The organism is Paraburkholderia sp. 2C, assembly GCF_054589215.1.
The window spans coordinates 850857-908527 of sequence record NZ_BAAILL010000032.1 but is presented as its reverse complement, the minus strand read 5'-3'; the positions used below and the strand labels follow the sequence as shown (position 1 = coordinate 908527).

Annotated in this window: 50 protein-coding genes (1 of these 50 only partly in view); 26 read left to right on the top strand and 24 right to left on the bottom strand. The window is 63.4% G+C overall.

Annotation, left to right across the window (positions count from 1 at the left end):
- Positions 1-713: 713 nt before the first annotated feature.
- Complete coding sequence (locus tag ACYPXD_RS12250; protein ID WP_459711289.1) at positions 714-1103, bottom strand: hypothetical protein; 390 nt, start codon at positions 1101-1103, stop codon at positions 714-716.
- Between the two features lie 120 nt (positions 1104-1223).
- Between ACYPXD_RS12250 and ACYPXD_RS12245 the strand changes: the two genes are divergently transcribed.
- Positions 1224-2699 carry a hypothetical protein gene (locus ACYPXD_RS12245; RefSeq protein ID WP_459711286.1) on the top strand — a complete coding sequence of 492 codons (1476 nt, stop codon included), beginning with the start codon at positions 1224-1226 and terminating at the stop codon, positions 2697-2699.
- 31 nt (positions 2700-2730) lie between these two features.
- On the opposite strand, the gene rarD is transcribed toward ACYPXD_RS12245, so the two are convergent.
- On the bottom strand, positions 2731-3627 hold the full coding sequence (gene rarD / locus ACYPXD_RS12240; RefSeq protein WP_459711283.1) for an EamA family transporter RarD: 897 nt from the start codon (positions 3625-3627) through the stop codon (positions 2731-2733).
- Positions 3628-4208: 581 nt separating this feature from the next.
- Here rarD and egtD point away from each other — a divergent pair.
- Positions 4209-5186, top strand: coding sequence for an L-histidine N(alpha)-methyltransferase (egtD, locus tag ACYPXD_RS12235; protein ID WP_459711281.1), 978 nt, complete (start codon positions 4209-4211; stop codon positions 5184-5186).
- Between the two features lie 91 nt (positions 5187-5277).
- On the opposite strand, the gene ACYPXD_RS12230 is transcribed toward egtD, so the two are convergent.
- Entirely contained in the window at positions 5278-5574 is a 297-nt protein-coding gene (locus ACYPXD_RS12230; RefSeq protein WP_459711278.1) for an acylphosphatase, read from the bottom strand.
- Positions 5575-5705: 131 nt separating this feature from the next.
- Here ACYPXD_RS12230 and hpnA point away from each other — a divergent pair, with 131 nt between their 5' ends.
- Positions 5706-6716 carry a hopanoid-associated sugar epimerase gene (gene hpnA / locus ACYPXD_RS12225; protein ID WP_459711275.1) on the top strand — a complete coding sequence of 337 codons (1011 nt, stop codon included), beginning with the start codon at positions 5706-5708 and terminating at the stop codon, positions 6714-6716.
- A 108-nt stretch (positions 6717-6824) separates the two neighbouring features.
- Positions 6825-7343 carry a hypothetical protein gene (locus ACYPXD_RS12220; RefSeq protein WP_459711272.1) on the top strand — a complete coding sequence of 173 codons (519 nt, stop codon included), beginning with the start codon at positions 6825-6827 and terminating at the stop codon, positions 7341-7343.
- Positions 7344-7408: 65 nt separating this feature from the next.
- Here the strand turns inward: ACYPXD_RS12220 and ACYPXD_RS12215 are convergent, their stop codons facing one another.
- Together ACYPXD_RS12215 and ACYPXD_RS12210 are read right to left on the bottom strand one after the other, a co-directional pair.
- Positions 7409-8074, bottom strand: a complete 666-nt coding sequence (locus tag ACYPXD_RS12215) for a transglycosylase SLT domain-containing protein (RefSeq protein ID WP_459711481.1) — start codon at positions 8072-8074, stop codon at positions 7409-7411.
- 173 nt (positions 8075-8247) lie between these two features.
- A complete protein-coding gene (locus ACYPXD_RS12210) occupies positions 8248-9423 on the bottom strand; it encodes a glycosyltransferase (RefSeq protein ID WP_459711269.1) in 1176 nt (391 codons plus the stop codon).
- Between the two features lie 448 nt (positions 9424-9871).
- On the opposite strand from ACYPXD_RS12210, the gene ispH reads away from it, so the two are divergent.
- Together ispH and hpnH are read left to right on the top strand one after the other, a co-directional pair.
- A complete protein-coding gene (gene ispH / locus ACYPXD_RS12205; protein ID WP_459711266.1) occupies positions 9872-10816 on the top strand; it encodes a 4-hydroxy-3-methylbut-2-enyl diphosphate reductase in 945 nt (314 codons plus the stop codon).
- A gap of 11 nt (positions 10817-10827) precedes the next feature.
- Positions 10828-11982 carry an adenosyl-hopene transferase HpnH gene (gene hpnH / locus ACYPXD_RS12200; RefSeq protein WP_459711264.1) on the top strand — a complete coding sequence of 385 codons (1155 nt, stop codon included), beginning with the start codon at positions 10828-10830 and terminating at the stop codon, positions 11980-11982.
- Positions 11983-12084: 102 nt separating this feature from the next.
- Here hpnH and ACYPXD_RS12195 read toward each other — a convergent pair whose 3' ends face one another.
- Positions 12085-12291, bottom strand: a complete 207-nt coding sequence (locus ACYPXD_RS12195; protein ID WP_459711261.1) for a YbdD/YjiX family protein — start codon at positions 12289-12291, stop codon at positions 12085-12087.
- A 14-nt stretch (positions 12292-12305) separates the two neighbouring features.
- Positions 12306-14384, bottom strand: coding sequence for a carbon starvation CstA family protein (locus ACYPXD_RS12190; protein ID WP_459711259.1), 2079 nt, complete (start codon positions 14382-14384; stop codon positions 12306-12308).
- 177 nt (positions 14385-14561) lie between these two features.
- Between ACYPXD_RS12190 and ACYPXD_RS12185 the strand changes: the two genes are divergently transcribed.
- Positions 14562-16013, top strand: coding sequence for a cache domain-containing protein (locus ACYPXD_RS12185; protein WP_459711257.1), 1452 nt, complete (start codon positions 14562-14564; stop codon positions 16011-16013).
- Entirely contained in the window at positions 16010-16654 is a 645-nt protein-coding gene (locus ACYPXD_RS12180; RefSeq protein ID WP_459711255.1) for a response regulator, read from the top strand. Before ACYPXD_RS12185 ends, ACYPXD_RS12180 begins: the two co-directional genes overlap by 4 nt.
- Before the next feature lie 79 nt (positions 16655-16733).
- On the opposite strand, the gene ACYPXD_RS12175 is transcribed toward ACYPXD_RS12180, so the two are convergent.
- Complete coding sequence (locus tag ACYPXD_RS12175) at positions 16734-17339, bottom strand: MlaC/ttg2D family ABC transporter substrate-binding protein (RefSeq protein WP_459711251.1); 606 nt, start codon at positions 17337-17339, stop codon at positions 16734-16736.
- Between the two features lie 189 nt (positions 17340-17528).
- Between ACYPXD_RS12175 and hpnN the strand changes: the two genes are divergently transcribed.
- Both hpnN and ACYPXD_RS12165 read left to right on the top strand, forming a co-directional pair.
- Entirely contained in the window at positions 17529-20159 is a 2631-nt protein-coding gene (gene hpnN / locus ACYPXD_RS12170; RefSeq protein WP_459711248.1) for a hopanoid transporter HpnN, read from the top strand.
- Positions 20156-21040 carry an MlaA family lipoprotein gene (locus tag ACYPXD_RS12165; RefSeq protein WP_459711246.1) on the top strand — a complete coding sequence of 295 codons (885 nt, stop codon included), beginning with the start codon at positions 20156-20158 and terminating at the stop codon, positions 21038-21040. The genes hpnN and ACYPXD_RS12165 overlap by 4 nt, the downstream gene beginning before the upstream one ends.
- A 38-nt stretch (positions 21041-21078) precedes the next feature.
- Here the strand turns inward: ACYPXD_RS12165 and ACYPXD_RS12160 are convergent, their stop codons facing one another.
- The 7 genes from ACYPXD_RS12160 to ACYPXD_RS12130 form a co-directional block, all read right to left on the bottom strand.
- On the bottom strand, positions 21079-21747 hold the full coding sequence (locus ACYPXD_RS12160) for a phosphorylase (RefSeq protein ID WP_459711479.1): 669 nt from the start codon (positions 21745-21747) through the stop codon (positions 21079-21081).
- 71 nt (positions 21748-21818) lie between these two features.
- The gene (gene shc, locus ACYPXD_RS12155; RefSeq protein WP_459711244.1) at positions 21819-23918 is read right to left on the bottom strand and encodes a squalene--hopene cyclase; all 2100 of its coding nucleotides are present in this window, start codon (positions 23916-23918) and stop codon (positions 21819-21821) included.
- Entirely contained in the window at positions 23918-25177 is a 1260-nt protein-coding gene (gene hpnE / locus ACYPXD_RS12150) for a hydroxysqualene dehydroxylase HpnE (RefSeq protein ID WP_459711241.1), read from the bottom strand. The genes shc and hpnE overlap by 1 nt, the downstream gene beginning before the upstream one ends.
- Complete coding sequence (hpnD, locus tag ACYPXD_RS12145) at positions 25177-26025, bottom strand: presqualene diphosphate synthase HpnD (RefSeq protein ID WP_459711239.1); 849 nt, start codon at positions 26023-26025, stop codon at positions 25177-25179. The genes hpnE and hpnD overlap by 1 nt, the downstream gene beginning before the upstream one ends.
- Positions 26026-26285: 260 nt before the next feature.
- Complete coding sequence (locus ACYPXD_RS12140; RefSeq protein ID WP_459711236.1) at positions 26286-27224, bottom strand: GGDEF domain-containing protein; 939 nt, start codon at positions 27222-27224, stop codon at positions 26286-26288.
- Complete coding sequence (locus ACYPXD_RS12135; protein ID WP_459711234.1) at positions 27221-27844, bottom strand: chemotaxis protein CheC; 624 nt, start codon at positions 27842-27844, stop codon at positions 27221-27223. The genes ACYPXD_RS12140 and ACYPXD_RS12135 overlap by 4 nt, the downstream gene beginning before the upstream one ends.
- Complete coding sequence (locus ACYPXD_RS12130; protein ID WP_459711477.1) at positions 27837-28205, bottom strand: response regulator; 369 nt, start codon at positions 28203-28205, stop codon at positions 27837-27839. The genes ACYPXD_RS12135 and ACYPXD_RS12130 overlap by 8 nt, the downstream gene beginning before the upstream one ends.
- A 674-nt stretch (positions 28206-28879) precedes the next feature.
- On the opposite strand from ACYPXD_RS12130, the gene ACYPXD_RS12125 reads away from it, so the two are divergent.
- Both ACYPXD_RS12125 and ACYPXD_RS12120 read left to right on the top strand, forming a co-directional pair.
- Positions 28880-31150, top strand: a complete 2271-nt coding sequence (locus ACYPXD_RS12125; RefSeq protein ID WP_459711475.1) for a hybrid sensor histidine kinase/response regulator — start codon at positions 28880-28882, stop codon at positions 31148-31150.
- A 339-nt stretch (positions 31151-31489) separates the two neighbouring features.
- Entirely contained in the window at positions 31490-33361 is a 1872-nt protein-coding gene (locus ACYPXD_RS12120) for a hypothetical protein (protein ID WP_459711232.1), read from the top strand.
- 138 nt (positions 33362-33499) lie between these two features.
- Here the strand turns inward: ACYPXD_RS12120 and ACYPXD_RS12115 are convergent, their stop codons facing one another.
- Positions 33500-34051 carry an NADPH-dependent FMN reductase gene (locus tag ACYPXD_RS12115; protein WP_459711229.1) on the bottom strand — a complete coding sequence of 184 codons (552 nt, stop codon included), beginning with the start codon at positions 34049-34051 and terminating at the stop codon, positions 33500-33502.
- A 353-nt stretch (positions 34052-34404) separates the two neighbouring features.
- Between ACYPXD_RS12115 and ACYPXD_RS12110 the strand changes: the two genes are divergently transcribed.
- From ACYPXD_RS12110 to ACYPXD_RS12095, 4 genes are all read left to right on the top strand, one after another.
- Positions 34405-34614 (top strand): hypothetical protein, encoded by a 210-nt coding sequence (locus ACYPXD_RS12110; protein WP_459711226.1) that lies wholly within the window; start codon positions 34405-34407, stop codon positions 34612-34614.
- 255 nt (positions 34615-34869) lie between these two features.
- The gene (locus ACYPXD_RS12105; RefSeq protein ID WP_459711224.1) at positions 34870-35481 is read left to right on the top strand and encodes an RNA polymerase factor sigma-70; all 612 of its coding nucleotides are present in this window, start codon (positions 34870-34872) and stop codon (positions 35479-35481) included.
- Entirely contained in the window at positions 35468-35671 is a 204-nt protein-coding gene (locus ACYPXD_RS12100) for a zf-HC2 domain-containing protein (protein WP_459711221.1), read from the top strand. Before ACYPXD_RS12105 ends, ACYPXD_RS12100 begins: the two co-directional genes overlap by 14 nt.
- Positions 35672-35929: 258 nt before the next feature.
- The gene (locus ACYPXD_RS12095) at positions 35930-36898 is read left to right on the top strand and encodes a sulfonate ABC transporter substrate-binding protein (RefSeq protein WP_459711219.1); all 969 of its coding nucleotides are present in this window, start codon (positions 35930-35932) and stop codon (positions 36896-36898) included.
- A 127-nt stretch (positions 36899-37025) separates the two neighbouring features.
- Here the strand turns inward: ACYPXD_RS12095 and arsC are convergent, their stop codons facing one another.
- On the bottom strand, positions 37026-37388 hold the full coding sequence (arsC, locus tag ACYPXD_RS12090) for an arsenate reductase (glutaredoxin) (RefSeq protein ID WP_459711216.1): 363 nt from the start codon (positions 37386-37388) through the stop codon (positions 37026-37028).
- 488 nt (positions 37389-37876) lie between these two features.
- Between arsC and parA the strand changes: the two genes are divergently transcribed.
- Both parA and ACYPXD_RS12080 read left to right on the top strand, forming a co-directional pair.
- Complete coding sequence (gene parA, locus ACYPXD_RS12085; RefSeq protein WP_459711214.1) at positions 37877-38539, top strand: ParA family partition ATPase; 663 nt, start codon at positions 37877-37879, stop codon at positions 38537-38539.
- A 24-nt stretch (positions 38540-38563) separates the two neighbouring features.
- Positions 38564-39628 (top strand): ParB/RepB/Spo0J family partition protein, encoded by a 1065-nt coding sequence (locus tag ACYPXD_RS12080; protein ID WP_459711212.1) that lies wholly within the window; start codon positions 38564-38566, stop codon positions 39626-39628.
- Positions 39629-39704: 76 nt separating this feature from the next.
- Here ACYPXD_RS12080 and ACYPXD_RS12075 read toward each other — a convergent pair whose 3' ends face one another.
- Positions 39705-41054, bottom strand: a complete 1350-nt coding sequence (locus ACYPXD_RS12075) for a RepB family plasmid replication initiator protein (protein WP_459711209.1) — start codon at positions 41052-41054, stop codon at positions 39705-39707.
- 1836 nt (positions 41055-42890) lie between these two features.
- Between ACYPXD_RS12075 and ACYPXD_RS12070 the strand changes: the two genes are divergently transcribed.
- Positions 42891-44096 carry a DNA-binding protein gene (locus ACYPXD_RS12070; RefSeq protein WP_459711205.1) on the top strand — a complete coding sequence of 402 codons (1206 nt, stop codon included), beginning with the start codon at positions 42891-42893 and terminating at the stop codon, positions 44094-44096.
- A 146-nt stretch (positions 44097-44242) separates the two neighbouring features.
- On the opposite strand, the gene ACYPXD_RS12065 is transcribed toward ACYPXD_RS12070, so the two are convergent.
- The 3 genes from ACYPXD_RS12065 to ACYPXD_RS12055 all read right to left on the bottom strand — a co-directional run bounded on the left by ACYPXD_RS12065 (position 44243) and on the right by ACYPXD_RS12055 (position 46407).
- Positions 44243-45238, bottom strand: a complete 996-nt coding sequence (locus ACYPXD_RS12065) for a tyrosine-type recombinase/integrase (protein ID WP_459711203.1) — start codon at positions 45236-45238, stop codon at positions 44243-44245.
- A 4-nt stretch (positions 45239-45242) separates the two neighbouring features.
- Complete coding sequence (locus tag ACYPXD_RS12060) at positions 45243-45650, bottom strand: DUF2471 family protein (RefSeq protein ID WP_459711201.1); 408 nt, start codon at positions 45648-45650, stop codon at positions 45243-45245.
- Positions 45651-45732: 82 nt separating this feature from the next.
- A complete protein-coding gene (locus ACYPXD_RS12055; RefSeq protein ID WP_459711199.1) occupies positions 45733-46407 on the bottom strand; it encodes a helix-turn-helix domain-containing protein in 675 nt (224 codons plus the stop codon).
- Between the two features lie 154 nt (positions 46408-46561).
- Between ACYPXD_RS12055 and ACYPXD_RS12050 the strand changes: the two genes are divergently transcribed.
- On the top strand, positions 46562-47761 hold the full coding sequence (locus ACYPXD_RS12050) for a glycine C-acetyltransferase (protein ID WP_459711197.1): 1200 nt from the start codon (positions 46562-46564) through the stop codon (positions 47759-47761).
- Positions 47762-47811: 50 nt separating this feature from the next.
- Positions 47812-48840 carry an L-threonine 3-dehydrogenase gene (gene tdh / locus ACYPXD_RS12045; protein WP_459711192.1) on the top strand — a complete coding sequence of 343 codons (1029 nt, stop codon included), beginning with the start codon at positions 47812-47814 and terminating at the stop codon, positions 48838-48840.
- 43 nt (positions 48841-48883) lie between these two features.
- On the opposite strand, the gene ACYPXD_RS12040 is transcribed toward tdh, so the two are convergent.
- Positions 48884-49549, bottom strand: coding sequence for a YceI family protein (locus ACYPXD_RS12040; protein ID WP_459711190.1), 666 nt, complete (start codon positions 49547-49549; stop codon positions 48884-48886).
- A gap of 177 nt (positions 49550-49726) precedes the next feature.
- On the opposite strand from ACYPXD_RS12040, the gene ACYPXD_RS12035 reads away from it, so the two are divergent.
- The 3 genes from ACYPXD_RS12035 to ACYPXD_RS12025 all read left to right on the top strand — a co-directional run bounded on the left by ACYPXD_RS12035 (position 49727) and on the right by ACYPXD_RS12025 (position 51678).
- The gene (locus ACYPXD_RS12035; RefSeq protein WP_459711188.1) at positions 49727-50446 is read left to right on the top strand and encodes a TetR/AcrR family transcriptional regulator; all 720 of its coding nucleotides are present in this window, start codon (positions 49727-49729) and stop codon (positions 50444-50446) included.
- A gap of 19 nt (positions 50447-50465) precedes the next feature.
- Positions 50466-50942, top strand: coding sequence for a nuclear transport factor 2 family protein (locus ACYPXD_RS12030; protein WP_459711186.1), 477 nt, complete (start codon positions 50466-50468; stop codon positions 50940-50942).
- A gap of 214 nt (positions 50943-51156) precedes the next feature.
- The gene (locus ACYPXD_RS12025) at positions 51157-51678 is read left to right on the top strand and encodes a hypothetical protein (protein ID WP_459711184.1); all 522 of its coding nucleotides are present in this window, start codon (positions 51157-51159) and stop codon (positions 51676-51678) included.
- A 31-nt stretch (positions 51679-51709) separates the two neighbouring features.
- Here ACYPXD_RS12025 and ACYPXD_RS12020 read toward each other — a convergent pair whose 3' ends face one another.
- Together ACYPXD_RS12020 and def are read right to left on the bottom strand one after the other, a co-directional pair.
- The gene (locus tag ACYPXD_RS12020) at positions 51710-53086 is read right to left on the bottom strand and encodes an aldehyde dehydrogenase family protein (protein ID WP_459711182.1); all 1377 of its coding nucleotides are present in this window, start codon (positions 53084-53086) and stop codon (positions 51710-51712) included.
- Positions 53087-53344: 258 nt separating this feature from the next.
- Positions 53345-53854, bottom strand: coding sequence for a peptide deformylase (gene def, locus ACYPXD_RS12015; RefSeq protein ID WP_459711180.1), 510 nt, complete (start codon positions 53852-53854; stop codon positions 53345-53347).
- 387 nt (positions 53855-54241) lie between these two features.
- On the opposite strand from def, the gene ACYPXD_RS12010 reads away from it, so the two are divergent.
- Positions 54242-56395, top strand: a complete 2154-nt coding sequence (locus ACYPXD_RS12010) for an FUSC family protein (RefSeq protein WP_459711178.1) — start codon at positions 54242-54244, stop codon at positions 56393-56395.
- Positions 56392-57671, top strand: partial view of an efflux transporter outer membrane subunit gene (locus ACYPXD_RS12005; RefSeq protein WP_459711176.1) — the 5' portion only. Its footprint extends 229 nt past the window's final position; only the first 1280 of its 1509 coding nucleotides appear in the window; the start codon lies at positions 56392-56394; the stop codon falls past the right edge of the window. The genes ACYPXD_RS12010 and ACYPXD_RS12005 overlap by 4 nt, the downstream gene beginning before the upstream one ends.

Sequence of the window (57671 nt, the reverse complement as noted above, 5' to 3'; positions counted from 1 at the left end):
TTAACGACAACGGAGACGCGTCTATGCTCGTCAATCAACGCTCGGGTCATCCACGCACGCTGTGCGACGACGATCGACAATCGGACACTGACTCGCCGGCAGTACAGCAACGGACTCATCGAGCGGGCCACACGGCCGGCTCGACGCGCCGCCCGGATGTCCGTCGCGGAACTCAAGCCCCGAGTCATACGGCGGCATCCGCGAAACGCGCGAATCACCGCAAGCTGGTCGCCGATCTGAAGCAGATGCTCGCCACCTCGCAGATCGACGTCTGGAACCGGTCGAGCGAAACCATTCGCGGATCGATCGAGCACGACCTCGGCCACGACCGTCGCGCGCTCGACGCCGCCGCGGAAAATGTGAATAGCGCGAAATCCAGATTCAGAGACGCCGAACATCGAATGACAGCCGGCACGGACCCGGTCTCGGGCATCCCTTGGCCCGCCGACTACGCAGCATACGAGGCAGCGAAGCGGGAGCTCCAGCAGGCAAAGCGCGGCCTGGAAGACGCAACGACGTCGTGGAACGAGGCAAGCCGGAGACACCTGGCCAATACGCACCCCTACTCCGGTGAAGCGTTCAGACTCGATTCGTCCAATCGCGCTGCGGACGGCAAGGATGCGAACCCCACGAACTGGATCGTGTCGGCGACCGATGCGCGCGCGCTTTTTACCCAGGCTGCGCAACATGCCGCGGAAAAGATCGACGCGCGGTTAGGCAACGCGTGGGAACAGCTCGTGCTCGATTTGCGCGCGTGGCGGAACAAGAACATCGGCAAGATCGGTGCCGAGACGATCGACAAGCAATTGAACAAGGCTTCGGAAACCTATCTTTTGCTCGAACAGGATGCCGCATTGAAAAAAGGCATCATCGACACGCGCGTCAAAAATTTCAATGACTCGCTCGACATGAACCGGGCCGCCGTCATCGCCAGAAGCAGTGTCGGCGACGCGGAGGGAAAGAGCGCCGTTGTCGGCTTGCTGCGCGAGCGCCGCGCGAGCCTCGAAAGCGCAATAGACGATGTCAACGACCAAAGCAAGCTGGCGGCGTCGTTGATGGCAGCGACCGTCAACAACAGCCGGCTCGCCACGCCCCGCACCCATGAAACGCCGTTTGTTTCGGAAAGCGCGTATAAGGGCAGCCCCAACGACTATGCCGCAACACTATCGTTCTACGACACGAGCACGGGCAAGGACGTGCTGATCGGCGCAAAAGATCTTGGCATGACCACGATCGCGGGCCCGAAGGGCGACATGGCCATGGCGGTTCTTCCGGACTCCATCGCCCCACCGCCGCTCACGCCGCCGGGAACACCGCTCAAGCTCGTTTACGCCTATGAACGGCTGAGCGCGTGCAGTTACCCGGAGCAAAACGGAATCGCCTTCCCGACACAGCAAACGCATGCGCAAAAGCAGGCCGAAAAGGACTTCACGAAATATGGCGGCCCGGTTGCGGGCCTCGTGAGAGCCGGAGAATACGGCTATGTGCGCTTTAACAACTCCCAGTTCGTCAAGGACACGCTGCCGGCGCTCGCACGGTTTCAAAAACCGATGATGCCGTTCAATCAGCCCGTTCCGGCCACGGTGCAATTTGCGACCCGGGCTGTCTCGATTGCGTCGGATTTCACGCGGGGTGCGATTTACCTCGAGTCTGCCGCCAATAAGATCGCCAAGGGCGAAGATCCGACGTCCGACTATATCGCCGCCGGCGCGGCATTCGCGCAGGGCACGGTCGATTCCTCGGTCGGTCTGTATGTCGACGCGGCGCTGGTGTCCGCGAGCGAATACAAGGCAATGAACCCGGAGGCCAAGCTGCCCGGACGGGCCGCGCGCGCGCTGCTTCGCCAGTCTTCCGCAGGACCCGCTCGTGGAATCAGCTATGAATACCGACCCGACGGGACCGTCGAGACTGCTCAGCGAATCGACGCGAGGTCGGGCGAACTGCAAACCTATTCGCCCACACGCGAAGAATTTGCAATGCGCGAGATAGGGGGCAATATGCTGCCGTCCACTTCGGGCACGTCGACGTCCGCCGGTATGTCGCCCGTATCGATCGCGCGTCCACCCGCGGCGAGCGCAGACCCGGAAATCCAGCACGGCATCAGCGAATCCGCCGACAGCATCGTCCAATCCGCCGAGAAGGTCGCGCAAGCGCATAAGCCGCTGAACACCCATGGGCTGCCGAATATCGATACTGGCAGAGCCAGACTCAATGCGCTCGCCATCGAGTTACGGGAAAACGCCGACCGGATGAAGCATTCCTTCCAGAAATTTGCGTTCGATGTCGAGCTCAATCGAGCCAACCAGCTAGGGGGCAAAAGATGGTCGATTCCCGGCGGCGTCAAACTGATGGCCTACGCCAGCGCGGGCATGATCGTTCCGGCATTGGTCGAATACGGCGTCAAGCTGTCCGCATACATCGATAAGGCCAATCAGGGGAAAGTCACTGACGCCGACAACGTGGGCCTCGCCGCATCCACGACCAGCACGGCTGCCTTGATCACGCCTTATATACCTGTGGTTGGGCCGGTGGTTACGCCGTTTCTGCTGATCGCGGGCATGGTGATGAACGCGGTTGCCGGTTCGCTCGATAAAACGCCGGTACAAAAGGTCTCCGCGCAACTGCGATCCCAAACGGCGCATCCTCTTGCCAACCTCGGCGGCTACGATCCGATCGTGCCACCGACGCCGCAGGCTTGAATACGCCGCGCGCCTCGGCGCACCGCGGCCCTTAGCGCACCTGCACCCGAATCAGCCGCGCGCTATGCCACGCAGTCAACGCGACCGCAATCCAGATCGGTATATACGTCGCGAGTTGCGTAGCCGACAAATGCTCGCCGAGCAGCGTTACCGAGACGAGCACGAGCAACACCGGCTCGACGTAGCCGAGAATGCCGAACAGCGCCATCGGCAGCAGACGGCTCGCTTTCAGATACGACGCGAGCGCGACGGTGCTCAACACGCCGAGACCGGGTAGCCAGAGCATCCCGATGTCGATGCGGCCGGAGAGCAACTGCAGTGAGCCGCCCGTTGCGACCATCGCCGCCGCGATCGGAAACAGCAATGACATTTCGACCGCAAAGGCAGTCAGCGAATCTGCGTTGATCTTGCGCCGTAGTACGAAATACGGCGGATAGCCGAGCGCGACGAGCACCGTCGGCCACGCGAAGGCGCCGGTCGCCCATAGCTCGTGCGCCACGCCCGCCGCCGCGCATGCGACCGCCGCCCATTGCAGCGGATCGAGCCGCTCGTGATAGTAGAAGCGTCCGGTCAGCACCATCGTAAGCGGCAACAGAAAATAACCGAGCGACACTTCGAGCATGCGTCCATGCAACGGCGCCCACAAGAAGAGCCATAGCTGGATGCCGAGCAACGCGGCGCTTGCGACCAGCGCGAGCGCGGTCCAGCGCTCGGTCATGGCGCGCTTGATGAGTGCGCGCATCTGCGGCAGACGCGAACGCAATGCGATGAGCGTCAGCGCACCGGGCGCCGTCCATAGCACGCGCCACGCGAAGATGTCGAGGCCGCTCAACGGCGCGAGCAGCTTCACGTACACCGACATCAATGCGAAGAGCGCGGATGCGCTGACGGAGAACGCTACACCGCGCCCGGGTTGATAGGTGCTCATTGCGTGAAAATTCCATCGGAAACGCGATGTGCGATGCGACGACGATCGCGTCGGTTGCATCGATTGCGTCGATCGCATCGGCTGTCTGCGGTCCGCTGAACGGCGGTCTTATTGTTGTACATGCAAGCGATTGTTTTGAGTATGCGGACAATCATCGACAGTGGTGCCTAAGAATGACCAAGCAATGATCAGGCAATGAATCATTTGAATCGACGAAGCGGACGTAAACAGGCGCTGCATTGTCGGGCCAAGCCAGCATTCTAGACGTCCCGCGCATCCCATGGGTGGCATGCGGCATACGAACGTGTACGTGCACGATTTCTCGCATTGGAGTACAACGTAGCCTCATGCCCTCACGTCCGTTCACTTCGGGACACATCCCCGTAACCGGTAAGCGCGATTCTTGCTTGATAACGCGTCTTCAATGCCGCGGATAGCGAACGCAATGTCCTTTTAATTGCGCGTTCAAGCCGCGGGTGCGCCGCCCTTCGTGTGCGAAGTTCGTCGAACCGCTCGTGCACGCAACGCGAAACCACCGGCAGCATCGCAAGCCGCCGCCGAACCCACAACATGGAGCGAACATGACCCAGCCTGCCCTATCGCACGACGTTTCCCCCGAATTCGCCTCTGCCGTGCGAGCCGGCCTGACCCATGCGCCGCAGAAGGAACTGCCGTCGATGTATCTGTACGACGAAGTGGGCTCCGCGCTCTTCGAAGTCATCACGGCACTGCCGGAATACGGCGTCACGCGCGCCGAGGAACGCCTGCTTGCGCGGCACGCGGCCGATATCGTCGCGCACGTGCCGCACAACGCGATCGTCGCCGAACTCGGCAGCGGCAGCGGCCGCAAAACGCGGCGCATTCTGGAAGCTTTGTGCAAGAAACGGCCGACGACGTCGACCACCTACTCGCCGATTGAAATTTCGCGCACCGCTTTGCAATTATGTCGCCGCGAACTCGGCGATCTCGAGCGCCTTTCGATTGTCGGCTACGAGCGCGACTATCTGGCCGGTCTCGCGGAAGTGAGCAAGCGCCGCGCGCGCGACGAACCGCTGCTCGTGCTGTTTCTCGGCAGCACGATCGGCAACTTCGGCCGGCTCGCGGCCACGCGTTTTCTGCGCGATATCCGCGGCATGCTGATGCCCGGCGACGCACTGCTGCTCGGCACCGACCTCGAAAAGCCGGTGCCCACGCTGATCGCCGCCTATGACGACCCGATCGGCGTGACCGCGGCGTTCAATCTGAATCTGCTCGCGCGTATCAATCGCGAACTGGGCGGCACGTTCGATCTCGACGCCTTCGAGCATGTCGCGCGTTTCAATCCCGATGCGCGCAGCGTCGAAATGCATCTGCGCGCGAAGCATCGCATCAACGCGCAGATTCGCGCGGCGCAACTCAGCGTGACGCTCGAAGCCGGTGAAACGATCTGGACCGAAAGCAGCCACAAGTACCGCGCGAACGAGATCGGCGCAATCGCCGACGATGCGGGCTTCGCCTGCAGGCAACAGTGGGTCGAGCAGGATTGGGGATTTGCGGAAAGCCTGCTGGTGGCGCGGTAAGCCGCGCTGAACTGAGCGGCGCGCGGCGCGCTGCCGCCAGCGTTGCGCGGTTGCCGCGCGCGCGATATCCCGGCGCCGGCCGCCAGCGCCTTCAGTGCTGCTCGAAACGCTCGTAGCGCTTGTCGGTCATGCGCTCTTCGCCGGTCACTTCGGTCACGCGCGCGGCGGGCGGTCCGTGCCGCAGCCACATGAGCATCCGGTCCACCTGGTTCGCGGGCCCTTGCAGCACGGCTTCAACCGAGCCGTCGTCGAGGTTCGCGACCCAGCCTTTGATGCCGAGCGCGTGCGCCTCGCGCACTGTCGCAAGGCGAAAGCCGACGCCCTGCACCACGCCCCTGACACGCACGTAGTAGGTTTCGATTCGCGAATCGAGATCCGTGCCGGTCATGCTCTCATCTCCTGATAGTCTCTCAAGCCAGTCCTTCAAGCGGGCATTCTAGTCGCGTGGCAACGGGAATGCCCAGCGGGAATGAATGGCCACGTACAATCCCACAACTTGCCAGCGGGGACCACACAGGAATGACTGATCAGAATCGCGATCTCGTGCTCGTGACGGGCGCGTCGGGCTTTGTCGGCTCGGCGGTAGCGCGCGTCGCGCAACAGAAGGGCTTTGCCGTGCGCGTGCTGGTGCGGGCCACGAGTCCGCGCCGCAATATCGAGTCACTCGACGCGGAAGTGGCCGTCGGCGATATGCGCGACGAGGCGTCGATGCGCGCGGCGCTACGCGGCGTGCGCTATCTGCTGCATGTCGCGGCCGACTATCGGCTGTGGGCGCCCGACCCGACCGAGATCGAGCGCGCGAACCTCGAAGGCACCGAAGCGACGATGCGTGCCGCGCTGAAGGAAGGCGTCGAGCGCATCGTCTATACGAGCAGCGTCGCGACGCTGAAGGTGACCGACTCCGGTGAATCGGTCGATGAAACCGCGGGCATGACGCCGCAGCAGGCGATTGGCGTCTACAAGCGCAGCAAGGTGCTCGCGGAGCGCGCCGTCGAGCGCATGGTCGCGAACGACGGCTTGCCCGCCGTCATCGTCAATCCGTCGACGCCGATCGGCCCGCGCGACGTCAAACCGACGCCGACCGGCCGCATCATCGTCGAAGCGGCGCTCGGCAAGATGCCGGCTTTCGTCGACACGGGCCTGAACCTCGTGCACGTCGACGACGTCGCGGCCGGGCATTTTCTCGCGCTCGAGCGCGGCAAGATCGGCGAGCGCTACATTCTCGGCGGCGAAAACCTGCCGCTGCAGACGATGCTCGCCGATATCGCGGCGCTCTCGAACCGCAAACCGCCGACGATCGCGCTGCCGCGCTGGCCGCTGTACCCGCTGGCGATCGGCGCCGAAGCCGTCGCGAAGATCACGAAGCGCGAGCCGTTCGTCACCGTCGACGCGCTGAAGATGTCGAAGAACAAGATGTACTTTACGTCGGCGAAAGCGGAGCGCGAGCTCGGCTATCGCGCGCGGCCGTATCGCGAAGGGTTGAAGGACGCGCTCGCCTGGTTTCGCGACGCGGGCTATCTGACGAAGTGATGTCCGGCCGCGCGTGTGCTGCATTTTGTTACAACGTCGGCTGGCGCGACCGGGCATAAAAGCCTTGGCTGAAAGGTAAAATCGCGGGTCTTCTCAGAGAACCGTCGTATGAACCTTCACGAACAGATCGGCGCGCTCGAAGCGAGCGTCGATGATCTCATCGAGGCCGCAGCCGCGTCGGCCGCCGCAAGCAGGGAAAGCGCGGAAAGCGCCGTGCCGGCCGAGTCCGCCGCCGGGTCGCTCAGGCACGGCAGCGACGCAACCCAATCGTCCGAATCGACCGAATCGTCCGCAGCCGATGGCAAGCCCACACTGCGCATCGACCGGCCGAACCAGAACGAAATCGTGATGAGGATCGGCGATCAGTCCGTGCGGCTGCATCCCATGCAGGTGGGCCAGCTGGTGGAAGAGTTGTCGAACGCGCGCGCGTCGATGCAGCCTGAAGCGCCGGCGAATCTGCCGCCCGGCTGGCGTTTCGTTTCGACGAAGAATCCGGTCATGGCGGTTCAGAAGCAATCGAACGGCGACCGGTTGCTGGTCATGCGGCACACCGGCCACGGCTGGGTGCCATTTACGTTTTCGCCGGATATGGCCATTCAGTTGTACATGATGCTCACGCAAGCGTGAGCATCGAGTCCACATCCGGGTCCGTTCACCGGCAGGCCGCGCGACCGCCTTACACGCACAACCGGTCAGCGCAGCAGCGGCAATAACACGCCCGGCAGGCGCATCGGCTGCGGCGACGCCGGACCGGTCGTTTCCGTGAGGTCCGCGCTTGCGCCGGACCAGACCACCGGGTGAATGCAGAATGCGGTCCAGCGCGCGTCGCACTCGCCTGCCCGCACCGCTTGCCATAGCGCTCCGGCGCCCGCTTGCGCCGGCGGCTCGGACACCAGCGCGAAGGTTTTCGCGCGTAGCCCGACCATCTCCGCATAAGCCTTCGATCCGCCGTAGCTTTTCAATGCGGCGTTCAGATCGCCGCCCGCGGACTTCATATAGCCATACAGGATCGCCGACCCCACCGCGATGTTGGTGTCCGGTTCGGTCAGATCCTTCACGTTTTTCAAAAGCGGCCGATGAGCGCTCGGCACGACCTGCATGAGGCCCGTCGCGCCGTTGCGGCCCTTGGCCTTTTCCTTGAAGCGCGATTCGATCGAGATGATCGCGAGCAGCAGCGCGGGCGGCAGTGCGTACTTCTCCGACGCGACACGAACCGCGTTCGAAATCTGCACCGCCTTTTCCCTGGCGACGCCGAATTTCTTCGCGAGATAGTCGGATACGGGGTCGCCGGCGGGACGGGTCGTGCCCGCGGCCGTGCTAGCGGGTGTGCTGGCAGCCGTGCTCGAAACCGCCGGCATTGAGTCGCCGTTTTGCGTCTGAACAATTTGCGCGACACCGCGGATGTCGCCGCTTGCGCTGCCGTCGCCGCTTTGCTGAGCGAATGCAATTTGCATCGAACCTGGCAACAACGCGAGCATGCAAATCAGGCGAAGTAGCTGGGTCGATGCAATCATCGTGGCGTGTCCTGAGTTTATCGTTCCTGCACCGGCGCCTGGACGCGGGCCTTCCACTGCCCGCCCTTGCCACGCCAGTAACGCACGGCGGACCCGATCGTCGCGCTGACATAGAACAGGGCAACGAGCGGCAGAAATGGCGCCCACAGCGGCGAGCGGCCGTAATAACGCAGCATCGGCGCGTAGGCGCAGCACATCGCGGCCCATGCGATCCATGCGGGCCAGCCCAGCGGACCAAGCGTCAGCGAGACGACCGGCGGCACCAGGTAGATGACCACCATGCCGAACACCGTGCCCACCAGCAGCCACGCCGAGTAGCGAAGCTGCGTGAACGCCGTGCGCGCGATCATGTTCCAGATCTCTCGCCAGTCGTTATAGGGACGCAACGAGACGCTGCGCGAGGCGAGATCGAGCCGGATCGAATGACGGCCTTCGCCGCGGTGCTTGATGCGCGCGGCCAGCGTGCAATCGTCGATCAGGGTGTTGCGAATCGATTCGATGCCGCCCGCTTCCTCGAGCGCGCTGCGGCGCACAAGCATGCAACCGCCCGCCGCGCCCGCCGTGCGGTTGCGCGGATTGCCGACCCATGCGAACGGATACAGCTTCGCGAAGAAGAACACGAAAGCCGGGATCAGCGCTTTTTCATAGAACGAATCGCAGCGCAAGCGGACCATCAGCGATACGAGGTCGCGCTGTTCCGCGTCGGCGCGCGCAACGAGTTGCGTGACGGCATCGGCCGGATGGCCGATATCCGCATCGGTGAGCAGCAGGTACTCGGAAGGCAAGCCAAGCGATTTGACGGTTTCGATGCCCTGCGACTGCGCCCACACCTTGCCCGACCAGCCCGCGGGCAGCGGCTTCGCGAGCACCACGGTCAGGCGGTCGGGGCATTGCAGCTGCAAGGCGGCGGCACGGGCAGCGTCCGCGGTGCCGTCGGTGCTGTGATCGTCGACGACGACGACGTGGAACGCACCCGCGTAGTCCTGCTTGAGCAGCGACGCGACCGCTTCGCCGATCGCGTCGGCTTCATTGCGCGCCGGGATGACGGCGACGACCGGCGGCCATGCGTCACGGCCGTCGGTTGCAAGCGGCGGCGCCGGGCGCGCGCGCCAGAAACCGCCGCGCGCGAACAGCAGCACGCACCAGATCAGAAGGGAAAGACAGCTGAGGAAAAACAGCACTACCGCGCTCATGCGGCAGCCTCGTTGCGGCGTCGAAAGGCCGCCGTCAGCTTGGCGAACGACAGGGCGCTCGATGCAGCCGGCACACGCCGGCCATCGGCCCGTTCGCCCGCCGCACGGTGCGGCGCGTTTGCAACAGCGTAGTAATCGTAATGGTGGACTTCCATCCGGCGAGCCTCTAGATTCCACATTCAGCGAGCGGCAGTCACTGCAAGAATCGCCGCGGGCCCATAGTTTAAAGGTTACGCCCTGGCCGCGCATTGAGTCATTTTTGCCACGTCGCCGCGCCCGCGCGAAACGGCCCAAAGGCAAACAGGTGCGGTTAGCGGTAGAATGCGCGTTTGGTCTTCAAACAACAGCTTTTTGTCGGTTTAAGACATCAACAATATTATGGACGCGGCGAACGAGTCATTTTTACCGACATCGTCGCAAACCCGCGTCAGTCGGAGTTCGCCAGCCTATGCGAGTCATCCTTGCTCAACCCCGCGGCTTTTGTGCGGGCGTTGTACGCGCGATCGAAATCGTGGACCGCGCGTTGCAGCAACACGGCGCACCCGTGTACGTGCGCCACGAAATCGTCCACAACAGGCACGTGGTCGATAACCTGCGCAGAAAGGGCGCTCGCTTCGTCGAAGAGCTCGACGAGGTGCCCGAGGGCGCGGTTGCCATTTTCAGCGCGCACGGCGTCGCGCAAAGCGTCGAACGCGATGCGGAACAACGCGGCCTCGACGTGCTCGATGCGACCTGCCCGCTCGTCACGAAGGTTCACGTTCAGGGCCGCCAGTACGTGGCGGCCGGCCGCACGCTGATTCTGATCGGCCACGCGGGGCACCCGGAAGTCGAAGGCACGATCGGGCAGATTCCGGGCAAGGTGCTGCTGGTTCAAAGCGAAGCCGAAGTCGCGAAGCTCAATCTGCCCGTGGATACGCCTCTGGCGTACGTCACACAGACCACGCTGTCGGTCGACGACACCCGTGGCATCATCGACGCACTGCTGAACCACTTCTCCGACATCGTCGGTCCGGACACGCGCGACATCTGCTACGCAACGCAGAATCGTCAGGCCGCGGTCCGCGAGTTGAGCACGCAGGTCGACGTTCTGCTCGTTGTCGGCGCAACGAATAGCTCGAACTCGAACCGGTTGCGCGAGATCGGCAGCGAAAGCGGCGTGCCGAGCTATCTCGTCGCGGACGGCTCGGAAGTCAAGTTCGAATGGTTCGCGAATGCGCGAACCGTCGGCATCACCGCCGGCGCATCGGCGCCGGAAGAAATGGTGGAAAACGTGATCGATGCGCTGCGCGCATGGGGCCCCGTCGACGTTTCGACGATGGCGGGCCGTGAAGAGAAAGTTGAATTCAAGTTGCCGTCGAAGCTGACGCAACCACTCGCTGCACGCGAAGTTTAAGGAGAACCGTCTTGTCCATTCCGCTGCTACAGAAAGTTCGGGTCGGCGCCTACATCATGCGCCAGCACCTGTCGGGGAATAAGCGCTATCCGCTCGCACTGATGCTCGAACCGCTCTTCCGCTGCAACCTTGCGTGCAATGGTTGCGGCAAGATCGATTATCCGGATCCGATCCTGAACCAGCGGCTGTCGTTGGCCGAATGCCTCGAAGCCGTCGACGAGTGCGGCGCGCCCGTCGTCTCGATCGCGGGCGGCGAGCCGCTGCTGCACAAGGAAATGCCGCAAATCGTGAAGGGCATCATGGCGCGCAAGAAGTTCGTCTATCTCTGCACGAACGCGCTGTTGATGGAAAAGAAGATGGACGATTACGAGCCGAACCCGTATTTCGTCTGGTCCGTGCACCTCGATGGCGACAAGGACATGCACGACCACTCGGTTTCGCAGGAAGGCGTCTACGAGAAGGCCGTCGCCGCGATCCGCGAGGCGAAGCGCCGCGGCTTTCGCGTCAACATCAATTGCACGCTGTTCAACGATGCGAAGCCGGACCGCGTCGCCGCGTTCTTCGATACGTTGAAGCCGCTCGGCGTGGACGGCATTACCGTGTCGCCGGGCTACGCGTATGAGCGCGCGCCGGATCAACAGCACTTTCTCAACCGCGACAAGACCAAGCACCTGTTCCGGGAAATCTTCAAGCGCGGCAACAACGGCAAGAACTGGTCGTTCAGCCAGTCGGCGATGTTCCTCGACTTCCTCGCCGGCAATCAGACCTACCACTGCACGCCGTGGGGCAACCCGGCCCGCACCGTGTTCGGCTGGCAGCGTCCGTGCTATCTCGTCGGCGAAGGCTATGCAAAGACCTTCAAGGAGTTGATGGAAACCACCGACTGGGACAAATACGGCACCGGCAACTACGAAAAGTGCGCGGACTGCATGGTCCACAGCGGCTTCGAAGCAACCGCGGTGATGGATACCGTCACGCATCCGCTGAAGGCGTTCAAGGTCAGCCGGAACGGCCCGAAAACGACCGGCGCATTTGCCAAGGACATCCCGCTCGACAAGCAGCGTCCGGCTGAGTATGTGTTCTCGCGCCACGTCGAGATCAAGCTCGAAGAGATCAAGCGTACGGGCAAGGGTAAGAAGGTTGAGACGGCCGCCGCGGTGAATTGATCGCGCGGTCTCCAGCCCCTGATGCAATGAAAAAGCGCAACGGCGTATGCCGTTGCGCTTTTTTCTTTTTGGGCTCTCAGGTTCCCAGGCTATCTATCGGGTTCAGCAGCATTTCCCCGCACCACCGCCATACCGCGCATTCTGACGCTCGCGGAAAAACTCATCGTAGGTCATGACGGGCCGATCGGGATGCGTGGCATGCATGTGCGCGACGTAGGTGTCGTAGTCCGGCAGGCCCACCATCAGGCGCAGCGTCTCGCCCAGATAGCGGCCTGCGGTCCTGACATCGTCGCGAAGATTCGAGAACATGGCGGCCGCTCCGTTCAGTTCGCAGCGCCTGCATGCGGCGCTGCGGGCATCGCTTCGAATGGCGTTTCCCGCGCGGTCGGATGGTTCGCGCGCCGCGCGAGCAATACCGCGCGCACGCCATACACCGCGATGCTCACCACGACCAGGATGAAAAGGCCCGCGAGCGCTGCGTCGATATAGTCGTTGAGTATCACGCGTTGCATCTGCGCGAGCGACTTCGCCGGCGCAACGACCTTGCCTTCATCGGCCGCCGCGCTGAGCTTCGCGGCATGCGCGAGGAAGCCGATCTTCGGATTCGCATCGAAGACCTTCTGCCAACCGGCCGTCAGCGTGCACACGAGCAGCCAGACCGTCGGCACGAGCGTGACCCACGCATAGCGCTCGCGCTTCATCTTGAACAGCACAACGGTGCCCAGCACGAGCGCGATGCCCGCCAGCATCTGGTTCGAAATGCCGAACAGCGGCCACAACGTATTGATACCGCCGAGCGGATCGACGACGCCCTGATACAGGAAGTATCCCCACGCGGCCACGCACAACGCCGTCGCGATCAGGTTGGCAGGCAGCGATTCGGTGCGCTTCAACGCCGGGTGGAATGTGCCCAGCAGATCCTGCAGCATGAAGCGGCCCGCGCGCGTGCCCGCGTCGACCGCGGTCAGGATGAAAAGCGCTTCGAAGAGAATCGCGAAGTGATACCAGAACGCCATCATCGCCTCGCCGCCGATGACCTGATGCAGGATGTGCGCCATACCGACCGCGAGCGTCGGCGCGCCACCCGCGCGCGCCACGATGGTGGTTTCGCCGACTGCCTTCGCGGTTTCCGTGAGCATTTCAGGCGTGAGCATGAAGCCCCATTGCGATACGGTCTGCGCGACTGCTTCAGGTGTCGTGCCAAGCACTGCCGCCGGCGCATTCATCGCGAAGTAGATGCCCGGTTCGATCACCGAAGCCGCCACGAGCGCCATGATCGCAACGAACGATTCCATCAGCATCGCGCCATAGCCGATAAAGCGCGCGTTGCGCTCGTTGTCGAGCAGCTTCGGCGTCGTGCCTGACGAGATCAGCGAATGGAAGCCCGATACCGCGCCGCAAGCAATCGTGATGAACAGGAACGGGAACAGGCTACCGGACCATACGGGGCCGGTGCCGTCGACGAACTTCGTCAGCGCGGGCATCTTCAGCTCCGGCGCGACGATCAGGATGCCGATGGCGAGACCGAGGATCGTGCCGATTTTCAGGAACGTCGACAGATAATCGCGCGGCGCGAGCAGCAGCCAGACCGGCAGGACCGACGCGACGAAACCGTAGCCGATCAGAATCCATGTCAGTTGCGTGCCGCTGAACGTGAACCATGCGGCGAGCTCAGGGGAGTCGTGCACATGCTGGCCGAACACGATAGACGCCATCAGCAGCACGAAGCCGATGATCGACACTTCGCCGATACGGCCGGGCCGGATAAAGCGCGTATAGACGCCCATGAAGAGCGCGATCGGAATGGTTGCGGCCACTGTGAAGGCGCCCCACGGCGAGTTCGTCAACGCCTTGACGACGATCAGCGCGAGCACCGCGAGGATGATCACCATGATCAGGAACGCGCCGAACAGCGCGATCACGCCGGGCACCGTGCCGAGTTCCATCTTCACCAGATCGCCGAGCGATCGGCCGTCGCGGCGCGACGAGATGAAGAGCACGATGAAATCCTGCACCGCGCCGGCGAACACGACGCCGGCGAGAATCCACAGCATGCCCGGCATATAGCCCATCTGCGCGGCCAGCACAGGGCCGACCAGCGGCCCGGCTCCGGCAATCGCCGCGAAATGATGGCCGAACAGCACGTACTTGTTGGTGGGCACGTAATCGAGCCCGTCGTTGTGCCGCACGGCAGGTGTGACGCGTTCGCCGTCGAGCTGCAACACCTTGTTTGCGATGAAGCGGCTATAGAAGCGGTATGCGATCAGATAAACGCAGACTGCGGCGATCACAATCCATAAAGCGCTGACGCGCTCGCCGTGCGCGAGCGCGATGGTGCCGAACGCGAATGCGCCGAATAGCGCGACCGCGGTCCAAACCAGGAATCCGGAAGCCCGATTCATGGAGTCTCCTGTTTAGTTATACGAATTCAATGACTGACGACGAAAAGCCGATGTGGCATCGTATGTTCGCCAGGCTATGGCCGTGTAGTATTCGCTTTCGTCCTCGGCGTCACAAGCGCACAACTACGTAAGCTCGCTACGTACTATTACGTATGCCATCCGGCGGACTTTTCAGCGATGAACCTTAAAGCGAAGATATTCCTGCTCGCGATCGTGCCGTTCCTGCTTGCGATCGTCGGTATCGGGATCGGCGTACGCCATCAGGCCACGGCGCTCGCGCGAACCCAGCACGCCACCACGCAGGCCGCCTATCTCGCGAGCAAGGAAATCGAGCTACGCCACTATGTCGATCTCGCCATGAGCGCGATCGCGCCGCTTTACGAAGCGGCCGGCGAAAACGCCCGCGACGATGCGATGTTGCAGAGCCGCGCACTGGCCACATTGCAGAAGCTGGATTTTGGTCAGGATGGCTACTTTTTTGTCTACGACATGCATGGCCGCTCACTCATGCATCCGCGCGAACCGGATCTGGTCGGGCGCGATCTGTGGACGCTGCGCGATCCGGCCGGATCGCTCACCATCCAGCAACTGATCGCCGCCGCGTCGCGAGGCGGCGGCTACGTGCGCTACGTGTGGCACCGTCCGTCCACGGGCAAGCTCGCGCCGAAGCTCGGCTACGTCGTGCCGCTCGAACGCTGGGGCTGGATGGTCGGCACCGGCATTTACCTCGACGATGTCGATACGACGCTCGCGCGCATCGATCAGCGCGCATCGTCGAATATCGAGCGCACGATGATGTGGATCGGCGGCATCGCGCTCGCGGGGCTCGCCGTGATCACGCTCTGCGCGCTGGTGCTGAACGTCAGCGAGTATCGCAGCGCCGACGCGAAGTTGAGGCGCCTGGCGCAGCAGGTCGTCGCGTCGCAGGAAAGCGAACGCGCCCGGCTCTCGCGCGAATTGCATGACGGCATCAGCCAGATGATGGTGTCGGTCAAGCTGCTGCTCGAATCGGCACTCGCGCGCTTCGAGCACAGCGACGCACGTGTGCCGGCCGCGGAGGCCGCGCTGTCCACGAGTCTCGCGCGGCTCGGCGACACGTTGCGCGAAGTGCGGCGCATCTCGCATGCGCTGCGGCCATCCATGCTCGACGACCTTGGCCTCGCCGCCGCGCTCGAGCAGTTGACGCGCGAACTGAGCGCCGAATCGGGCGTTGCGATCGGATTCGCGCAAACGGGGCAGGCACGCGGCATGCTCCTGCCGGACGCAGTCAATACGGCTCTCTTTCGCATTGCACAGGAGGCGTTGACCAATATCGTGCGGCACGCGCGCGCCACGAAAGCGGCGCTCGCGCTCGACATCTCGGCGGGCAGGGTCGCGTTGACCATCGAAGACGACGGACGCGGCTTCGATATCGACCGCGTGCAAGCCGACCCGAATGCCGGTGTAGGCTTGCGCAACGTGCGGGAACGGCTGGAGGCGCTGGGCGGCACGCTGTCGCTTGTCTCGGAGCCGGGGCGAACCATCGTCGGGGCCGCGGTGCCGGCGCGCAGCGTCAGCGGCAAAGCATCCGCATCAGCCGCCGGCACAGCGCCCGCCCATGCGCATATCGAGCAGGAGGACCGACCATGAACGACACGTCGCCGGCCGCCGCGCGCCTGATCCTCGTCGACGATCACCCGCTCGTGCGCGACGGCCTGCGTGCGCGGCTCGAAGCGGTACCGGGCTTCGCCGTCGTCGGTGAAGCCGGCAACGCCGACGAAGCGATCGCGCTGGCGGTCGCGCATGAGCCGGACCTTGTGCTGATGGATATCGGCATGAACGGGATGAACGGCATCACGCTCGCGGGCGTTTTTCACGAGCGCTTTCCGGGCATCCGCGTGCTGATGCTGTCGATGCACGATAACGTCGAATACGTCACGCAGGCCGTGCGGGCCGGTGCGAGCGGGTATGTTCTGAAGGACTCGCCGGCTACCGAAATCATCCGTGCCATCAGCACGGTGCTCAGCGGTCAGACGTTCTTCAGCGCCGGGCTTGGCGTACGGATGATCGAGGCCTCGGCCGCGTTGACGCCGCTTGCGCGTCTCACGCCTCGCGAGCGGGACATTCTGGACGCATTGGCGGAGGGCCTGTCGAGCAAGCAGATTGCGCAGCGCAACGGCTTATCGGTGCGAACCGTCGAGACGCATCGGCTGAATCTGAAGCGCAAGCTCGAGATCGACGGCCAGGCCGAGTTGATCAAGTTCGCCGTCGAGCACCGCAGCAAAAAATAGCGGCGCGTGGCCCCGTCAAGCGCGCCGGGCGCGGCACACGCTTATTCGCGTGATGCAGCGCCCGGGCCGGGTGCATAGTTCAGGAAGCGTTGCGTGCGTTGTGCTCGGTCAGAAATTTGATCAGACCGTCGACGCCGCCTTTGTTCAGTTGCTCCTGGAACTGCCGCTGGTAAACCTGGATGAGCCACGCGCCGAGCATATTGATGTCGTAAATCTTCCAGCCGTTGGCGGTCTTTTCGAGACGGTAGTCGATCTGATCGTCGCCGCCGTTGCTGAGCACGTGCGAGGTCACGACAGCGTCGTTGCCGCCGGCCTGGATATTGGCCGGCTGGAACTGGAACTTCACGTCCTGACCGCGCAATTGCGACAAAGACGATGCATAAGTGCGCACCAGCAGCAACTGGAATTGCTCATATAGCTGCTTCTGCTGGTCGGGCGTGGCGCCGGACCATGCCTTGCCAACCGCGATACGCGTCGTACGCTGGAAGTTCGTGGCCGGCACGAAGTGCGATTCGACCACGCCGGTGATCTTGCTCATGTCGCCACCGCGCGCCTGGGGATCGGCCTTCATCGCCTCGACCGTGCCTTGCACTGCGCTCTTCACAACAGCCTCGGGCGCGGTTTGTGCAATAGCCGCGGTGGACACGAAGGCGGCTGCCAGAAAAACAGTGAGGTAACGTTTCATATACAGGTCGGTACGTTGGACAATGGGCGCCGGCTCATGGAGGCAACGGACGAGGGGCCAGTATAACGGCTTTGTCACATGCCTTTGACATGGACTCCCGCCCTTCGATCCGCCTACAGACGGGTTGCGTCGGTATACTTGTGCGCTCTTGAAGAAAATGCCATCCAATGACAGGGGCTCTGCGCCTACATGCTGAAGTCATCCATCGTCCGCCTTGCTGTCTTTTCCGTGCGCCGTCCTTTACAGGTCATCGGTGTATCGCTCGCGCTCGCCATTGCGAGCGGCTATTACGTCGCTCATAACTTCAAGATCAACACGGACGTCAGCCGGCTCGTCGAGAACGACGAGAAGTGGGCGGCGCTCGATAATGCGATCGATCAGGCCTTTCCCGAACGCGGCGATACGATACTGGTCGTGGTCGAAGCGGGCGCGCCCGAGTTTGCAGGCGCCGCCGCGGACGAGCTCTCTGCCGCACTGCAAAAAGAACCCAACGAGTTCGTTCGCGTCACCGAGCCGGCCGGCGGGCCGTTCTTCGAACGCAACGGTCTGCTGTTTCCGTCGTTGAGCGATGTCGAATCGACCACCTCGCAGCTGGTCAAGGCAAAGCCGCTCATCAATTCGCTCGCGCACGATCCCGGCCTGACGGGCCTCGCCAATACGCTCAACACGAGCCTCCAGCTGCCGCTGACGATCGGCCAGGTCAAGCTCGGCGACATGAGCCATCTGCTATCGGAAAGCGCGAACACGCTCGACAAGGTGCTGGCCGGCCAGTTCGCGGTCATGTCGTGGCGCGGCCTCGTCGACAAGAGCGAAGCGAAGCAGCCGGCGCGCTCGTTCATCACCGTGCTGCCGGTAGTGAACTATGGCGCGCTGCAGGCGGGCGCCCACGCGTCGAATCAGATTCGCAAGATCGCCACCTCGCTGAACCTCGAGGGCAAATACGGCGCGCATGTGCGCCTCACCGGCAAGCAACCGCTCGCGGACGAAGAGTTCGCATCGGTCAAGGACGGCGCGGCCGTCAACGGCATCTGCACGCTGCTCGTGGTGCTGTTCATCCTGTGGCTGGCGCTGCGTTCGGGCCGCATGATCGTCGCGGTGCTGATCACCCTGTTCGTCGGCCTCGCGATCACGGCCGCGCTCGGTCTCATGATGGTCGGCGCGCTGAACATGATTTCGGTCGCGTTCATGGTGCTGTTCGTCGGGCTCGGCGTCGACTTCGGCGTGCAATACGGCGTCAAGTATCGGGAAGAACGCCATCGGGACAATCGGCTTTCGGCCGCGCTCGTCAATACCGCCTATAGCATTGGCGTACCGCTGACGCTCGCGGCCGTGGCCGTCGCCGAAAGCTTTTTTTCGTTTTTGCCGACCGCGTATCGCGGCGTGTCCGAGTTGGGAAAAATTGCGGGCGTCGGCATGTTCGTCGCGTATTTCACGAACATGACCTTGCTGCCGGCACTCCTGAAGGTGTTCAATCCGCCCGGCGAAGCCGGCTCGCCCGGCTTTACCCGGCTCGCGCCCGTCGACGATTTTCTCGATCGCAACCGCAAGCCCGTGCTGATCATCACGCTCGCCGTGATCATCGGCGCGTTGCCGCTGCTCACACATCTGCGCTTCGACTTCAACCCGCTGCATCTGAAGGATCCGCACACCGAATCGATGGCGACGCTGCTCTCGCTGAACGACGCGCCGGAAGCCGGGGTGAACAATGTGCGCGCGCTCGCGCCGAACCTCGCCGGGGCGGACCGGATTGCGGCGCGCCTGTCGACGCTGCCGGAAGTCGGCCGCACCACGACGCTGTCCACCTTCATTCCGCCCGATCAGCCTCAAAAGCTCGCGTTGATCTCGGCCGCCGCCCAGCAACTGCTGCCGGCGCTCACGCAAACGCCCGCGCCGCCCGTAACCGACGCCGTGCGCATCGATGCGCTAAAACGCGTCGCGAACCAGCTTTCGCTCGCCGCTGAAGACCATCCGGGCCCGGGCGCGGCCGAGGCCAAGCATCTGTCTGAAACGCTGACAAAGCTCGCGGCCGCGAATACCGCCACGCGCGACCGCGCCGAAACGGCGATTTCGGAGCCGCTGCGCCTCGCGCTCAAGCAACTGACGAACCTGTTGCAGCCGTCGCCGATCACCGAAGCGACGCTGCCGCGCGACATCGTGAGCGACTGGATCTCGAAAAGCGGCCAGGCGCTCGTCGAAATCTCGCCGAAAGTGCCGCCCGGCACCGACCCCGGCGACGACGTCATGCTGCGCGCCTTCGCGAAGGCCGTGAAAACAGCCGAGCCCGCCACCATCGGCGGCCCGATATCGATCCTTCATTCGGCGAACGTCATCATCCTGTCGTTCGTGCAGGCGGCCTGCTGGGCGCTGGTCGCGATCACCACCTTGCTGTGGATCGCCCTGCGGCGCTTCAGCGATGTGCTGCGCACGCTGATCCCGCTACTCGTGTCGGCCGTTGTCACGCTTGAGCTTTGCGTGGTGTTCCGCATGCCATTGAACTTTGCGAATATCATCGCGCTACCGCTGATGCTCGGCGTCGGCGTCGCATTCAAGATCTACTTCGTGATGGCGTGGCGCCGCGGCGAAACCGGGCTGCTGCAGTCGAGCCTCACGCATGCGGTGATCTTCAGTGCGGCGACCACGGCAACCGCGTTCGGGAGTCTCTGGCTGTCACACCATCCCGGCACGTCGAGCATGGGCAAACTGCTCGCGCTGTCGCTCTTCTGCACGTTGATCGGCGCTGTGGTATTTCAACCGGTACTGATGGGCAAACCGCGGGTGCGCCGCGTAACGACGAGAAAAAAACAAAGGATTGATGCATGAAGATGCGAACCGCCGCACTGGCGATGCTTGCCGCCGGCCTTATGAGCGGATGCGCGACGGGTCCGAACCGTACGCCGGGCGACCCGCTCGAGCCGATGAATCGTGTGATCTTCAACGTCAACGACAAGGTTGACACGGCGGTGGCCGTCCCGCTTGCGAAGGGCTATCAGAAGGTCACGCCGCAGCCGCTGCGCCAGGCCATCAGCAACTTCTTCTCGAATATCGGCGACCTCGACAATTTCGCCAACAGCATGCTGCAGCTGCATATCACCGAAGCGGTCGAGACGCTGATGCGCTTCACGATGAACACCGTGTTCGGCATCGGCGGCCTGCTCGATTTCGCAACGCCCGCCGGTCTGCCGAAACATAAGCAGGATTTCGGTCTGACGCTCGGACGCTGGGGCATGCCCGCGGGCCCGTATCTGGTGCTGCCGCTGTTCGGGCCGAGCTCGTTCCGCGACAGCGTCGGCTTCGCGGTCGATTTCCGCTTCAATCCTGTCCACTACCTCGATTGGGAGCCGCGCACCATTTTGTACGGCGTGCAGTTCCTGAGCGTGCGTTCCGACCTGCTCGGCGCGACGAACCTGTTGCAGCAGGCGGCGCTCGACAAGTACTCGTTCGTGCGTGACGCGTACACGCAGCAGCGGCGTGCGCTGCTGCGCGGCACCGGTGCGCCGGAGCAGGCGTTGCCGAACTACGGCGATGACGAATCGGGCGCCGCGCCGGCCGAGCCCGCGTCGGGGGCGGCGGGTTCGAGTTCCGCGCCAGCGGGCGTGCCGATGTATACGGATCCGGGCAACGCGCCGGCGGGCGGCGGCAGCGATAGCGGCCCGGCGGTGCCGAACTATAACGATCCCGGCGACGCCGCGCCGAAGCCCTGAGCGCGGCGCCGGCTAGCCGCGCCGGTTATCTCCGCCGGCTACCCGAGTCGCGTTGAAAACCGCAGTGCGCCGGCCTGATCCAGCGCGCGACGCGCATCGACGAGGGTCGCGCGCGCGGCGCGCGCGTCTGCAGCCAGCTGGATCAGAGGACGAATCTGTGACGGCTGTTTGATCAGTTCACGCAGGATCGGCGCGATCGCGGTGCTGCCGTCGTCGCGCAAGCCGGCCGTTGCGGCGGGCGGCAACGTGCGCCAGACGGGATCGACCACCGCGCGGCACACCGCGAACGGCAATCGATGCGCATGGGCAATCGCGCCCGCCAGATGCGACTCCATATCGACCGCCAAGGCGCCGGTTGCGCGATGGCGCGCCGCCTTGTCGGCGGCGCCGGTCAGCGGCGCCGCGACGCCCGCCAGACGGCCGCGGCGCAGTTTCGCGGCGAGCGGCGTCGCCGCGAGCGCGGCGGCGATTCGCTCGGACCACGCGTGGTCGGTCGAAACGGGCCCAAGCGGCCCGTCCACACCCTCCGCGATGATCAGCGCACCGGGCTCGAGATCGGGCGCGAGTCCACCCGCCGTACCGAAGCTGATAATGCCGGCGCAACCGCGCGCGACGGCTGCGGTCAAGGCGCGCTCGAGCAGATCGGCGCGCGCCGCGAACACCGCGTCGACGCCCTCGCCGCGCGCGATACGCGCTTCGAACGCCATGCCGGTGACGGCGATCACGGGCAACGCGGCCGGCGCCGTGCCACGACCGGCCACCGGTGGCGCCTGCGCGCTCACAAACCGACCTTGACGCGCGTTTCGCCGGACTGCTTCATGTGCCGATAGCGCGCCAGCGCCCACAGCGGGAAGAACTTGCGATAGCCGTGGTAGCGCAGATAGAACACGCGCGGGAAACCCGTCGCCGTAAAGCGCGTTTCGTCCCATAGCCCGTGGTCGCGCTGCTCGCGCACGAGGTAGTCGATGCCGCGCGCGACCGCCGGATGCCCGACTTCGCCGGCTGCGATCAGCGCGAGCACCGCCCAGGCCGTCTGCGACGCGGTACTCGTCGCGCGCTCGTAGCCGCGGTATTCGAGCTTGTAGCTCGTGCCGTCCTCGCCCCAGCCGCCGTCCGCGTTCTGGATCGAGACAAGCCATTGCGCGGCGCGTCTCATGGCCGGATGGTCGAGCGGCATGCCGACCGCATTCAGCGAGCCGAGCACGCTCCACGTGCCATAGATGTAGTTCATGCCCCAGCGGCCATACCAGCTGCCGTCGGCTTCCTGTTCCTTCAGCAGATAGTCGTAGGCGCGGCGCGCGGGGTCGCTGGTCGCCGGCATGTCGCCCATCTGCGCAAGCATCGACAGGCAGCGGCCCGACACGTCCGCGGTCGGCGGATCGAGCAGCGCGCCGTGATCGGAGAACGGAATGCTGTTCAGGTGATAGTGCGTGTTCTCGGGCTCGAATGCGCCCCACCCGCCATCGCTGCTCTGCATGCCGACCACCCACTCGCGCGCCCGCGCGATCGCGGCGTCGTACGCCTGCGTCTTCGCGTCGACCGCGACGCGATGCATGGCCGCCGCCACCACCGCGGTATCGTCGACGTCCGGGTAATGCGCGTTCGCGTACTGGAACGCCCAGCCGCCCGGGCGCACGTTGGGCCGGCGCGAAATCCAGTCGCCGCGCACGTCGAGCACCTGCAGCGGCACGAGCCAGTCGAGGCCGCGTGCGGCGGCCGCCACGGCGCGTGCATCGCCGGTTTCGAGCAGCGCGTGCGCCGCAAGCGACGTGTCCCACACCGGCGACAGGCACGGCTGGCAATACGCTTCGTCTTCGTGGATGGCGAGCAGCTTGTCGACCGAACGGCGGGCAATCGCGCGATTCGGGTGCTCGGCCGGATAACCGAGCACGTCGTACATCATCACGGAGTTCGCCATCGCCGGGAAAATTGCGCCGAGGCCGTCTTCGCCGTTCAGGCGTTCATCGACGAACGCGAGCGCCGCCTGAATGGCGCGCTCGCGCATGCGTGTCGGGAAGAGGCCCTCGGTTACGCGCAACACCGCGTCGATCGAGCGGAAGAAGCGGAACCAGCCTTTGCTCTGGTGCGCCGCGCGCGGCAGCATGCCGGTATTGACCGGCGCGCCGACGAACAGCTCGTCGATGCGCACGCCGCGCGGGTTGCGCGCGACCGGCCGCTTCGCGGCCAACACCAGCAGCGGCACGATCACCGTGCGCGCCCAGTACGACACCTTCGACAGATGGAACGGAAACCACTGCGGCAGCAGCATCATCTCGACCGGCATCACCGGCACCGCGCGCCACGAAATCACGCCGAACAGCGCGAGCAGCATGCGCGTGAACACGTTGACCGCTTCCGCGCCGCCATGCGAAAGCACGGCTTCGCGTGCGCGGCGCATATGCTCGGCGTCTTCCGCGTCGCCGATCATCTTCAGCGCGAAGTACGCCTTGACGGTGGCGCTGACGTCCATCGCGCCATCGGTGAAAAGCGGCCAGCCGCCGTCCGGCAACTGGATGCGGCGCAGGTAGCGGCCGATTTTCTGTTCGAGTTCGAGATTCGCGGTTTCGCCGAGATAATGAACGAGCAGCACGTATTCGGCCGGAATCGTCGCGTCGGCTTCGAGTTCGTAGACCCAATGCCCGTCGTCGTGTTGCGCGGCGAGGATCGCGTCGGTGGCGCGCGTGATGGCCGCGTCGAGCGCGGCGTCCGGTGCGGCGACGGCCGGCGCTCCCGCTTGCGCGGCAACGTCTGCGCCCATCTGACCGGCCACCTGGCCAGCAAACTGGGCGTCAACGTCGGCGGCAACCGTCGCGTCCTGAGCGCGATCGGCTGCGGGGTTTGCTTCGCCCAACTGCTGGGCGACGGATAAATCGTTCATCAGCGTCCCATCGGTTCGTTCAGAAGCAGATCCGCGGCCTTCTGGCCCGAGCGGATCGCTCCCTCTATCGTTGCGGGCAGACCGGTAGCCGTCCAGTCGCCCGCAAGCATCAGGTTATTCCAGCGCGTGCGCGCCGCCGGGCGGCGCATTTCTTCGTCAGGCACCGCGGCGAATGTCGCGTACGGTTCGACGCCAATCTGCCATATCGGCAGCGCTTGTGCCGGCAAACCGGCTGCCTGCGCGACGTCGGTCCACAGCGTTTGCGCAAGCGCGTCGCGCGGCATGCCCGCGAGGCGTTCCGCACCGTAAGCGGTAGCCGACAGACGCCCTTCCGCGGCGACCAGCCAGTGCGCATTGCCGTTGATCAGAGCGGCCGTCGGCGGGTGGCCTGCGGGCGGCTCGATCGCGAAGTGCGCGGTCACCATCGGCGAGAAGCGCTGCGGCGCCTGCACGCCCGGCACCAGCGCCTGCGCCACGTGCGGCGGCACGGCGAGCACCGCGGCTTCGCCGTCTTCGAGCGCAATTCGCTCGCCGCCGACCTGCAATGCCGTCACGCGACTGTCGGCGAATTCGACCGCGTCGAGGCGCGCATCGAGCCGGATCGTCGCGCCGCCATGCTGCAGCAGGCGCAGCGCCGGATCGACGAATGCGCTGCTCAGACCATGGCGCGCCACGAGCGGCCGATACGCGTCGCCGCCCGTCGCAAGCGTGTCGCGCACCGCGTTGGCCGCCAGTTCGGCGGTGCCGTTGCGCGGATCGACGTTCATCATCACCGTCAGCAGCGGCCCCAGCATCCGGTCCCACAGCGCGCCGTTGCAGCGCATCGTTTGCGCGAGCGTGCGGCCCGGCTTCGCGAACAGCAACGGCACGAGCGACAGATAGTCGCCGAATTGCGTATGCGGCACGCGCGCGGCCGGGTCGAGCATCCAGAACGGCACGCGGCCCGGCGACGGGCGCACGGTCCAGCGCATACGCGTCGCGACATCGATGAAATTCAGCTCCGGCCGCGCCGGCCCGACCAGTTCATCGCCGGCGCCGATCGCGCGCACGTAATTCAACGTGGCATGGTTGCCCGACACCACCACGTGATTGCCGCTATCGACGGTCGCACCGAGCGTCCGGTCGTAGTACGAGCGGCAGCGCCCGCCCGCCTGCTCCGCCGCGTCGTATAACGCGACCTGCGCGCCGCGGCGCTGTAATTGCACTGCGGCGGCGAGGCCCGCAAGGCCTGCGCCGATCACGTGCACCAGCTTGCGCATCAGAAGAAGGCGTACCGCGCGAGAATCCACAGCAGCCGCGCGCGCGGCTTGCGGACTTTGGTGCGCGGGATGTCGAAACCGCGCTCGACGGTGCGTTCGAGCAGGCAGTGATACACACCCGACATGATGCGCGGTGCGCGCACATGCGCGCGCGGACACTGATCCATGATCGCGTTCGACGCGATGAAGTGCCGCTCGGCGCGTTCCGCGATGGTCGCGCACACGCGCGGAAGGGAAGGATCGTCCGCGATCGCGGCGGGGCTTGTCGCCGCGATGCCCTCGCGCGCGAGCAGTTCGCGCGGCAGATAGCAGCGGTTCAGCTCGGCGTCTTCGTCGATGTCGCGCAGGATATTGGTGAGCTGCAACGCGCGCCCGAGATGATGAGCGAGGTCGCGGCCCGGCTGCTCTTCCATCCCGAATATTCTCACCGACAGCCGCCCCGCGGCGCTTGCCACGCGGTCGCAATAGAGATCGAGCGTCGCCTCGTCCGGCGCGCAGATGTCGGCTTCGGCATCCATTGCCATGCCGTCGATCATCGCGTGGAAGTCTTCGCGCTGCAGATGGAACGTGTGAATGTGCCGGGTCAGCTCGCGCAGCGATTCACGCGGCGCGCCCGCATAGCACGCGTCGATGTCGGCGCGCCAGCGCTCGAGCGCGGCGGCCCGTTCGGCACGCGGCTGGCCGCCGTCGGCGATATCGTCGACGGCGCGGCAGAACGCGTAAATCTGATACATCGCGTCGCGCTGCGCAGCCGGCAGGATGCGCATGGCGAGATAAAACGAACTGCCTGAGGAAGCGGCAGCAGCGTCGGTTTGTGTATCGTCCACGACTGGATTGGAAACGGCCAAGACAATCTCCGCTGAGACGCCCGGTTAATAGGGCGATCAAGAAGTCATGCCTACCCGCAGGGCAAGCCGCCCGCGCGCGCGGACACGCGCGAAATGAAATCTGAAATATGCCGGCTGGGATGCCGGGACGCGCGAAAGTATACCAGCCATCGAAAGCCGTCGCTAAACCCCGGCCCGGCGGGCGCGCCCGGCAAGCAGCATGGCCTTGTAAGGCTTGGCGAGCCGGACGAGCGAAAGGTCAAGTGAGCGTTACGTTAACGTCAGATGAATGCGATCGAGCGGTTACGGCCTTGCCGTTTAGCAGTGTAAAGGGCCGCATCGGCTTCGTTGATCAGCGCTTCGTAAGCCGGGACACCGGCTCGCGCCGATGCCCCGCCGACGCTCGCCGTCACCGGCACGCTGACACCGTGCACGTCGACCGGCGTGTCGCCGATCGTATTGCGGATCTTCTCGGCGACGAGCATCGCGTCCTCGAGCGGCGTGCACGGCAGCAGCAGCGCGAACTCCTCGCCGCCGAAACGCCCGAACGTGTCCTGCGCGCGCACCACGCCGGCCACGCGCTGCGCCATTTCGCGCAGCACGGAATCGCCGGCGACGTGCCCGAACTGGTCGTTGATCTTCTTGAAGTGGTCGAGATCGAATAACAGGATCGACAGATCGCCGCCGTAGCGCTGCCAGCGTGTGTACTCGTCGCGCAGCCGTATTTCGAAATAGCGGCGGTTCGCGATGCCGGTCAGCCCGTCGCGATCCGCGTATTCCTGCAGCTTCGCCACGGCTTCCTCGCGTTCGCGTTGCATGATGCTCACGTGCGTCACATCGGACACCGTTACACAAACGGCTTCGACTTCGCGATCGCGCATCAGCGGCATGAACGTGCAGTCCTGCTGCATATAGTCGACGCCGCCGGTAATCGGCCGGTCGTGGTCGAACTTGAACAGATAGGGCCGCTGCTCCCACGAACTGAACGCGAAACTGCCGAGCTGGAACACGCTTTCGAGCTTGCGCGTGAGCCAGACGCGCGGCAATTCCGGAAAGCTCGCGAAGATCGACTTGCCGACCACCTGCTCGGCCGACAGGCCGCTGTGGTCGTGCATGAAGCGGTTCCACATCAGTACGTTCATTTGCCGGTCGAGCACGAAAATGCCGAATCCGACGCGTTCCACCACCAGGTCACTCAGAGAGGCCGTTGAAACGTTCATAGGCTGGACAACAGTGCATCAAGTGCGTGATTGATATGCAGGATCGAGTCTTCGGCCATCAGCATCACGAGATGCGCGCGGAAACTCTGATCCTCGAGCGAGAAGTTGACTTCGACGAGCAGCGCGACGCTCCAGGCGAGGATGTTCGGCTGGAATACGTCGTCGAGCGACATCGTGAGTCCGAGCATGCCCGGCGCCGAAAACACCGGCGCGCGGCCGAGTTGCTCGAAGATGCACGAGACGCAGGCGCCCGTCAGCAGGTTTGCGATGTCGAAGATCAGCTCTTGCTGGCTGATCGTCTCGTAAGTCGATTTCGCATACGGATCGCTCACGAGCGCGCACAGCTGTTCGACGTTGCCGCTCTTGCAGATCACGAGCGCTTCGCCCTTGATGTCGGAGCGGAAACCCTGGCGCACCGCGGCGACGGTTTCGCTGATGCCGGTCATGTCGCGTAGCGCCTGTGCGGCTTCGCGCACGTTGACGACGCGCACGCGCGGCACCGACAGTTCGATGAACGCATCGAGCAGCAGCGCGAGGCGCTTCGCGGCCTGCCCCATCGCGAGATTCGCCACCTCCTGCAACGCGTCGCGCTGGTCTTCGTTGAGAACTGGCTCAGGCATACAACCCGTACTCCTTGAGGATGGGAAGGACCGCCTCGGAGGTCACGGGCTTCGCAACGAACGCGATCGCGCCCAGCGCGCGGACGCGTTCCTGCGCCATCGGCTGGATGTCCGCGGATACGACAATCACGAAGGTGTTCAGATCTTCATGCTGCAGCGCTTCCAGTACCTGATAGCCCGTCATGTCCGGCATCGTCAGGTCGAGAAACATCACCGTGGCCTTGCCGGCGCGGTACAGTGCGAGTGCTTCGCGCCCGTTCGATGCGTAGGCGATCTCGACGTCCCAGTCCGGCGGCAGTGCCTTGGTGAGCACCTTCCGGGCGAGCAGCGAATCGTCGGCGATCACGATGGGCAAGGGCATGGCGGCAGAATCGGTAAACGGAATTGTCTCGTGCGTATTATCGGCGGCTGCCGGCGGTTCTTTAGTCATCGCCGGATTTACCGCGTGCAGGCGGAATGCTGCGGCCCGCTCAGGCGCACGCGGTACGAAAAAGGGCAAAGGAGTGTGACGCCGCGCCGTGTAGTGGTCGATACATACGGAAATAGTCGCGTACGCCTCGAAAGACGATAATGGCCGGCATTTTGAACCCCACCCCGTAGCAGAATCCGCGCGGCAACGGGCGTGCTGCATGCCGTGCTGCCCCGCTGACGATCGCTGAATATCGCGAACTACCCTTCCGTCTCGTCTGACTGGGATGTCGGGGCGCCCTCGCGCGATTGCGTCCGGACATGGCGGACGCTTGGGTTATCTGGGGCGCAATTCTCGAAGCAAACCGGCGAAAAGGCAACTCGCCAAATTGCCGTACATCGAACAAAAGTCACTCAAGTGACTCGCAGTTTCGGGGACGTTTTCACCACTAACTAACAAAATGTCGCCGTTTATACTTTTGTGTACGTTTGCGCTACCGGATTTGTCACTGTTTCGAAAACAGTCCGGCCCATCGGAGAGAATTCGAATTGCGGCAAGCGTCACCGCTCGCCGTATGATGGTAAAAGTCATGCCTGTCCTTTCCGACTTTTGCCGCGGTGTCCATGATGACTTCTGATCGGCGCGAATCGGCTGAAGATAACCGTGACGCCGCCAACCGGTCCGAAGAGACCGTGTTTCCGGCCGTGCCCGAGCATAACTTCGCGGTGCGTCGCATGACGCTGATCGCGCTGCTGATTGCGGCAATCATCCTGCCCTGCGTATTCGTCGTCGTGATGGCGTTCGACGACTTCCGCGCGCGCGAGGCGGAGGCGACGGACGTGACGCTGCGCACCGTGCGCGTTGCCGAAGAGCATGCGCTCAAGGTATTCGACATGAATGAAGCGCTCGATGCGCGCGTGGTCGACTTCGTGCAGGGTCTCGACGATGCGGGCATTCGCGCGCGCGAAGCGCAGATTCACGACAAGCTCGATTCGATCGGCGGCGGTTATCCGCAGGTCGCGTCGATGTCGATTTTCAGCAGCGACGGCACGCTGCTCGCGAGCAGCCGCTTCTATCCGGCGCCGCCGCTATCGATTGCCGCACGCGACGATTTCATCGGCATTCGTAACGGCAGCGTGATCGAGCATGTGTCGAGGGTGATGTCCGGCTCCGCGGCGGATGGCGAAGTCGTGTTCAACACCGGCGTCGCGCGCCGCAACGGCGACGATGCGTTCGCCGGTATCGTCTCGGTCGCGCTGCGTTCCGGCTATTTCAGCGACTTCTATCGCGACCTGCTGGGCGGCAGCGGCGCGCCGATGACGATGGGCCTGACGCGCACCGACGGCGCCGTGCTCGCGCACTACCCGCCGAGCAGCCGAGCCGCCGCCGAGCCGCAGAAGTCGCCGTTTACCGAGGCGCTGGCCGAAGGCCGCCGCGCGGGCGTCGTGCGCGTCCATTCGATGCTGTATGGCGACACGCAGATCGTCGCGTTCCGCCGCGTCGGGTCCTATCCGGTGTACGTTGCATGCGGCTACCGCACGTCGGCGATCTGGGCGGCCTGGTACCGGCATCTGAGCGTGCTGATTCTGGCGATGTTCGTGCCGTCGGTGGTGTTGTGGTGCGTGATCTGGCTGTCGTTGAAACGGCTCGCCGCCGAAGAGGAAGCGTGGGAACGCTGGCAGGCCGAAGCATCGATGCGCCGCTCGATCGAATCCGCCTACCGGCAGTCGCGCAAGATGGAAGCGCTCGGCAATCTCGTCGGCAGCGTCGCGCACGACTTCAACAACCTGCTCATGATTGTGTCGGCGAACATTCAGATTCTGCGCAGACGAAAGGTGGCCGCATTCGATCGCGAACTGTCGGCCGTCGAGCGTGCGCTGAAAAGCGGCCAGTCGCTCACGCGTCAGTTGCTCGGCGTGGCGCGCAAGCAGCCGCTGCGCAACGAAACGCTCGCCATCGAGCGCTGGCTGCCCGGCTGCCGCGAACTGCTGCGCGCATCGCTCGGCGCGAAGGTGTCGCTCGTGATGGACATCGGCCTCGGCGTCTGGCCGATTCGCGTCGATGTCGCGGAGCTCGAGCTTGCGCTGATCAATGTCGCCGTCAATGCGCGCGACGCGATGCCGAACGGCGGACGCTTCACCGTGCGCGCGAAGAACATCATGTTCCGTCACGAAGACGGCTTTCCGCTGACCGGCGAGTTCGTTCAGCTCTCGCTCGAGGATACCGGCGTCGGCATGCCGCCCGACGTGCTCGCGCGCGCGTTCGAGCCGCTTTTCACGACCAAGCCGAAGGGCATGGGCACGGGTCTTGGCCTGCCGCAAGTGTTCGCGTTCTGCGAGCGCTCGGGCGGCCTCGCGGCCATCGACAGCGCGATAGGGGCGGGCACCTCCGTGCGGCTTTATTTGCCGCGTACGACCGGCGAGGCGATTCAGACCGAAACGCCGGTCGAGCCGATCGTCGCGGAAGGCGACACGCCGCAAGGGCTGCGCATTCTGCTCGTCGAAGACAACGACGAAGTAGCGGCCGGCACCGAAGCGCTGCTGCAGATGATGGGTCATGAGGTCACCTGTGTATTCAATGCCGATACTGCGCTGCGCCTGCTCGACGATGCGCGTGAAAAGCGCGCGAAAAGCGGCGAGCCCTTGCCGTTCGACCTCGTGATTTCCGATATTCATATGCCGGGCAAACTCAACGGCATCGACCTCGCTGAAGCCATCCAGCACTTCGAAACGAAGCTGCCGGTCGTGCTCGTGACCGGTTACGCGGAAGAGCTCGAGCGCGCCCGGCATGTCGACGCGCATGTTTTGCCGAAACCGTTCGATATCGCACTGCTCGACCAGTTTCTGCAGACGCTGCAGCACGATCTGGCACCGCCGAATACGCATCCGACCCACTGAAGTCGGACTGCCGCCGCTCGCGTTACCCATTGTTTGTAAAAAGGGCGAGGCGCGCGCGTGCCGGATGCGGTTTGCTCGCGTTGCGTAAAGGTTTAGCGCGGGGTTTAGCGCGGGGGTTAGCGGGGGGCAGCGCGGATCTGACGCCGCGGCTTGCGTTGGTGCAGCGGTGCGGCGGTGCGCTCGCGTGCCGTCGCTTGTGGTGTTGTTTTGCAGGTTGCTTTTGGCCGCGCGTCTGCCGCGATTCCCGGCACGATCGTTGCGGCTTTCCGGTTAGCTGGCTAGCGAGCGACGCAGTATGCCGTCGCGCCGCCGGCTCGAGCAAACTACCGGGAGGCAGCCATGCGACAAACGGTCATCGGCCTGTTCAACACCTACGCGGAAGCGGACGGCGCACGCAACGCACTCGTGCAATCGGGCTTCGCTTATCACGAAGTCGAACTGAGGGCGAACCCCGAAACGGCGTCCGATGCGATCGCCGACGAATCGCCGGGCGTGCTCGCCAATATCGAGCGCTTTTTTTCGAGCCTGTTTTCGACGTCCGGTTCCAGTCTCAACGAACCGATCGCCGAACGCTACACCGATGCGGTGCGGGGCGGCGCGGTGCTCGTCGCCGTCGACGCGGCCAGCGACGCGCACACGGAACTCGCGCACAACATGCTCGTGCGGCTGGGTGCGCGCGACGTCAGCGAGCGGGCGCGAATCGAGCCGCCAACGCGCCACGCTGGAGAAGCTGAGCAAGTGCGACGCGAACATTCGATGCTCGATGAACTCGGCCTCGGCGCGCCTGCCGCGGTACCGACTGCCGCGCAACCGCCGAACGAGGCGTTACGCGCGATGGAGGAAGAGCGCCGCTATGAGCGCGTCGATGCGCCGCCGCACGACACGCCCATCGATGACGAAGCCGCGCGGACCGCGATTGCGGCCGGCGGTGCGCCAGGGTCCGGCGCCGTGCTGCGGCCGGATCTGGCGGATACCGCTGATACCGGCCGTCGCGAACTCGATGAAGCGGCGATGCGCGAAGCGCGGATCCGGGAACAGCAGGCGCGGGAAACGCAAGTGCAGCGCGATATGCGGTCGGCCCCGCCCGCCTCTGCGCCGCCGCGCGACGCGTTTTCGCAGACCTCAGGCGGCGCTTCGCCGAGTGGCGGCGATGAGCGCGCGTATCCGGCGATAACCGTTCGCGGCGCCGCGCAATATCAATCCGATCCCGCAGATATCAGCCGCGCGACGCCTCTGCCCGGCGAAGGTTTGTGGCAGCGCGACATGGCGGAACGCAGCGGCCAGCCGGCGGCCAAGGGTCCTCGCGCGTCAGAACCGGGCGGTACTCCAAACGTTCGCCGCGATGCGCAGGCGGGCGTCGGCTCCGATCTTTATTCCGAGGACGGGCGCGGTGGCGCGCCGACGCGATATGGCGACACGGCTTCGCCGGTTGCGGCGGGACGCACGGCAGAAACATCGGCATCGCCCCAACGCGTGTCAGCGGTGCGCGATGAGCATCAGCCGCCGCAGTTGATGCCTGACGCGGATACATCACCGGCTACGACGAGCCGGAGCGCTGAAGACCGAGGCGCCGTTGGCGGCGTCGGCATGCCGGACGAAAGAAGCGCTGAACGGAACGACGAGCGACGTACGCATGAAAGCAACCAGTCCGCTGCCGGTACGGCCGGCACGCCTGGCATGATGAACGAATACGAAGCACGCGAGCAGTTGCGCAGCCGCGACTATTCGCCGGCGACCGTCGCGGGCGACACAGCGCGACGCACCACGTCCGACGATACGCGTGGTGCGGATATGCGCACTCCGACGCAATCGGCGGCCTATCCGCCGTCTTCGCAGATGTCCGAGGCGTCGACGACACCTTCGGCGGCATCAGCCGCCAATCAGCAGGCAAGCCGCAACGCCCGTGACAGCGACCTCGGCGCGCCGATTCCCGACGAGTTCCTCGAGTACGAAGAGGACTTCCGTCTGCATTACGACGAGCAGTTCGGTACACGCGAAGGCGCGCGCTACGACGAATATGTGCCGGCTTACCGGTACGGTGCGACGATGGGACGTGATACGCGCTATCAGGATCGGCCGTGGGACGACGACGTCGAACTCGAAGCGCGTCACGACTGGGAACGCGCAGCGCCGGAGGGAAGCTGGGATCGCTTCAAGGCCGCCGTGCGGCACGGGTGGGAGCGCGTGACCGGTCACCATCATCATCATTGACGACCGGCGAATGTAACGATGATCGGCCGGACCGCGGCGCCGTGCTTAGGGCGCCGCTTCCATCGAAACCGGGTCGACGCGCGCATCAACGCGCGACTCGACAAGCAGGCAGACGGCGCGCGCGCCGTGCTGCCGCGATCAAACCTTGTGCTTTTTCACCCAGGCGACGAAGGTGTCGACGAAGGTTTGCAGGAATTCGCGCGTGTCATCGTTGACGATCGCGCCATTCGCATCGATGCGCGAGGGGTCATGCTTCACGAAGATTTCGGGCTGGCCCATCGTCGGCACGTCGAGATAGGCGAGTACGTTGCGCAGATGCTGCTGCGCCAGCGCGCTGCCCATGGCACCCGGCGACGTGCCGCACACCGCGCCCGGCTTGCCGCCCCACGAGCTGTGGCCCCACGGACGCGAACCCCAGTCGAGTGCGTTTTTCAACACGCCGGGCATCGAACGGTTGTATTCGGGCGTCACAAACAGCAAGGCGTCAGCCGACTCGATCTGCCGCTTGAAGTGACGCGCAGGTTCCGGGAAATCCGCGTCGTACTCCTGGTTGTACAGCGGCAGGTTGCCGATTTCGACGAATTCGAACTTGAATTCGGTCGGCGCCAGCGAAATCAGGGCGTGCGCGAGCTGCCGGTTGAAAGACTCGCGGCGCAAGCTGCCGACGATGACTGCGATCTGATAAGCCATGGTGTCGTTCCTGTTGAATTGCTGCGGTTAACGGTACGGCCCGGTAATCATAGCGGCATTCGCGAATTCGCTTCGGGTCTGTGGACAAGTCCGCGGCGACGTCTGTTATCCACAGATTTCGGGGAAAACCTTGTGGATAAATTGACTCTTTTCCTTGCGAGTCAAGCTTGCGATCGGCTAGCAGGCGAGCAGCAAAAACTACCTCAACCTATGCATTCCGATTACGAAGTCGCGAGAACCTGTAGCACCACGCTTCTTCGGACCTTAGGTGCCGTCGCGCATCTCGCGCAGCGCAAACTTACGGTTGCGCGCGCAACAGTCGAAGGCGCCGTTTCTTACGGAGGATTGATAGCATGACGCGCATTTCTTCAGGTAAATCGCACGACGAAGCATTGGCCGCTCGCAAAGGTCAGCGGCAAAAAGCGCAGGAACAGGCGGGCGGCGATATGGCCGTCGAAAACACGCAGTCCGATGCGGAACATAGCTGCGGCGAGTTGTCCGAAGAGGGCAAGAAGGTATGGCGGACCGGCAGCGGCCTCGATGGCGGGGGAAAGCCCTCCTGACATCGCGCTGTTACTGCCTTTATCGCCTTTGTCGCCTTTGTCGTCAGTTTTCTGGCTGTATCGATCGCCTGCGGTCCAGTCGAATTCAATTCGTTCGGACCGCAAGTGAGGGAGAATGTGCGCCGAGCCCGCGAACGCGCTTTTTCTCTCACTGATGAATACGAACCGCCTCTACCAGCGCCGGCATCGGCGCAGCAATCCGTTTGCTGTTTCACCTCTGCGTTTTTCGTCCCGCACTGACAATCGGGGACATGCATGAGGACGCTGCTCGAAGAGCAGGCCTTCGACGATCCTGCCTATCTCGAACGGCTGCGCCGCGATCTGCTGCGTTTTGCGCGCCTGCAGTTGCGCGACGCCGCAGCCGCCGAAGATGCGGTGCAGGAAGCACTGGCCGCGGCGTGGACCCAGGCTGACCGCTTTGCCGGCCAATCGGAACATAAGACGTGGGTGTTCGGCATCTTGCGTCACAAGCTCGTCGATACCCTGCGCGCCCGCCAGCGCACGATCAATCTCTCCGCGCTCGACGATGAAATCGATGGCGAAGCATTGCTCGATCGCGAGCTCTTCAAGGAAAACGGACACTGGTCGCGCGAAGCGCAGCCGCGCTCATGGCCGACGCCCGAACGGGCGATGCGTCAGCAACAGTTCTGGACGTTGTTCGAGATGTGCCTCGATCACTTGCCCGAGCAGATCGGCCGCGTGTTCATGATGCGCGAATTCCTCGATCTCGAGACCAATCAGATCTGCAGCGAGCTGCAGCTATCCGCGAACCACTGCAGCGTGCTCATCTATCGCGCGCGCTTGCGGCTGCGCGCATGCCTGACCGAAAAGGGCTTTTCCAGCGGGGACGTCGATGGGGAAATGTAAAGACATCACGCGGCTACTTTCCGATGCGCTCGAGCGTAAGCTCGGCATGCGCGAATGGCTGGCCGTCGGCGCGCACCTGCCCACCTGCAGCGGATGCCGAAACTTTCGCAGACACATCGGGCTGTTGCGCGCGGCCTCCCGGGCGATGAGCGGGATCGATGATGTCGATGATCGGGAGACGCGCGAGTAAGCAAAGCAGGCTGGAGCATCGGCGCGTATGCGTGTGCTTGATGCGAATGCGGCTTGTCGCGCGGCTGCGTTTGTTTGATACGCATGACGGCACGTTTGACGCATATGACGCGTTCGACAGAATCCCGATGCGTCTCGGCCCAGCGTGATTTGCTTATGCAAATTTATCGGTTCGCGATCGAACGCGAGCGACTTATCGTTGAGCGCAACCGGTCCATGTTGCGTCCGTCTTTCGCCAGGTCGATCCCCGATCTCCATCATGATTCGTCATCCCTCCCTGAGGCGTCGTGCGTTTCTCGCCGGCGCGGGCGCCGCGCTGGCCGCAGTGGCACTCCCCTCTCTCGCCGCTGCACGCGCGAATACCATTCGCATCGGCTATCAAAAAGCGGCGAGTACGCTCGTCCTGCTGAAAGCGCATGGCACGCTCGAAAAACGTTTTGCACCGCTTGGTATCTCCGTCAAATGGACTGAGTTCCCGGCAGGGCCGCAATTGCTCGAGGGCCTCAATGTCGGCTCGATCGACTTCGGTTATGTCGGCGAGGCGCCACCGGTCATTGCGCAGGCTGCCGGCGCAAATTTCGTCTATACCGCGTATGAGCTTCCGACTCCGCACGCGGAAGGCATTCTTGTGCATCGCGACGCGCCGATAAAATCGGTCGCCGATCTGAGAGGCAAGAAAATCGCGCTCAACAAGGGCTCGGACGTGCATTGGTTCCTCGTCGCCGCACTGCAGCAGGCCGGCGTGCAGTACACGGATATTCAACCGGCGTTCCTGCCGCCCGCCGACGCACGCGCGGCGTTCGAGCGCGGCGCCGTCGATGCATGGGCGATCTGGGATCCGTTCCTCGAGGCCGCGAAGCGGCAAACCAATGCGCGCCAGCTGACCGACGGCGAAGGGATCGTTAGTCATCACCAGTTCTTTTTGAGCGCGCGGCCGTTTGCACAGGACAACGCCGACGTCATTGCAGCAGTGATCGACGAAGTCGGCAAAGAAGGCGAATGGGTGCGCGGCCACTATGCGGATGCGGCGGCGCAGCTCGCGCCGATCCAGGGTCTCGACGCGAGCGTCATCGAAGGCGGCCTTCGACACTATGCGCATGTGTATCGCCCGATCGATGCGCCCGTGCTCGCCGAGCAGCAACGCATCGCCGATACGTTCGCGAAGCTTCGCATCATTCCTCAGCAGATCGTGACGAAGGATGCGGTTTTGCAGGTCGCGAAAGGCTGAGATCGCTGCGCCGGGCGAGCCCGGATTTGCCGGGATGCTCGACGTCGGATCTTCAAGCTGCGAAGGTCGAGACTGCCGGATCGTCAACGCCGGCTTCTTTTTGTTGTCATTTAAAGCGCTATTCGATTTATTCGTCGAATAGCGCTTTGACGTTTTCGGGCGGCCGGCCAATCACCGCTTTGCCGTTGCGCACGATGATCGGACGTTGAAGCAGAATCGGGTGCTTGACGAGGGCTTCATAGAGTTGATTGTCGTCGATATCGTCGGCGCCGAGGTTCAGGTCTTTGTACTCGGGTTCCGTGGTGCGGATCATGTCGCGCACCGTGCAGCCGAGCATCCGGTTCAACTCTTTCAACTGCGCGACCGTCAACGGCTCGCGCAAATATTCGACGATCTTGACCGGCTCGTTTGCGGTGTTGAACGAGGTGTCGATGAGTTCGCATGCGCCTCGCGATTTCGAGCAACGGGGATTGTGATAGATCGTGATCATCGCAGGTGTGCTCCATGATTTCGATGGGGTGAGTCGAGTAGCGCGCTAAGGCAAGAACCCCGGATTCTAGCGGTGCTTGCCGAACGCTATAGCGAGCGCTGAGAGGCACAGCGCCAGCCGGGGCTCTGATTGTTCCGGGTGAAGGTAGGGACGGCGGCATCCGCGCGGTCGCTGCTGAATGATGGTGCTTCAGGGATACGCTTCACCGTCGGGCTTTATGCGCATAAAGCCGTGCTCCGTTACGCGCTCGTTGCGCACGTGCCAGCGTGTCGCTTTCAACGCAGATTCAAGTGCTGTTAAGGCAAGAGCCCCATACCCCTAAGCGCGCTTAACGTTCGACCTCAACGGCCATCGCGCGAAGACACGTCGCCTTTATGCGCATAAACCTAGGCCAAATGGCTAATTTGTCGCGGTGTCACGACAAAATGCATTGAAACAAAAATACATCAAGGTAGAATTCAGCAGCGTCCAATACGGGGAGGTGAAGCTTGGCAGCTGAAATCATCGCAGTCACACAACAAAAGGGCGGTGTCGGAAAAAGCACGATCGCGATGCATCTCGGCGCTGCTTTCCACGAAAAGGGGAAGCGGGTTCTCGTCGTCGACGCGGACGGACAGAACACCTTGGTTCACTGGGCAAGCGCGTCTTCAGATGGAGAAGCCGGCATTCCCTTTCCCGTCGTCAATCTCTCGGAAGCCGGTGGCCAGATCCACCGCGAGATCAAGAAGTTCGTCGGCGACTACGACGTCATCGTCGTGGACTGTCCGCCGTCGATCACCGAGAAAGTCTCAGGCGTGGTATTGCTGGCCGCGACGGTCGCGGTCATTCCCACATCATCTTCACCTGCCGACTATTGGTCGAGCGTTGGGCTCGTCAAGTTGATCCAGCAGGCGCAAGTGATGAACGAAGACCTGCGAGCGGTCTTCCTCCTGAACAAGACTGAAGAGAAACGCATGCTCACGCGCGAACTGAAGCGCGCGTTGGAAGAGCTCGGTTTTCCGCTGCTCAAAACCCAGATTCCTACCCGTGAGGCGTACAAGCAGGCCATGGCCCTCGGTCAGACGGTGCTGCAAATGAGCGACCGCGGCGCCAAGCTCGCGAGCATGGAAATCCGTGCCGTTGCTGACGAGATTGCCGCCCTGCTTCCCTGAATTTATGCGCATAAAGGTCCCTGAATGAAACCCTCCCAATTCGCCAAAGGCTTTCAAGCGCGCCCGGATACGACCAGCAGCGAAAAGCGCACCGCGCTCGATCGCCTCAATGCGATCGACGGGCTCGTGCAGAACAATCCGCGCAAAACGGATGAAGTCGTCGGCCGATCGAGTCAATCGATCTCTCAGCCCGCATCGAATGAGGTCGAATCGACGGAATCGATTCATGAATCGCCACAGTATCGGGCGTGGCGCGCCGAGCACGGTTATCGTCCGGGGCAAGTTATCGAGCTGGCGCTGAAAGTCATCAAGGCGAGCCCGTTCAACCCACGGCATTTTTATCTGAAGACGTCGATCGCGGAGCTTGCGGTCAATCTCGCGAAGCAGGGCCAGCAGCAGGCCATCCACGTCATTCCCGACTACGACAATCCTGGAACCTACTTTGTCAGCGACGGTGGTCGCCGCGTGCGCGCGCTGAAGGAAGCCAACAAGGAATCCGTGAAGGCGATCGTGATCGATCTGCCGATCGGCATCCAGAGCTACAAGCTCGGCTACGACCTCAACGTTCAGCGCGATTCACAAACTGTGTTCGACAACGCCGTCGTCTGGAAGCGATTTCTCGACGACAAGCACTTCCAGAGTCAAAAGGAATTGGCCGAGCATCTGGGACTCGATGAATCGACGGTCGCCGTCGCCTTGTCGATCGCGAAGCTGCCGGAAGTCGTGATGCAGGAAATGGTCGCAAGACCGGATCGGTTCGGCTCGAACATGGGCTATCAGGTCGGCCGCTATCACTCGGCTCGCGGCACGGACGCGACGCTGCGCCTGATCAACAAGATTCTGTCCGACGACCTCAGCACGCGCCAGGTCGCCGATATCGTGAAGGGCAGAGCGAGCGCGCAGGAAAGCGCGAAGCCCGCGGGACGGCAGCGCTACGCACAGCGGCTCGAGATCAAGTTCGATGGCGTGTCGGTCGGCGATCTGAAGTCATACGGGGACGATCGCATTGAACTGCGTCTGCGTGGCCTGTCACGCGAGAAACGCGACGACATCCTTCACCAGATCGAGCGGATGCTGCAGAAAAAGTAAAGCGGCGAGGGCATCGTGAGACGGCGCCGTGTGATGCGCGCGGTGCAAATCACGGGCAACGCAGGACGCAGCCCCGTCAAGCCGCGCGCGATTGATTCAACGTGAAGGCGAGCAGATCGCCATCGGTCGGCTCGCCCCAGGTCTTGCGTGCGAGCCAATCGAAAAACGCCGTCTCGGCGAGTTTCGAATCGAGACCGCGGCGGCGCCAATCGTCGCGCATGTGGGCGCCGAGATCGGGCAGTTCGTCCTCTTCGAACGACTGGCGCGCCACCTCCTGCTCGGAGTCGCCTTGCTCCTCGTAGAGCGCCTGCGCTTCCTTGCGCCGATACGCCGCATATTCGCTCAGCAAGCGGGCCTTCAGATCGTCTGCTGGGACCGCGCCGGACGCCTTGCCGCCACTTGCCGGCGGCAGTGCATCGACCGGCGGCGCGTAGCCCTTCTTCAGCGCGTCCTTGAAGAGCGCCGGCGCGCTGCGTACCGGCGGCAGCGTCGTGCTGCGCATCCGCTGCTCGGTCATCTGCAGCGCCGCGCGAATCCGGTTCTCCTCGCTGTCGGCGTAAAGCGTCTGCGCTTCCTTGAGCGGAATGCCGATCTTCACCATCCGGTCGACGAGCGTGCTGTCAAATACGTTCGGATGCTCGTCGAGGGCAAGCATGGGCTGCTTGCGCTCCGTCACGCGAAACTGGATCTCGGCGACGCGCCGGCCTTCGCGATGCTCGATCAGCTCGACAAAGATGTTGGTGACCGCGTTGACCTCGGCGATTGCCGGCCGCAGGTAGTCGCGCTTGAAGTACTTGTACTCGCGCTTCGCTTCGTCGCCGGCTTCGGTGTCCGGCGTACCGGACAGAATGGGCCGCCACCATTCCCACGACTCGCGCATCGTCAGATGGCTCGGATTGGTCAGATAGCGCACGCAGATCTCATAGAGCGCGAGGCCCGCGCTGCTGCGCAACTGGCTTTGGAACTGCAGGCTCAGACGCGCGTACTGCACGGGATCGAGCAGCTTCTTCTTGATCTTCGGCGCAAACGAGAATTCGACCCACACGCGGCGCGTGGCCGGATCTTCGAGAATTTCGGCATCGGCAATCAGCGTCGAGATGCCCCATTTGCGGCCCGGCTTCTGGCTCGATGTACCGGTACTCCATTCGACCTGGACCGACACCATCCGCCGCAGGTGTTCCTTGACGAGCGCGGTGTCGTTCGAATCGAATGCGGAGTTGGCGACGATATCGGACAGGAGCGCGCGGTAGGTGTCGCCGGACTCGTCCGCCTGCTGCGCGACAGCCAGCAGCACGTTGAACAGCTTGCGGGTCAGCAGCGTGATCTTGCCGCTTTTCGGCTGAATCGCGATGGCCTCGACTGCCTTGCGCAGCTCGGCGGAACTCGGGCTCACCACATCGGTTTTCTTCGCGCGCTTCGTGGCCATGCGTCGGATCGAGAAGGATTTTGCGCAAGGATACCGACTGGGGTGATGTGCGTCTATAGGGTGTCCCTCACCATTTCCTGGTGAAGCGGGTTTACGAACCGCGGCTCACCTCGACGCATTCCCGAAAAGGCTCACCTTCCAGATTTCCGGGGTATTCCGGCATTCGTTGCTTGTCGCGGCATCCGTAAAAGTCGCTGGCGACGAAGCCGTTGTTTGCGACGTGCCGCAGTTCCCGTATCGACTCACCTCAGCGAGCGTCGCAATTATGCGACGCAAAGTCTCCCGACCGAACGCGCGCGCTTGCCGATGTCGAGCGGACTTCGCGTGGGCTTCGCATGCGCCGGAACGTCAGGGCGCCGTCCAGCAGGGAGATCGCCGCCCGCGGATCGCATTCTCCGTCGATTTCACCGGACAGATCGCGACACCCAGAGGCGCTGGCCGCGCCTCATGTTCCCGAAAACGCTCACCTCCAACGACCGTGAGAGCCGCGGAAATCGGGCCTTCACGATTTGCAGCGGGTACAGAAAGCGCAGCGGAATCCCGAAAAGCCTCACCTCGATGCCGGCCGGAGACGGTTTCCGTGATGTCTTCAGGGCTGCGCATCGATCTCCCGCAAATCCTCACCTATCGCTGCTCTGCGGAAAATCTCCAATCGATTCTGGTACTTACGATGTACATATCAAGCGGATCATGACCGTGGCGCGGCTCCCGAAACTCCTCACCTTTGACGCTCGCCCCGATAGCCCAGCCAGCCGAACACATCGGCAAATCGCTCCCGAAAACGCTCACCTCTCGATGACAGAACGAGATCAGCCCGCTCGTTACGATCACCGTCTACTGTGCTTTTGCGGTGAGCACCTGCAATTTCGGTCCTGTATTTCCTCACCTTGACCGCTTTTGGTCACCTCAAGGCATCCTGCAAAGCCTCACCTTTGACCGGAGCGCGAGACGTCGGGCCAACCCGCCGAGGGTCATTTGAGCTCCCGGATTTGCTCACCTTTGACGACTTCAGCAGCCGCGACTGCCCGTTCGGAGCGAAAACGCGGCTGAAACTCCCGAAAACCCTCACCTTGGAAGGGCGCCGACGCCCGAAACCACGCGGGATGGGCCACCGATTCCCGAAAAGCCTCACCTGACAAGGCTCTGCGCTCCCGTTTGCCCTCACCGATTGCATTTTTGATGGCAAAAAGGCGCTCGAAATCGAGGTCGGAATGCCTCCCGAAGCCGCTCACCCAGGCGTCAGCGGAAGCCGGAGGCTGACTTTCCCGCAGAATACGGGCTGGCGCGCGCTTATCCCCCGAAAACACTCACCTTTGCGGCGGGCTGATTTTGGGGGCTGCTCCCGAACCCGCTCACGACCCGTCCCGCACGCGCTCACCGAGGGCCCCGAATCCCTTCACTGCGCCGTCCCGTGACGGCTCACCACGACTCCTGTAAAACTTCACCTGACTGGCCGGAGATCCTTATCTGGTAAGGATTTGCCGTGGCGTTAACGTTTTTAACCAAGGTTCAAGGGTGTTTACTTTTATATCTCTCAAGCAAATGCCCCGCGAGTCGTGGAGAAAAACTGCAAAGTCAACACCGACCAAGGACGCATTTCGTGTCGTGAAACATAGGGTCGAAATGCCGGGGATCGAGAAAATCTTTTAATTACAGCAGCTTATCAGCTATTCTTCGCTTTGTTTCACGGATGCCCTTTAAAAATCGTCGGTAGGCACAGCCGCGGCGAGATAGGCAACGGTTCAGCAAGACTTACGGCACCGATACCGCAGAAAACGTAGCAAACATTACGTAACTTGTTATGATTCGTCGAATCCTTCCTGCGATGAGGCACCTATGAACGTCGATGACGAACGCGAAGCGATCCGGCGAGAACTCGATTCCATGCGGCTAAGCGGCGCTCGCCGTCAGGCGCTTTCGCTGCATGCATGCAAGCGGCTCTTTTTCGATCTTGGCATCCGGCCTTCGATGGCTGCAGTTCGAGATCTGACCCAAACCGGCAGCGCGAGCGACATCCCCAAGGACATCGACGGCTTCTGGGAACGCATTCGCCAGGCGTCGCGGGTGCGCGTCGGCGCAGGTGCGATTCCGAAGACGCTCGAAGAGCGCGCCGGAGAACTGCTTGGCACACTGTACCAGGAAGCGCTCACCGAAGCCCGCGCATCGCTCGACGAGGAGCGCGCGGAAATACAGGCGTCGATTGCGGCTGCGCAGCAGGAAACACACGACGGCAAGATTCGCCACGAAGCGGCCGAGCAGGCGATCGCACGCAGTGAAGCGCGCGCGGACGCCGCATGGGAACGCGTGCGCACGCTCGAGGCGCAACTGGCTGCCGCGTCGACGCACGGCAGTGCGCACCAGGAAAGCCTGCAGGCGTCGGTACGCCGCCTCGACGCGGAAAACGAGACGCTGCAAAAACGCGTCGAAGCCGAGCAGTCGACCAACGCGGCCCTGCGCGACCGGATCGACGCGCTTCACCAGGAACTGCGCGAAAGCACCGAACATTACGCGCAGCAGATCAAGGACGCTGTGTCCGAAGCGGAGCGTCGCGTAAAGCCGATGCTCGTCGAACTCGACTCGCTGCGCAGTATGGCGGCGACTTACCAGTCCGGCGTGCGCGATGCGAGCCGCAAGGAGTTCGACTTCATCCAGCAACTCGCGGCGGCCAAAGCGAGAGGTGACCGGCTCGATGCGCAGTTGCGCGAGCAGTCCGACGAACTCGATGTGATGACGCGACAGATGGCGGCGCTGCGCGCACAACAAGGCATCGATCCTTCAGTTGCAAGTCTGATGTTCGCGCTTGCAAGCGCAGGCCGCTTAAGCGCCGATGAACTCGCGTCGATCGGCACTGCGATCGACGGACACGTTGTGTTGCCCGCGCATTGTCCGAAATGCGAGGCCGGTGAGCCGGAGCTGTCGCAAGTGGATCACCACTACGAATTGTCCTGCCCCGAATGCGAGCATTCGTCGGGAACGGGGGCGTCGCGGCTTGAAGCGGTGGCGCGTTTCCTGTCGGAGGGAACCGTTTCGACGTCTATGTAAGCCCATGTCAGCCAAGGCTTTTCCACCAAGGTGAGCTTATACGGGATCGATGGGATCGCCCGAGGTGAGTCTTTACGGGACGTCTGCACATCGGTGAGCACGCGCGCAAAAACGCATCACCGGTTCACGCGTCGGTATGTCCAGGCTCACCTCTTATCAGTCGCGCTGGCCGTTTGTTCGGATCCCCAGGTTTTCCAGGCACGATGTAGCCGATGCGCGGAAACCGGTTGCGCGAAACCGAGCCACTCGCCGACAAGTTCCGGTTCAATGCCGCTTTCGAAGAGATCGGCAGCATAGGTATTGCGCAATGTCTGCGGGCTGGCGCGCGCTTCGCGCGATGCGGCAACGCCGGCTGCGTCGATCAGCGCATCGATTGCGCGCAGCGCCGTTGCCTTGTGCATCGGCCGCCCCGACGACGACGCTGGAAATACCCGTTCGCCTGCAAGCCCCGCGCTTGCACGCACGTCGAGCCATGCGCCAAGCACCGCGACGGCAAACGGCGCGAGGCGCGTGCGACGCGACAACAGCGGATTGTCGCCGTCGACGGTGAGCCACGCGGTGCCCGTGTTGATATTGCGCATTGTCAATGCAATGGCTTCGCCGGTTTTCAGTCCACCGCCGAGAAAGACTGCAACGAGCGCGCGATCGCGATATACGCGCCAGCGTTCGGCACCCGATACGCCGGTGACCGGCGACGAAAGATGGGCAACCAACTTCGCGCGTTCAATGGAAGCAAGAAAACCGGTCGGTTCGTTGTCGCGCGCGTTGCGCCATCCTGCTTCGCCATCCTGCGCAATGAAACGTGCCGGATTCGTCGACGCGGCTTCGATCGAGCGAACATGATCGAGCACGCGTTCGATCAGCCGCAGATAGCGCGCGCGCTGCGGCTTGCGAATCGACAGGCCCGCGACGAAGTCGGCAATCGAACGCCGGTCGACCGTCGCCAGTGTTTTGCGCCGCGCTTGCAGCCATTCCAGAAAGAGGCCCCACTGCGCTCGATAGACCTGCGCCGATGAAGCACGGAACTGCTGGCTTGCGAGCCACGCATCGAATGCGACCGCCGGGTCACGCAGCCAGTCTTCCTGTTCGCGGTCGAACAGATCGTCCGATAAGGGAGGTGAAGGCGTCCGGGCGCGGCTCACATCGCTACCCGCCCCAGGCTCGCGACCGGCGCTGGCTTCTTCTTGCCCGCGGTTTGCCCGCCGCAAGCCGGGCCGCTTCGCGCTGCGCTTCTTCGTACGCGACGACCGCGAATGCGAACACCGCGGGCAACGCATTCGATGCGCCGAAATCGACGAGGTCGTCGGTTTCCGGATAAGGCAATGCCGTCGGCCGCTGAAACAGACCCAGCATCAGCGCGTCGTGCCGGCTGGCGAAGCCGAGATCGGCAAGCGCTTCCGCTTCGATGGCGTGGAGCAGGCGCCACGTGAGCGGAACCTGCTGTGAGATGTAGCGCGACGCGATATGCCGGACGATGTGCGCGAGGTCGCGCGCCGCATGCTGGTAGCGCAGCGCGGCCAATGCGGCATCAGGATCGGTGGACGAGCGGTTCATGTCGGCTCCGGTCGCAGTCGGGACGGGCGTATACTGTACAAATATACAGTATTGGTTGCAAGTCCGCGCTGCCGCAGCGCCTTCAACCGTGAATCACCACCAGCAGCGCCTTCGCTTCGCCTTTACCCGCATTGCGAATCGCATGCGGCTCGTCGGCCACGTAGCGCGCGGTGTCCGCCGTTTTGAGCCGCTTCGTGGCACCCGCCGCGTCGATATCGATTGTGCCGTGCAGCACGGTCAGGTGCTCGCGCGTCCCTGGTTCGTGTGCGTTCGATACCAGCGCGCCGCCTGCGGCAAGCGTAAGCTCATACCACTCGAACTTGCCGGCGAGCTCGATGGGCCCCCACACACGCAACTGGTATTTCGCATCGTGTCCGCTCAACGTCGGGATCTCGTGCGGGCCGGACACCGCAATCGCCTCCGGCGCCTTCGGCGGCGCGAATAGCGAATCGAGACTCACACCGAGCGCGTTCGTCAGACGCCATGCGACCGCAATGGTCGGATTCGCCTTGTCGCGCTCGATTTCGGACAGCATCGACTTCGACACGCCTGCCGCGCGCGACAGATCGTCGAGCGTCATTTTGCGTTCGCCGCGCAGGCGCTGGATCTGTTCGCCCACGCGCGGGGGCGCCGCCACTGCCGAACCGGGCGCGCCTATCCCGGTTGCCCCGGTTGCCGCCGCCGATGCCGCCGCGCTGCGCGAGCCACGCGACGCGCGTGACGCGCGCGACCCAAGGGGGGATTCCGAACTTGCCATTTACTGACCCATCGGTTAGAGTTGTTCGATATATCGAACTTCAATTCGAAAAATCGAATTTTTCCGGTAAAGCTGACAACCGACTATAACAGGCTGCCGCGCGTCGAAGCACATCAACTACACGCGGGCCGCTCATTCGAACAGGAGCTGATTCATGCGCGATGCTTTCCTTTCCCATTTGCGCGGTACGCTCGACCAGATTCGCGCCGATGGCTTCTATAAGACGGAACGTGTGATCGCGAGCCCGCAGGCCGCCGATATCCAGCTCGAAGACGGCACCGGCGTGCTGAACTTCTGCGCGAACAATTATCTGGGCCTCGCCGACGATCCGCGGCTCATCGCGGCCGCAAAGGATGGGCTCGAGCGCGACGGCTTCGGCATGGCGTCGGTGCGTTTCATTTGCGGCACGCAGACCGTGCACAAGGAACTCGAGCGCGCGCTGTCCGCGTTTTTGCACACCGACGACTGCATCCTCTATTCGAGCTGTTTCGACGCGAACGGCGGATTGTTCGAAACGCTGCTCGACGAAAACGACGCGATTATCAGCGACGAACTCAATCATGCAAGCATCATCGACGGCGTGCGGCTCGCGAAGGCGAAGCGCTACCGCTACAAGAACAACGATCTCGCGGATCTCGAAGCAAAGCTGCAGGAGGCCGATGCCGCGGGCGCGCGCTTCAAGCTGATCGCAACCGACGGCGTGTTCTCGATGGACGGCATCATTGCGAACCTTTCCGGCATCTGCGACCTCGCGGACCGCTACGGCGCGCTCGTGATGGTCGACGACTCACACGCGGTCGGTTTCATCGGCGAGCATGGCCGCGGCACGCCCGAACATTGTGGCGTGCTGTCGCGCGTCGACATCGTCACCGGCACGCTCGGCAAGGCGCTGGGCGGTGCGTCCGGCGGCTATGTCGCGGCGCGCAAGGAAATTGTCGATCTGTTGCGGCAGCGCTCGCGTCCGTATCTGTTCTCGAACACGCTGACACCGAGTATCGCAGCCGCGTCGCTGAAGGTGCTCGAACTGCTCGATAGCGACGAAGGCGCGCGTTTGCGCGAACGCGTGCGGGCAAACGGCGCGCATTTCCGCCGCGCGATGAGCGCGCTCGGCTTCACGCTGGTGCCCGGCGAGCATCCGATCATCCCCGTGATGCTCGGCGATGCGCAACTCGCGTCGAAGATGGCCGATGCGTTGCTGCACGAAGGCGTCTATGTGATCGGCTTTTCCTTTCCCGTCGTGCCGCGCGGCCGCGCGCGAATCCGTACGCAGATGAGTGCGGCGCATACCTCTGAACAGATCGATCGCGCGGTCGACGCGTTTGCGCGCGTCGGCCGTTCGCTCGGCGTTATTTGAAACGGGCGCCGCTCTCGCTCCACCTCGCCAGAACACTCGCAGGAATTCCAATGAAAGCTTTGGCAAAACTCGAACGCGCGCCGGGTCTCACCCTGACCCGCGTGAAAAAGCCCGAAGTCGGCCACAACGATGTGATGATCCGCATCACGCGCACCGCGATCTGCGGCACCGATATCCATATCTGGAAGTGGGACGACTGGGCGCAAAGGACGATTCCGGTGCCGATGCACGTCGGCCACGAATATGTCGGCGAGATCGTCGAAATGGGCCAGGAAGTACGGGGCTTTGCGATCGGCGACCGCGTGTCCGGCGAAGGCCACATCACATGCGGCTTTTGCCGCAACTGCCGCGCGGGGCGCCGTCATTTGTGCCGCAATACGGTCGGCGTCGGCGTGAATCGCGAGGGCGCGTTCGCCGAATATCTGGTGATTCCCGCGTTCAACGCGTTCAAGATTCCGCCGGAAATTTCCGACGACCTCGCCGCGATTTTCGATCCGTTCGGCAATGCGACGCATACCGCGCTGTCGTTCAATCTTGTCGGCGAGGATGTGCTGATTACCGGCGCGGGGCCGATCGGCATCATGGCGGTCGCGATTGCGAAACACGTCGGCGCGCGCAATGTCGTGATCACCGATGTCAACGATTACCGTCTTGAGCTGGCGCGCAAGATGGGCGCGACACGCGCCGTGAATGTGTCGCGCGAAACACTGCGCGATGTGATGGCGGACCTGCATATGACCGAAGGCTTCGATGTCGGCCTTGAAATGTCGGGCGTGCCGAGCGCGTTTACGAGCATGCTCGAAGCGATGAACCACGGCGGCAAGATTGCGCTGCTCGGCATTCCGCCGGCGCAAACCTCAATCGACTGGAATCAGGTTATTTTCAAGGGACTCGAAATCAAGGGCATTTATGGCCGCGAGATGTTCGAGACCTGGTACAAGATGGTCGCCATGTTGCAAAGTGGGCTCGATCTTTCGCCGATCCTGACGCACCGTTTTGCCGTCGACGATTACGAGCGCGCGTTCGCGACCATGCTGTCCGGCGAAAGCGGCAAGGTAATTCTCGACTGGACGGTTTGACCCGATCAAGCCGAGCGACGCGGCTGCGCTGCCGCGCATCGATTCAACCCGCCGATCCCGGCGGCGGCTTGTCGAATTCGGCCTGAATCCGCACACGCACCTCATCGCCGACGGCCGGAAACCACGTCGACAGTCCGAACTTCGAGCGGCTGAAGCTGCCTTCGGCGGAAAAACCCATCGTGTCGAGCTTCGTCAGCGGGTCGACGCCATAGCCGTTGAACTTTACATCGAGCGTGACAGGCTGCGTCGTGCCGCGAATCGTCAGATCGCCGGTCAGCTTGCCGCCGGTTTCGCTTGTGCGCTCGAAACTCGTGCTGACGAAGCGGATGTCCGGATAGCGCGCCACATCGAGCATCTCATCGCCCTTCACCATCTTGTCGAGCTGCGGTACGTTCGTGTCGATGCTCGCGGCGTCGATCGTGATGGCCGCCGAGCTGTTCGCCATTCCGCCCGCACGCCAGTCGAGCTGACCGGTGACGCGGTCGAAGCGCATGACGAAGCGCGAATACTTGAAGTGGTCGACGTCGAATGTGACGCTCCAATGACTCGGGTCGAGCTTGTAAGTGCCGGTTGGGACGCGCGACTCGGTGGTGCTGACGGTATGCGTGACCACTTCGAGCGGCGTGCACGCATTCGTCACGGCTGTCGCGGCCACGACTATCAAAAACGCACGCACGCAAGCGGCAGCGCGGACAGCGGTTTTCTTCATGACTTCTTCTCCCTTCGATTCGGCACGCATCCCGAACGATAGCGCACGGACAGCTTTTCGCAAGCCGCCGATGCAAGCTAATGGTGCAAGTGACCGATGCCGCCGCCAACCCAGCCGTACACACCGTCCAAAAAAGATGACTTGACGAGGTAGAATGACCGTTCTACTATCCGTCGCATGGCTACCTCGAACGAACCGTCATCTGCTTCCACTTCCAGTTCGGCGCGCGACCGGCTGCTCGAAGCGGCCGAAGCGCTGATCTACGCGGGCGGAATTCATGCAACCGGCGTCGACGCGATCGTCAAGCAGTCGGGCACCGCGCGCAAAAGCTTTTATACGTATTTCGAATCGAAGGACGCGCTGGTCGCGGCCGCGCTCGAGCGGCGCGACGAGCGTTGGATGAAGTGGTTTATCGAAGGCACGCTGCGTCATGGAAAGCGGCCGCATGCGCGTCTGCTCGGCATGTTCGATGTGCTGCGCGAATGGTTCATTTCCGATGGCTTTCACGGCTGCGCATTTCTGAACGCCGCCGGTGAAATCGCCTCGCCCGACGACCCGATTCGCGTCGTGGCGCGCGAGCACAAGGAGCGTCTGCTCGCGTTCGTGCGCACGCAATGCGACGAATTCGTCGCCTCGATCGGCGTGGACGCGCGGCGTGCCGCAAGGCTTTCGCGTCAGCTGCTGGTTCTGCTCGACGGCGCGATCGGCGTTGCGCTCGTCAGCGGCGATCCGGACGCGGCGCTCGATGCGCGCAGCGCAGCCGAACATGTGCTCGATGCTTATCACGCACACAACGAGGCTCACAACAAGGCTCACAACAAGCCCCGCACCTCGTCCCCCACCCGTCCGCGATCGGGCGGGCAGCCATCCACCGCAAGTGACCGTAACCAGCCTTAAGCGACCTTAGGAGGTCATCATGGCAGAGATCGAAACCCGTCCGCCCGTTCCGCCCTTCACGCGCGAAACGGCCATCCAGAAAGTGCGCGCCGCAGAAGACGGATGGAACACGCGCGACCCTGAACGTGTATCGCTTGCCTATACGCCGCAAAGCGTGTGGCGCAATCGCGTCGAATTCGCGACGGGCCGTCCGGAGATCGTCGAATTGTTGCGCCGTAAATGGAAGCGCGAACTCGACTACCGGCTGATCAAGGAATTGTGGGCATTCGGCGGCAACCGGATCGCGGTGCGTTTCGCATACGAGTTCCACGACGATTCGAACAACTGGTTCCGCGCGTACGGCAACGAGAACTGGGAATTCGACGAAAACGGGCTGATGGCGCATCGTCACGCAAGCATCAACGAAATGCCGATCCGCGAAACCGATCGTCTGTTCCGCTGGCCGCTCGGCCGTCGCCCCGACGATCATCCGGGCCTGTCCGACCTCGGCCTCTGATTATTCCAGGTCAATTACTGCCTATTGCGCAGTGTCTACGGTGAACGTTCCTGCCGGACGTTCGCCGTTGTTTCGTTAGCTTTCCGAATATCGTCCGTCGGCATGTCGCCGATTGTGGGTTACAGTGCGCGTTGAGGACGCCAATCGATAAAGACCGCGGTTTTGACCGGCGTGCGCAAACGGACATCGGCATGCGACCGCTGGCGGAGACGACATGCGCTTTCGGCAGAGCAAGAACACCAAGAAAAGCATGTGCTGCGCCATGGCGGCGCTCTCGGTCGGACTGGCAGCATCGTCTGCCTATGCGCAGTGGTGCGGCGGCGGCATCTGGGTCGACGCCATGCTTGCGTCGTATCACGTCGATCCCGACCCCGACACACACTTCGAACAGTTCAACCCCGGCCTTGGCGTCGAATGCTGGCTCAACAACCAGTGGGTGCTCACGGCAGGCGGCTTTCGCAACTCGCTGCGCCGGCCTTCGTTCTATGGCGGCGGCGTATGGGCGCCTGAGTTCGCGCATTGGGGTTTCGTCAGGCTCGCCGTGATGGGCGGCATTATCTCCGGCTACAACTACAGCGACTGGGGCCTCGGACACAATCACTCGATCGGGCCGGTTGTCGCGCCGATCGTGATGACCGAATACAGGCGCATCGGCATGAACTTTATCGTGATTCCGCCGATTCCTTCGGATGACTTGCCATTCACGATCGGGTTTCAGTTGCGCGTGAAGTTCTAGGCCGCCGTACGCGCTTCAAAACGTCAAAACGTCAAAGCCTGAAGACGATCATCTTCTCCGCCGTCATCTCGTGCGCGGTGTACGGAATGCCGCCGACGCCATATCCGGATTCATGCCGGCCCGCGAACGGCATCCAGTCCGTGCGAAATGCCGTGTGGTCGTTGATCATGACCGCTGATGCGTCGAGCCCTTCGGCCGCTTCGAACGCGGACGCCAGATCGCGCGTGAAAATGCTCGACTGGAACGCGACCGGCAACGAATTGGCTTCGGCGATCGCTTCTTGCAGCGATTGGAACGGGTAGACGCAGGTCAGCGGCCCGAAAACCTCGAGTGTCGAAACTTTCGCGTCCTTCAGCGGATTCACGAGCACCGTCGGCGTCAGCGTCGTCGAATTGACGCGGCCGCCGCCAAGCTGTTTGGCCCCTGCCGCCACGGCTTCCTCGATCCAGCTCTCCACACGGTTCGACTCGGACGGCGTGATCAGCGGCCCGACCTCGGTTTCGGCAAGAACGGGATCGCCGACGCGCAATGCGGCCACGCGCGCCGCGAAGCGCTCGACGAATGCCTTCTGAAGGTCCGCATGCACATAGATGCGCTGGATCGACACGCACACCTGGCCCGCATGGTAATAGCCGCCCTTGGCGATCGGGTCGATGATCCGTTCGAGGTCCGCGCTTTTATCGACGATCGCCGGCGCGACGCCGCCATGCTCGAGCGCGCAGCGCGCCCCCGGGGCGAGCTTCGAGCGCAAATGCCAGCCCACCCGCGCCGAGCCGATAAAGCTCAGAAACGCGACGCGCGCATCGGTGACGAATGCTTCGGATAGTCCGCGATCTTCCGGCAGGAAGGTCTGCACCCAACCCTCCGGCATCCCCGCTTCATGAACGAGCTCGACCAGTTCGAAGCAGTTGAGCGGCGTCGCGGTCGCGGGCTTGACGATCACCGGACAGCCGGTCGCGATCGCCGGCGCGACCTGGTGCACGACGAGATTGAGCGGATGATTGAAGGCCGAAACCGCGGCGACGACGCCGATCGGTTCCGCGATGGTCCACGCGCGGCGATTGTCGCTGGCCGGCGTGACGCCCATCGGGATCTCGCTGCCCGCGCGCGTTCTCAAGAGCTCCGCCGCGTTGCGTACGCCGTCGATTGCCCGGTCGGTTTCGATCAGCGCGTCCGTATAAGGCTTGCCGCCTTCACGCGCAATGAGCCGGCCGAAGTGTTCGCGCTTCGCTTCCATTAGCGTCGCGAGCTTGCGCAGGATGTCGATACGCTGGTGAGGCTTGAGCCACCCCTTTCGATCCTTGAACAGCTTCGATGCGGTGGAAAGCTTGCGCTCGAGCGCGGCTGCATCGTCGCCCGGTAGCTGCCTGATGGGCGCGCGGTCGAATGCCTGGACAACTTCGATCATGACGATCTCCTTGAATCCGGGTTCCGGTTGCTGCATTCCATTCGAACAAGCCATTCGTACTAGCTTAGGCGCTCTCTGTCGATGCTGCAGACAGGCGGGCGAAGTCCATGCGCAGCGGCGTCGTATGTGCGGACACATGCCGACACATCGGTGCGGCTCGCACACCGGCAAGGCCGTATCTCGCAAAGGTGAGGATTTTCGGGAGCCGGCTGAAGTGAAGCGCGCCGCATCATCTCACCTCACCTCATCTCACCGAAGTCATTCTCTGATCTGCGCAGTCGTCCTGTCCCAAGGCTCCGTCCGGTTGGCGATATCGACATAGAGAACACCGTTCAGATGATCGACCTCGTGCTGAATGATGCGCGCGTGAAAGCCGTGCGCTTCGCCGCCGATCTCATTGCCGTCGACGTCGTACGCGACGTAGGAGATGCGCGAGTGGCGCGTGACGTAACCGCGCTTGCCCGGCACGCTGAAGCAGCCTTCGATATCTTCCACGGCTCCATCGCCCGAGGTGATGACCGGATTGATGAGCGCGGTCGGCGGCACCGGCGCCTCGCCCGGCGCGCGCTCGCCGCCGCGAAACTCGAGCACGACGATGCGCTGGCCGATACCGATCTGCGGCGCGGCGAGACCGACGCCGCGCCCGCTGCGCATCGTGTCGAACATATCGGCGACGAGCGCGCGAAGCTCATCGGTGCCGAAGGCGGTTACCGGCGCGGCGATTTGCCGGAGCATCGGCGATTCGAAGGGAAGGACGGTGCGTTCCATAATGAAATCCATGGTTTAAAGGTTGCGTCATGCACGTGCGACGCCATGGCGACCTCGCCCGCTGTCGAAGAGAGACTTGGCATGTACCGGCCGATTCAACGCCTTGCCTGCGTGTCGCAGGCATAACCTTACTGGTATTTCGAACGAGGTATGTTCAACCGCGACATTGCTCCCGAAAACCCTCACCTTTGCGGTTTGCCGCGTCGCCGCGCGCCAGGGCAAATACCAGCCGGCTTGCGAAACTTTCCGTGCGTAAGTGACAGGGTCACTGTTTCATTGGCGGTACGTTTTGCAGGCGATTGGATCGGATTCGATCGTGCTGTTTTCGTCTGAGCGATCGACCGGCGCTGCGCGCGGCTCGTCATGGCATCGAGCGAGGTTGAGGGAATGGTCCTGCAAGATCTTCGCCGGGAGTTCGCTGCTTACGGAAGCGACGAGTGGCCGCGCGTGCTCCATGCCGTGAAGGCCGCACTTGCCGCCGTGCTCTGTATCGTGATCTGCATGCGCATCGAACTGCGCAGCCCCGGCACCGCGATGGTCTCAACCGTGATCGTGATGCTCCATCAGCAAAGCGGCATGGTGATCGCGCGCGCCTTTTACCGCGCGCTCGGCATCTGTCTCGGCAGCCTCGCGGGGCTCATGCTGATGTGCATGTTCGCGCAGCAGCCGCCGCTTTTTCTGGCGGGGCTCGCGCTGTGGATTGGACTTTTCGTTGCCGGCGCATCGTATTTCCGCAACTTCCAGTCGTACGGTTTCGTGCTGTCCGGTTACGCCGCCAGCATCACGACCGTCGCCGAATGGTCGAATCCGTACGATGTCGCGACGAATGTGATCTACACCGTCAGCGAGGTCGTGATCGGCGTCGCGAGCGGGAGCCTGGTGAGCGCGATTATCTTGCCGCAGCGCGTCACGCCGTCGGTCGACAACTGGCGGCACAGTGCGCTCGCGAAGCTGCTGCACGAGTTGCGCGGTTCGGCGCTCGGCACGGCGGTGGCGGAGCCGATCGGCCGCTATCTCGACCTCGTGCGGGAAAGCGTCAAGCTCGAGCAGTTGCGCACGGCCGCCGTCTTCGAGGACCCGGAGATGCGGCTGCGCATCGACGCGCTGGAGCGGCTCGAGACCGCGTTTCTCGACGCGATGACACGCATCCATGCGATTTGCCGCGCGCGCCAGGGGGCGGCGCGCGCGGGGCCGCACTGCCGTGCATGGCTCGACGGGCAGTTCGCGACGCTGGCTCGCATCGTCTCGAACGCGCAGCAGACCGACCTGCGGCACGAACATGCGATCGATTCGTTGCGCGCGCAACTTCATGCGTTCGAATACGAGCTGTCGACGTCGATTGCGAACGAACGGGCGTCGTTGCCCGCCGAACCCGCCGACGAAGCGGCCGCACTCGCGATGGCCGGCGCCGAGGTCTACACGACGGTGGCGTCGCTGAGAAGGTTTTGCACGGCGTCGAAGGCGGCCACGCAGACGCCGGGCAAGCGTTTGACTCAATCGATCGTCAAGGCGGTCTCGTTTCTGCGTGTCGTCCAGCTGCGCGCAAGCCGCACCGCAGCGATGATCGCCGGCATTCGCGCGTGTTGCGCGCTCGGTTTCGTTGGTATTGCATGGGTGATTTCGGAATGGACCAACGGCGTGACCGCGCTGATTTCGGCGGGTATTGCGAGCGGCCTCTCGTCGCTGAGCCCGACCCCGCTCAACGCGAGCTGGCAAATGCTGGCCGGCTGTTTCTGCGCGACGATCGCCGGTTTCATCGTGAACTTCCTGCTGATGCCCGGCTTTTCGGAAGTCGAATTGCTGGTGATCTGCGTCGGCGCGTTCGTGTTTATCGGCGGCTACATCATTACGTTTGCCCAGGTGACGCCGTTCGGCCTCGCGTTCAATCTATATTTCGCGCTGACGCTCAATCTGACGAACCCGGCTGTTTACAACCCGCCGGCGTATCTCGACCGCAGTTTCTCGCTGCTGTTCGGTATTGCCGTGGTGGTTGCGTCGTTTCTGCTGATTTTCCCGCACGAAGGGAGGTGGGTGGCGAGGCAACACGCGCGGCATATTCGCGAACTGCTGTTGCATGCGGCCACCGGCACGATCGGTTCGGATGTATCCGCGCAAATCGCCGCATCGATTCGCGATCTGATCGTGCGGCTCAATACGCTGCCGAATCTCTCGGGCGCCTATCGCGAAGCGGTCCGAAACTGGGCGTTCGGTTCGTTCTGGATCGCGAACACGCTGCTGCAAGTGCGCCACTACAGCGTGATATACGCGGACCTGATGCCGTTGCATTGGCCGCCAACGGAACAGCAGTGGCTCGATGCGATGACGGCGGTCGCGCGGCATGACACGCGTGCGGCGACCGAAGCGGCCGTGCTCGCGACGCAGCAGGCGATTGCCGTTCTCGAAGCACCGCGGCAGGAAGAAACGGGGACGGTGAAGGGCGATCTCGCGTTGTTCAGGATTACTGTGGGCCTGTACTCGGTCAAGCTCGCGTTGAGCGAGCACCTCGCGGACTGGCCCCGGCGCGAGCGGGCGATGCAATGAGCGCGCCGGCCATCCGGTCGTTACGTGAAGTGCGGCTTGTCGCCGTCGCCGTTGCGGCCGCGATCGGTATTGCGGTTGTTTTATGCGGCTGTATCAACGGGCGCGGCATCAAGCCTGAAGCGTCGTATATCGACACCACCTCGGTCGATGCCGGCGCCGCGGTACGCGACGCCGCGCGCAGCGCTGGCTGGCCCACCGACAACTGGTGGGAACAATGGGACGACCCGCAGCTCGATCAGCTCGTCGCGCGCGCCGTGGCCGGCAGCCCGACGCTTGCGATCGTGCAGTCGCGGCTGACCGCGGCGATCTGGCAGGCAAGCGCGCTGCGTGCGTACGAATTTCCCGAAGTCGACGGCCGCGCCGATCTGGCGCGCGCGCGCTTTCCTCGCTATGGGGGCCCGTCGCCTCCCGGCGGCACGACAGTATGGAGAAATTCCGCCGCCATCGATTTCTACTACGACCTCGACCTTTGGGGGAAAAATCGCGCGCGCGCATCGGGGGCCGAAGATATCGTCCATGCGTCGGTAGCCGACGCGCAATTCGCGACGCTCGAGCTGCAGGTGGCGGTGGTACGCATCTATAACCAGCTTGCGGTGCAATACGCGCTGCTCGATGTCTACCAGACGATCAACGACGACGAGAAACACAACGCCGATATCGCGACCGCGCGGCGGCAAGCCGGTATCGGCAGCAATGTCGAACTGAGTCAGGCGGTCACGCAATACAAGGCAGGCATCGCGGATATCGTCAGCACGCGCAATGCGATTGCGCTTGCGCGGCTGCAGATTGCGTATCTGGTCGGCGAGGGCCCCGGTTTCGGCGATTCGCTGACGCGGCCCAAACCGCCGGGCGAGAAGAATGCGGCGTTGCCAACGTCGTTGCCGGCCGAGCTGATCGGGCATCGTCCGGACGTGGTCGCGAGCCGCTGGCGTGCGGAGGCCGCGGCAAGGGCGATCGACGTCGCGCACGCGGAGTTTTATCCGAACATCGATCTCGTTGCGACGGCGTCGCTGCTCTCGACTGCGCAGTTCGGCGGATTCTTCAACTTCGTGAACAGCGACGCGATCGGTCATAGCGTGGGCGTCGCGATTTCGCTGCCGATCTTCGACGCGGGGCGCCGCCGCGGCAACTATGGCGTGGCGACCGCCGAATACGACGAAGCGGTGCTCAAGTACAACGACACGGTGCTTTCGGCGATGCAGAATGTCGCGCAGCAGGTCACCTCGCTGCAATCGCTTGCGGTTCAGCAATCGACTGTCGAGGATGCGTTAGTCGC

Bases quoted from the DNA above. Each gene is read 5' to 3' on its own strand.
- ACYPXD_RS12210 (WP_459711269.1), bottom strand. From the start codon at position 9,423: ATGAGCGCGGTAGTGCTGTTTTTCCTCAGCTGTCTTTCCCTTCTGATC.
- ACYPXD_RS12055 (WP_459711199.1), bottom strand. From the start codon at position 46,407: ATGGCAAGTTCGGAATCCCCCCTTGGGTCGCGCGCGTCACGCGCGTCG.
- ACYPXD_RS12220 (WP_459711272.1), top strand. From the start codon at position 6,825: ATGAACCTTCACGAACAGATCGGCGCGCTCGAAGCGAGCGTCGATGAT.
- ACYPXD_RS12160 (WP_459711479.1), bottom strand. From the start codon at position 21,747: ATGGCGTTCGAAGCGCGTATCGCGCGCGGCGAGGGCGTCGACGCGGTG.
- arsC (WP_459711216.1), bottom strand. From the start codon at position 37,388: ATGATCACGATCTATCACAATCCCCGTTGCTCGAAATCGCGAGGCGCA.
- ACYPXD_RS12030 (WP_459711186.1), top strand. From the start codon at position 50,466: ATGGCAGAGATCGAAACCCGTCCGCCCGTTCCGCCCTTCACGCGCGAA.
- hpnE (WP_459711241.1), bottom strand. From the start codon at position 25,177: ATGCGCAAGCTGGTGCACGTGATCGGCGCAGGCCTTGCGGGCCTCGCC.
- hpnA (WP_459711275.1), top strand. From the start codon at position 5,706: ATGACTGATCAGAATCGCGATCTCGTGCTCGTGACGGGCGCGTCGGGC.
- hpnN (WP_459711248.1), top strand. From the start codon at position 17,529: ATGCTGAAGTCATCCATCGTCCGCCTTGCTGTCTTTTCCGTGCGCCGT.
- ACYPXD_RS12035 (WP_459711188.1), top strand. From the start codon at position 49,727: ATGGCTACCTCGAACGAACCGTCATCTGCTTCCACTTCCAGTTCGGCG.
- ACYPXD_RS12130 (WP_459711477.1), bottom strand. From the start codon at position 28,205: ATGCCCTTGCCCATCGTGATCGCCGACGATTCGCTGCTCGCCCGGAAG.
- shc (WP_459711244.1), bottom strand. From the start codon at position 23,918: ATGAACGATTTATCCGTCGCCCAGCAGTTGGGCGAAGCAAACCCCGCA.
- ACYPXD_RS12060 (WP_459711201.1), bottom strand. From the start codon at position 45,650: ATGAACCGCTCGTCCACCGATCCTGATGCCGCATTGGCCGCGCTGCGC.
- rarD (WP_459711283.1), bottom strand. From the start codon at position 3,627: ATGAGCACCTATCAACCCGGGCGCGGTGTAGCGTTCTCCGTCAGCGCA.
- ACYPXD_RS12095 (WP_459711219.1), top strand. From the start codon at position 35,930: ATGATTCGTCATCCCTCCCTGAGGCGTCGTGCGTTTCTCGCCGGCGCG.
- ispH (WP_459711266.1), top strand. From the start codon at position 9,872: ATGCGAGTCATCCTTGCTCAACCCCGCGGCTTTTGTGCGGGCGTTGTA.
- ACYPXD_RS12175 (WP_459711251.1), bottom strand. From the start codon at position 17,339: ATGAAACGTTACCTCACTGTTTTTCTGGCAGCCGCCTTCGTGTCCACC.
- ACYPXD_RS12080 (WP_459711212.1), top strand. From the start codon at position 38,564: ATGAAACCCTCCCAATTCGCCAAAGGCTTTCAAGCGCGCCCGGATACG.
- ACYPXD_RS12135 (WP_459711234.1), bottom strand. From the start codon at position 27,844: ATGCCTGAGCCAGTTCTCAACGAAGACCAGCGCGACGCGTTGCAGGAG.
- ACYPXD_RS12215 (WP_459711481.1), bottom strand. From the start codon at position 8,074: ATGCCGGCGGTTTCGAGCACGGCTGCCAGCACACCCGCTAGCACGGCC.
- ACYPXD_RS12025 (WP_459711184.1), top strand. From the start codon at position 51,157: ATGCGCTTTCGGCAGAGCAAGAACACCAAGAAAAGCATGTGCTGCGCC.
- ACYPXD_RS12185 (WP_459711257.1), top strand. From the start codon at position 14,562: ATGAACCTTAAAGCGAAGATATTCCTGCTCGCGATCGTGCCGTTCCTG.
- ACYPXD_RS12115 (WP_459711229.1), bottom strand. From the start codon at position 34,051: ATGGCTTATCAGATCGCAGTCATCGTCGGCAGCTTGCGCCGCGAGTCT.
- egtD (WP_459711281.1), top strand. From the start codon at position 4,209: ATGACCCAGCCTGCCCTATCGCACGACGTTTCCCCCGAATTCGCCTCT.
- ACYPXD_RS12070 (WP_459711205.1), top strand. From the start codon at position 42,891: ATGAACGTCGATGACGAACGCGAAGCGATCCGGCGAGAACTCGATTCC.
- ACYPXD_RS12010 (WP_459711178.1), top strand. From the start codon at position 54,242: ATGGTCCTGCAAGATCTTCGCCGGGAGTTCGCTGCTTACGGAAGCGAC.
- ACYPXD_RS12050 (WP_459711197.1), top strand. From the start codon at position 46,562: ATGCGCGATGCTTTCCTTTCCCATTTGCGCGGTACGCTCGACCAGATT.
- ACYPXD_RS12120 (WP_459711232.1), top strand. From the start codon at position 31,490: ATGCGACAAACGGTCATCGGCCTGTTCAACACCTACGCGGAAGCGGAC.
- ACYPXD_RS12040 (WP_459711190.1), bottom strand. From the start codon at position 49,549: ATGAAGAAAACCGCTGTCCGCGCTGCCGCTTGCGTGCGTGCGTTTTTG.
- ACYPXD_RS12165 (WP_459711246.1), top strand. From the start codon at position 20,156: ATGAAGATGCGAACCGCCGCACTGGCGATGCTTGCCGCCGGCCTTATG.
- ACYPXD_RS12100 (WP_459711221.1), top strand. From the start codon at position 35,468: ATGGGGAAATGTAAAGACATCACGCGGCTACTTTCCGATGCGCTCGAG.
- ACYPXD_RS12180 (WP_459711255.1), top strand. From the start codon at position 16,010: ATGAACGACACGTCGCCGGCCGCCGCGCGCCTGATCCTCGTCGACGAT.
- ACYPXD_RS12195 (WP_459711261.1), bottom strand. From the start codon at position 12,291: ATGTTCTCGAATCTTCGCGACGATGTCAGGACCGCAGGCCGCTATCTG.
- ACYPXD_RS12140 (WP_459711236.1), bottom strand. From the start codon at position 27,224: ATGAACGTTTCAACGGCCTCTCTGAGTGACCTGGTGGTGGAACGCGTC.
- ACYPXD_RS12125 (WP_459711475.1), top strand. From the start codon at position 28,880: ATGACTTCTGATCGGCGCGAATCGGCTGAAGATAACCGTGACGCCGCC.
- tdh (WP_459711192.1), top strand. From the start codon at position 47,812: ATGAAAGCTTTGGCAAAACTCGAACGCGCGCCGGGTCTCACCCTGACC.
- def (WP_459711180.1), bottom strand. From the start codon at position 53,854: ATGGAACGCACCGTCCTTCCCTTCGAATCGCCGATGCTCCGGCAAATC.
- ACYPXD_RS12190 (WP_459711259.1), bottom strand. From the start codon at position 14,384: ATGAATCGGGCTTCCGGATTCCTGGTTTGGACCGCGGTCGCGCTATTC.
- ACYPXD_RS12020 (WP_459711182.1), bottom strand. From the start codon at position 53,086: ATGATCGAAGTTGTCCAGGCATTCGACCGCGCGCCCATCAGGCAGCTA.
- ACYPXD_RS12250 (WP_459711289.1), bottom strand. From the start codon at position 1,103: ATGGGTGCGGGGCGTGGCGAGCCGGCTGTTGTTGACGGTCGCTGCCAT.
- ACYPXD_RS12245 (WP_459711286.1), top strand. From the start codon at position 1,224: ATGACCACGATCGCGGGCCCGAAGGGCGACATGGCCATGGCGGTTCTT.
- ACYPXD_RS12075 (WP_459711209.1), bottom strand. From the start codon at position 41,054: ATGGCCACGAAGCGCGCGAAGAAAACCGATGTGGTGAGCCCGAGTTCC.
- ACYPXD_RS12110 (WP_459711226.1), top strand. From the start codon at position 34,405: ATGACGCGCATTTCTTCAGGTAAATCGCACGACGAAGCATTGGCCGCT.
- ACYPXD_RS12105 (WP_459711224.1), top strand. From the start codon at position 34,870: ATGAGGACGCTGCTCGAAGAGCAGGCCTTCGACGATCCTGCCTATCTC.
- ACYPXD_RS12230 (WP_459711278.1), bottom strand. From the start codon at position 5,574: ATGACCGGCACGGATCTCGATTCGCGAATCGAAACCTACTACGTGCGT.